Raw genomic sequence first — 57,671 nt, forward strand, 5'->3', positions numbered from 1 at the left:
AACGGCCCCGAGGAGCGAAGCGACCAGACGCGAAGCGGCTGCAGTCGGCGAAGTCCAAGGTGTATGTGGGGGTCTCAAGAAAGCCCAACGATGTTGCCGGCGGCGTCGAGCCCGATGCTCTGCGCCGCCGACTTCTTGGGCATGCCGGGCATCAGCATGAGATCGCCGGTGCGCACGACGACGAAGCCGGCGCCCGCGCTGAGCTTGAGCCCCGCCACGCGCAGCCGCCAGCCGGTTGGGGCCCCGCGCAGCTCGGGGTTGTCGGACAGCGAGTGCTGGGTCTTGGCCACGCAGATCGGCAGCTCGTCGCCGCCACACGCGACGATCTGCGCGAGGTCGGCCTCGGCTTCCTCGCTCCAGTCGACGCCGTCGGCCCGATAGATCCGCTGCGCGAGGGTCTGCACCTTCTCTCGCAGCGTCACCCCAAGCTCGTAGCAGGGCTCGAGCGGGCGGTTGCCCTCGGCGCCCGCGGCCATGACCGCCTCAGCCAGCGCCGTCCCGCCCTCGCCCCCCCGACCAAAGCCCTCGGAGATGGCCCAGCGCGCCCCCTCGGCCTCGATCAAGTCGACGAGCGCCTGCAGCTCGTCGTTGGTGTCAAACCCGAACCGGTTGATCGCAACGACGACGGGGACGCCATACACATCGCGCAGGTTGGACAGGTGCGTGCGCGCGTTGGCGAAGCCCTGGGTCAGCGCCTCGATGTTCTGCTCGCCAAGCTGATCCAGCGCGACGCCGCCGTGGAGCTTGAGCGCCCGGCAGGTCACGACCAACACCGCGACGGCCGGGAAGGTGCCGAGCTGCCGACACTTGATGTCGAGGAATTTTTCCGCGCCAAGATCCGCCGCGAACCCGGCCTCCGTCACGACCCAGTCCGCGCTGTGCAGCGCCAGCTCGGTCGCGACGACGCTGTTGCAGCCATGCGCGATGTTGGCGAACGGCCCGCAGTGGATCAGCGCGGGGGTCCGCTCGATCGTCTGGACCAAGTTGGGCGCGAGCGCGTCGTAGAGCAGGACCTCGAGGGCGCCAATGCAGTCGAGCTCACCCGCGCGGACCGGGCGCCCCTCGCGGGTCCAGCCAACGACCATGCGCTCGAGCCGGGCCTTCAGGTCGGCGCGATCTTTGGCGAGCGCGAGCACGGCCATGACCTCGGACGCGGCGGTGATGTCGAAGCCGCTCGCGTGCGGGAACCCGTCGGACTTCTTGCCCAACCCGATCTGGCAGTGACGCAGCTGGCGATCACACACGTCGAGCACCCGCCGCCACGCGATGCGCTCGGGCGCGAGGTCGCCCGGCTTGGCCTCGGCCTTGCCCCGCCTGATCGCCCGCTCTTGGTGGTGAACATGATTGTCGACGACCGCCGCGAGCAAGTTGTTGGCCGAGGTCACCGCGTGAAGATCACCGGTGAAGTGCATGTTGATGTCCTCCATCGGCAGCACCTGCGAGCGCCCGCCCCCCGCCGCGCCGCCCTTGATGCCAAAGGTTGGACCCAGCGAGGGCTCGCGCAGCGCGAGGCAGTGCGACACGCCAAGCTTGCCAAACCCCTGCGCGAGGCTGATCGAGGTCACCGTCTTGCCGTCGCCAAACCGCGTGGCGGTCATCGCCGTGACCAACACCAGCTTGCCCTGCGGTCGCTGCTTGCGACGCTGCTCGAGCACGTCGAGGGACACCTTGGCCTTGTGGCGTCCGTAGGGCTCGAGCTCGTCAGCGTCAAACCCTAGCTGCTCGCCGATCACGTTGATGTGGGCGAGCTCGGTCGCCTGCGCGATCGCGGCGTCGGGCGGAAGATCGGGGAGCGGCGACAGGGGCGGGAGCTGGGCCATGGGCATACCGTCCGACGGCGAAGGCTGCGCTGACAAGGACGAAGTTGCCCCCCGGAGGGGGCTGCAGTGGCCCTCGCCCGAGGCTGAAAACAGCTGTTCTGGCCCAGATCGACTCCGCGCCTCGATACTGAACTACCATTCAGCCGACGGAGAACCATCGTGACCGCAGTCAAGCTCGTCTCTCTCCCCAGCCTCCACTCGCCCGCTGCTCCAGCGGCACCCAGTCCCGCGCGTCCGCTCGCCGAGCTCGCTGGCCCCGGTCGCATCGTCGAGCTGTGTGGCCAAGCTCAGTCGAGCACCGCGACGGCGATCCTCGCCCATGCACAGCGCGAGGGTGAGACCGCCGCGTGGATCCAGCTGGCACAGGGCGATCTGTATCCGCCAGATCTGAGCGCCGCCGGGGTCGACATCGAGGCGCTGATCGTCGTGCACGTGCCAACCGGGTCCGAGAAGATGTCGGGTCCAGCGGGTCAGTGCCGCGCAGCGGAGTTGCTGCTTCGCTCGGGCGGGTTCGGCTTGGTGATCCTGGATTTTTGCCGGGCTGAGCCGTCCGGCTCGACAGCGTGGCAGGGGCGGCTGCTCGGCCTCGCTCGCCAGCACGAGGCGCGGGTGCTGATCTTGCGCCAAGACACCCGCGAGCAGCTCGCGTCGCTCGGTCCGCTGATCAGCATGCGCGTGGCCTCGCGGGTCGAGCGGGCCCGGATCAACGATGATCCCCCCGGCTTCACGCGGCGAACGGGCCGCTTCGTGATCCACCACGAGGTGCTCAAGAACAAGTCCGGCGGCCCGCTCGATCCCGCGGCGTCGCTCGTCCGTGGACCGTGGGGCTTGCTGTAGACTCACCGCGTGTCCCCTGCCCGCCCGCGCTTCGCCTCGCTCGCCATCACCTTCGCCCTGCTGCTCGCCAGCGTCGCGTGTACGCCCGCTGGGCTGGCGCAGATCAGCGCCGAACCAACTGCCTGTCCCAGCGAACGGCTGGAGATCAGTGAGGCCCATCAACCGATGGAAGGCCCCAGCTCATGGACGGCGACCTGTCTCGCGGCGAATGGTGCCGATGCGCCGCCACAGAAGTGGTTTTGTTCGCGGATGCATCAGCGGGTGATCTGCACCGAAGATCCGCGCTAAATCCGCGAGCGTGGATCTTGAGGCTCGCACGCGGTCACCCTTTCGTGGTCCACTTCGGTAGGCGCACGCGTTGACGGGCGCCGCGGCGAACGAAACTCAGGTGACCTGGTATCCGACCACGACTGGCGGCGAGAAAGCCGAAGCCGACGCGGCCGCGGGCGAAGCGATCGCAGACGGATCAGCCGCGCCGTCGCGCAGCGGCCAGACCGTGATCACCCGCGCCGATGATCTGCCCACCGTCGCGCTGCCCGCTCAAAAGCGCAAGACGCGACCCGACTACGACCACGACGAGGACGACGACCCCACGGTCGCGCGGCTCGGGCTTGGCGATCTACACCCCGCGTCACCACGCACCGCGCCCGACGAGCCCACCCTCGACGACGAAGATCCCACGATCAAGCACAAGGCCCTGCGCCGCCAGGCACCGCGGGCGGAGCTGCTCGATCATCGCTATCAGCTGAGCCGCCAGATCGGCGCGGGCGGCATGGGCGAGGTCTGGCAGGCCCGCCACGTGCAACTCGGTCGCGAGGTCGCGATCAAGTTCCTGACCAATGAAGAAGGCGGCCCGCGCTTCAAGCTCGAGGCCCAAGCGATCGCGAGCGTTCGCCACACCGGGGTCGTCGACGTGCTCGACTTTGGCGAGACCAGCCAAGGCGTGCCCTACTTCGTGATGGACCTGCTCGAGGGTCAGACCCTGTCCAAGCGCGTGCGCGCGACCGGGCCGCTGTCGTGGGCGCTCGTCCGCAACATCGCGCTCGAGGTCGCCGACGCGCTCGCCCACGCGCACGCGGTTGGGGTGATCCACCGCGACCTCAAGCCCAGCAACGTGATCGTGCTCGACAATCCGCCGCAGCGCGGATCGTCGACCAAGCTGATCGACTTTGGCATCGCCAAGCTGCTTGGCGACCACGCCCCCAAGCTCACCCAAGCCGGCTTCGTGCAAGGCACCCCGGCGTACATGAGCCCGGAGCAGGTGCTTGGTGAAGATGTTGACGCCCGCACCGACGTCTACGGGCTCGGCTGCCTGCTCTACTACCTGCTGAGCGCCCAGCGACCGTTTCCCGACAAGTCTGGCGCCGCCGCGCTGCGGGCCCAGCTCGACCAGCTGCCCCCGCGCTTCGCCGAGGTCGTGCCCGGCCAGTCGATCCCGCCCGAGGTCGAGGCCCTCGTGTTTCGGGCGATCGCCAAAGAGAAGCACGCGCGCTTCGACTCGATGTGGGACATGCAGGCGGCGATCATCGCGATCCCACCAGACGCCAGCGCGAGCATGTCGGGGGCCGCGCCACCACACAAGCTCAAGCCAACCGACGCGAGCGCCTCGAGCAGCATACGGACGACAGACAGCTACGGCGCGTTGAGCCCGGCCGACTCGGCGCCAACGGACACGTCGAGCAACACCTACCCAAGCACGAGCGCGAGCGCCTCGTCCGCAGTCCAGCCATCATCATCGATCGGTGGCCGCGTCATGCTCGTGCTCGCGGTGGTCGTCTCGCTGGGCTTACTCGGCGCCGCGATCACCGGCCTGATCTGGGCCCTCACGGGGTAGCAATGACCCCCACAGAGACCTTAGACTTCGCCGAAGCCACCCGAGCCCCCTTCTAGGGGCCACACATGCGGATTCGAAAGCGGCTGCAGTCGGCGAAGTCTAATGACCCCCACCAAGACATTAGACTTCGCCGAAGCCACCCGAGCCCCCTTCTAGGGGGCCACACATGCGGATTCGAAAGCGGCTGCAGTCGGCAAAGTCTAAGGTCTCTGTGGGGGTCATAACCATCCATGTCCCAGGAACTTCACGCACTGTTCTCCCAACTCGAGCTCTCGCTGCCCTTCGTCAAGCCGAGCTCGACCACGCTCGCGTGTGAAGATCCGTCATCGGGCGCGGTCGTCGGGCACCTCGCACAGGACGACAAGCCGAGCACGCTGGTCAAGATCGACGCGGCGGCGCGCAGCTTCGCGGCGCTGCGCGAGGTCCCGGCGCCGGTCCGGGGGGCGATCGTCAGGGCCATGGGTGAGCGCCTGCGCGAGCACAAGCAGGCCCTCGCGCAGCTGGTCTGCGCCGAGGTCGGCAAGGGCATCGAGGAGGCGCGCGGCGAGGTCCAAGAGATGATCGACATCTGTGACTACGCCGTGGGGCTGTCCCGCATGATCGGCGGCAAGACCTTGCCCTCGGAGCGGCCCGATCACCGCATGTTCGAGCAATGGCTGCCGCTCGGGCCGGTGCTGTGCATCTCGGCGTTCAACTTTCCGGTCGCGGTGTGGTCGTGGAACGCTGCGATCGCGCTGATCTGCGGCGACCCTGTGATCTGGAAGCCCAGCCTGCACGCGCCGCTGTCCGCGATCGCGGTGCATGGGCTGCTGCAGCCGTTGCTCGCCAGCGCCGGCCATGGCGACGCGATGCAGCTGGTGATCGGCCCCGACGACACGGTTGCGAAGACGCTGGTCGACGACGTTCGGGTGCCGCTGGTCAGCGCGACTGGTTCGTGCGCGATGGGCCGGGCCGTGGCGCCGCGGGTCGCCGCTCGGCTGGGTCGCACGCTGCTCGAGCTTGGGGGCAACAACGCGGTGATCGTTGACGCGACCGCCGACCTCGAGCTCGCCGTGCGGGCCGTCGCGTTTGGGGCCGCGGGCACGGCCGGCCAGCGCTGCACGACGACCCGGCGGCTGTTCGTCGAGCGCTCGATCGCCGCGGCGCTCACGGACAAGCTGGTCGCCGCGTACGCGCAGCTGAGCGAGCGCGTGGGTGACCCGCGCGACGCTGGCAACCTGATCGGCCCGCTGATCGACGCCTCGGCGGTCGGCCGGTTCTCGGCGATGGTCGCCCACGCCAAGCGCCTGGGCGCGACGGTGCTCGCGGGCGGCAGCTCGATCCACGACGGGGAGCTTGGCGCGGGCCACTACGTGCTGCCCACGTTGATCCGCGTGCCCGACTCGCTCGATCTAGACGCCGACTTCGCGCCGATGCAGACCGAGACCTTCGCCCCGATCCTGTACCTGCGCAGCTTCCCCAACGGCGACCTCGCCCGCGCGATCAGCTGGCAAAACAGCGTCGAGCAAGGCCTGTCGAGCGCGCTGTTTAGCGACAGCTCCCGCGCGATCGAGCGGTTCTGGAGCCCGGCTGGCAGCGACTGTGGGATCGCCAACGTCAACATCGGCACCTCGGGGGCCGAGATCGGCGGGGCGTTCGGCGGCGAGAAGGCCACAGGTGGCGGGCGCGAGGCCGGCAGCGACGCATGGAAGGCGTACATGCGCCGGCAGACCTGCACGATCAACGGCGGCGAGACGCTGCCGCTGGCGCAGGGCATCAGCTGGAGCTCGACCTGACCCGCCCGTGAGCGCAGGCGCTACGCCGGATCCGGCAGGGTCGACTCGCACTCGGTGAGCGGACCCGCGAGGCCGCTCCAGCCGGGCAGCGCGTCGCCGTTGGGCGTGGGCCCAGTGACCAGGATCTCTGACAGATCGAGGGTGACCGGGTCCGCCTCGAACAGCTCGGCGTCCGAGTTGAGCAAGTACAGCCGCGCCGTGTCGTCCGTGAACAGCGGCCCACCAAGCGCGTGGACGCCCCAGGTCCCGCCCTCGCCGAGCTCCGTGCCGGTCCCGGTGTTGTAGTCGAACTCGTAGACGTGACCCGAGTCGATCGCAAACCCGATCCCGTCGGTGATCGCTCCCATCGGGTCGATCCCCGGGCCCATGTCGTCGATGTCGGCGACCGAAGCCATCTCCAGATCCGTGATCACCTCGAACGCGAGGTCGCCAGCGAGGTAGTCGCCCGTGAAGCGCAGCAGCCGGTTGCCCTCTGCGCTGCTGACGTTGACGCCCGTGTCCATGAGATACACGAGGCCCTGACAGTCGGTGTAGAGGGCTTCGACGCGGATGTTGTCGGGCACGTTGCCGATGATCTCGACCTCGATCTCGCTGGCCTCCGTCGGGGGCTCGGCGACGTGGAAGATCTGCGTGCCGTTGGGGCTCTCGCGCGAGCCGAGCAGCGAGCCGTCCTCGAGCATCGTGAGCCCGTTCTGGCCGTCGACGAGCGGGGTCAGGATCGTGCTGGTGACGAGCTGCACGACGGAGCCGTCGTCCTCGTCGATCTCGATGTACATCAGGCGATCTTCGACGGAGTACCAGAGGTTCGGGGTCACCCACAGCGGATCCGCGTTGGGGTCGCCATCGCCGTCGCCGTCGCCATCGCCATCGCCATCCCCGTCGCCGTCGCCGTCGCCGTCGCCATCGCCATCGCCATCACCATCACCATCGCCATCGCCATCGCCATCACCGTCGCCATCGCCATCGCCGTCACCATCGCCATCACCGTCACCGGTCCCGCCACCGGTCTCCGTGTCCTGATCGGTGTCCCCCGTTCCGGTCTCCGTCGCCGCGTCGGCCGTCTCGGCGCTCGCGCCACGGTCGTCGCCGCAGCCACACACGAGCAGCGCAGTCATCGTCACCCAAGAGAAGGATCGCATCGGCGCAGTGAAGCACGGATACAGGCCGGTTGCTCGGAGTTCCGATGCACTTGGGGTACTCAATCGGCGTGTCGGTCATCGCCCCGGACAACGATGCCGTCATCGCTGCGATGCTGCGGTTGCCGACCCAAGCCGCGCTGTGGTGGCTCGAGCAATGGACGGCGCGCGAGCAGTGGGTCGACGCTCGGTTCCGAGCACGCGGCGGAGGATGGGCGATCGTCCGCCTCGTCGACGGGGATCACCGGGTGCCAGCGCAACTCGCTCGCCGCCAGACCGAGCGCTTCGCGATCGTCGCGCTGCGCAGCTCGGTCGGTGCGGACGTCAGCGCGCTGCTCACCGCCTTGACTGCCACAGTCGCCGCCCACGAACACGGGTTTCGCTGGCGCCAGCCCCTGCCCCGCAGCCCCACCCCAGACGCCGCCGATCTCGATCCACGCAGCGTGTCACCCGAGCGGCTCGCGTTCGAGGCGGGGATCAAGCCGGCCCTGCGGATCCGCCTGCACGCCGCCGAGGCGCCCTATGAAGTTGGGCTGTGGTTGCGGGCCGGCTACGCGGTCGCGGCCGTCGAGACCGACGCCGGCGCCGACGGGGCCCGGACCTACGTGATGGTCGCGCCCACCCGCGAGCGGGCGCTGGCCCTGGTCGACGCGGAGCTGCGCCAGTATCTGCCGACCGCAGGACAGCTGGTGGCCCTGCGTGAGTGCGGCGCGATGCTGGGCTACCCAAGCTGCTGCGTCGAGTCGTTCGTGCGCTCGACCGAGCTCGAGCACGACGCGCTGGATCCCGAGGTCAACGCGCGCCGGGGTAATTTTCACCGGATCGATGCGGCCTGGGTCGAGCGGCCGCTCGCGCGACTCAACACCTTGCTCAAGAACGATCACCTGGGGCTGCTCAGCTTTGATCCGTGCCGGTTTGACTGCCCGCGTGCGCTCGAGATCGCCGACCGCATCGCCAGCGTGGTCGAGGCCGCGCACCCAGGCTACACGCGGCGGCTGCTGGGCACGTTTGCGATCAACCAGGAGGATGAGCGCGCGACCCTCGAGCTGCGCCCGCTCGCCGATGGTTCCGGGGACGAGCAAGTGCGCGCAGCCACACCCGCCAGCCCCGGCGCGGCTGCGTTCGCGGACCGTCTGATCGGCCACCGCGTTGACGCCGAAGGCCGGATCGCCGGTCTCGAGCAACCCTGCCGGGTGTTTCGATTCGTCTGAGCGGCTGGTGCTCGAGCGGCGGTGATTTCAGCGCGGGCGAGGGCTTCTCGCCCGCTTGCGGACGCCTCCGCAGACCGGTTCCGGCAAATTCGCGTGCATCGGCGCCGACAGATAGCATCGCAGGGTGACGCCCCCCCGCGGCCCAGTCGGTCACCGGCAGCTCCCGACGCCCAAGGACGTCGCGCGGGCGCTCGATGGCGACAGGCCGGCGATGCAGACCTTGGTCGAGCGGCTGCTGCCGATCGTCCAGGCCGAGGTTGGGTACGCGCTGGCCCGGGGCGCCCGAGCGGAGAGCCGCGACGCTCGCCAAGAGATCGCCGACTTCGTCCAAGAGGTGTTCGTTGGCCTGCTCGAGCGCGACGGCAAGGTCCTGCGAACATGGGATCCCCAGCGCGGCCGCAGCCTCGACAGCTTCGTCCGCTTGGTCGCGCGTCGGCATGTCGCGGCGATCTTGCGCAGCGGTCGACGCAGCCCGTGGTCCGACAAACCAACCGACATCGAGGATCTCGACCGGGCTCGGACCGGCTCGAGCGGCTCGGGACGCTTCGCCTCGCTCGAGCAGCTCGACCGCTTGCTAGAGACGCTGAGCGAGCGCCTCGACGAGCGCGGGATCTTGCTGTTCGAGCTGCTCTACATCGAGGAGCGAGCCGTCGAGGAGGTCATGGAGCTGACCGAGATGACCCGCGATGCCATCTATGCGTGGCGCTCGCGATTTCGCAAGCTCGTCGCCAGGCTGGCCAACGAGGCCCAGGAGCAAGCCCCCATGCCCCGAAAATTCGCGCTCGTGTCAGATCCCGGGGTCACGAACACAAAGGAGCATTCACCATGAGCGATGGTCCCCATGACGAGGACGAGGTGGACGAGGCCGACGAGTCCGTCGACCAGCTCCTCCTCGCGCTCGCCGATCGAGCGCGAGAGCGCCCCTCCGCGTGGGATCCAGTGACGCATGGCGAGCGCGGCGTGGACGAGGTGGCGGCGGAAACTGGCGTCAACGCCGAGCTCGCGCGCGCCTACTTCGAGCCCTTCGACGCCGGGGAGACCCAGGCGGTGGTCGATGCCGTGCTCGCGCGCGCGGCCCCGGCCGCCGAGGCGTCGCCTGAACAGCCCGCGGTTGTCGTGCCGCTTCGACCTCGCAACCGCACGACCACCGCGATCCTCGCGGTCACGCTGGCGATCGCTGCCGCGGCCGCGCTGTGGATGATCTGGCCCCAGCCCAAGATCGGCGGGTCCGATCCGACCATCGCCACGCGCGAGCCGATCCCCGCGTACGGGGTCGAAGTTGGCGGCTGGCTCAAGACCCTGCGCGACGACGCGACGCCGGCCCCCTCGCGCTACCGATATCGGGCCGAAACACCGTTCGAGTGGGTTCTGAGGCCGGAGGCACAGGTCGGAGACGCGCTCGCCGTGCGGGCGTTCGTGATCGGCGAAGCCGGCCAACCCGGCCGCCCCCTCGCGCTGGACGGGCTGACCGAGATCGCGTCCACCGGAGCGATCCGGATCCACGGGACGATCGCCCAGCTGATGCTCGCGCCCGGTCGATATACCATTGCCCTCGTCGTTGGCCGACCCGACGCGCTGCCCGAGCGGGCCGCCGCGCTCACCGAGCCGACCGACGAGCCAGCATGGCGAGTGCTTCGGATCGACATCGACATCGAGGGCTGACGGTCGCCCTGCTGGGGCTGCTGGGCTGCCCTGCGCAGCCGAGCGAGACCGGTGGGACGGGTCCGGCTGATCCGCCCGACCCCAGTGATCCGACGGTTCAGGTAGATCCGCGCGCGGCGTCGATCGAAGCCGGGCCGCCCGCGATGTTCGGCTGCGCGGGACTGATCCTCGACACAGGCCAGCTTCGCTGTCTGCTGCGCAAGCCCAAGCCGCTGCGGGCCTGGCTCGACGGTCGCCGCGACGCGACGATCGAGCTGTGGTTCGACGGCGCGCCGCTGGCCTCGACGCTCAGCCGCGACCGCGATGGCCTGCTGCTCGAGTTCGAGCCCCCCCGCGAGCATGGCCTGGTCGAGCTGCGCGCGCCGACGGGCGAGGTCTGGAGGGTCCAGCTGACGTCGGCGTCGGCCCGGCACACCGAGCTGCGCAAGGCCGCGAACGAGCGCGGGCGGGCGGGCGACTTTGCGGGCGCGGCCGCGATCTTCGCGACGGCGGCGGACGAGCTCACGCCCGCGCAAGCGGATCTGCTGCGCTGCGACGAGGCCCGCCTCGCGATCGCCGAGCGCCGGTTCGCGCACGTCATCGCGCTCGCCAACGGGCTCACCGACTCGCCTGCGATCAGCTGCGTCGGCGCGGCGGCCTCGCTCGCGGCCTACGTGCAGCTGTTCGATCAACCCGACTTCAACGCGGCCGACCAGCACCTGGCCACAGCGACCGCCGCCGGCCGCTTCGACTTCGAGACGGCGATCGGCGCTCGGTATCTGCGTGGGGTGTTCGACCATCGGATCGGCGACATCGACGAGTCGCTCGTCGAGTTCGAGGCCTCGGCCCGGCTGGCCAAGCTCGTCGGCGACGAGCAGCAGTTCATGGCGTCCACGATCATGCAGGCGGTCGCGCTGGCCCGGCTCGGGCGCCTGCGCGAGGCCGAGTCCCTCGCCACGTCGATCGTCAGTGGGATCGCCGAGGACGCCACCACCGATCCGTTGATCCGCGATGTTCGCTACGACCTGGCTTGGATCGCCCTGCTCGCACGAGAGGCCGATCCCCACGCGCCCGATCCCAGCGCGACGCTGCGCGAGCTGATCGCCGACTACACCCGGACCCAGAGCCACAGCGACGTGGCCCGAACCCGGCTGCACCTGGTGTTCGCCCGCCTGCAATCGCGCGACCTCACCAGCGCGCGGACCGAGCTCGACCAGATCGACGGCGCGCAGCTCGACACGCACTCCCTGGTGTGGTTCGAGCTCGCCGCGTTCGAGCTCGCGCTCGCCAGCGGCGCGACCCGGGCGGCGCGTGGGCACCTCGACCGGGCCGAGCTCTACGCGGATCTGACCCGCGATCGCGAGCATCACTTTCGGATCTGGGCGGCTCGCGGCGCGCTGGCGCGGGCCAAGGGGGATCGCGGCGCCGCCCTCGAGGCGCTGCGCCACGCCAGCACGATCGCAGACGAGCTGGCGCTCGCCGTCCCCGGCAGCTCTGGACGCAGCATGATGGTCACCGCGCACCGTCAGGCGGACACGGCCCTGGTCGAGCTGCTCGTCGAGCTCGACCAGGCCGAGGCCGCGCTGTGTGCCGCGGTCTCGGTCCGGGCCCGGCACCTTCGCGCGCTCTCGGCCCGGCTGCGCCCGCCGCTCTCGCGCGAGGATCAGCGCGACTACCAGGCCCTGCTCAGCCAGCACCGCGCGCTGCGGCTCGACATCGACGAGCAGCTCGCCGATGCCTGGCAGCAACCATCGACCGAGTTGCAGGCGCTGCGCGAGCAGCTGAGCGAGCAGGGCGAGCGCGCCGATGAGCTGCTGCGCCAGGCGACCGCGCTGCTCGAGCGCGACGCCCCGCGATGGAGCTGCGATCGCGTGCTGCCCCGCCGCGACGGCCAAGCGGTCCTGGCGATGGCCCCAAGCGCGGACGACGACCGCGGGTGGTTCATGCTGGCCCGGCGCGACGGCGAGGTGACGCGCACCGAGGTGATCGAGATCGCCAACGTCTTGGCGCCTGGCGAGCGGGCAGCCCAGGCGATCGCGGCGCTGGGGCCCTCGCTCGCCGAGGTCCGCGAGCTCGAGGTGATCCCGGTCGGCCGGCTGTCGAGCGTCGACTTCCACGCGCTGCTGCGCCCACGCGAGATCACGGTGGTCTACTCGCTCGGCCTCGGCCACGCCGAGACCAACCCGCGCGCCCGCGCGACCGCGGACGTCGTCGCCGGATCGAGCGATCTGCCGGCCGTTGCGTCCGAGGCCGCGCACGTCAGCGCGCGGCTACACGAGCTGGGGTGGCAGGTCACGCCGAGCTGGGCGCCCGCGAGCGACGATCAGCCGCACCTGCTTCACTACGCGGGGCACGGGACCGCAACCGGGGCTCGAGCAGGCGAAGGTGGCTGGGACAGCTACATCGAGATCCCCGGCTTTGGTCGGCTGAGCGCCTCGCAGATCGTCGCGGGTCAGCGCGCGCCGAGGATCGTCGTGTTGGGCGCGTGCAGCACTGGCGCGGTCAGTGACGAGATCATCGACGGCGGCATGAACCTGGCGGCGGCGTTCTTGCTGGCGGGCGCGGAGCTGGTGATCGCGCCGACTGGGCCGGTCGACGATCAAGCGGCGCTGTCGCTGAGCCAGACGATCTATGCCCAGCTCGGGGCCACGCCGGGACACGAGCTCGGCACGGCCACCTCCGTGAGCGAGTTCATCGCCGCGCTCGACCATGCCCAGCATGCCCAGCACGCCCAGGACACCGCGCGCGAGCCAACCGGCCCGACCAGCTACTGGCGCTGGCGGGCCTGGCAACCGTGAGGGTGGTCTGGGCGCGGACGAAGGCGGGCAGCGGGCTCAGGGCCCAACCGGGATCTGGTTGCCGACGGACATCGGCCGCCCGCTCGCGTCGAGGAAGGACATCGACACCCAAGCCGAGACCGGCGCGGAGCCGCTGGTGCCGACCTGCTGCAGCTGGGGATCGGCGAACACCGTCACGGTCGTTGGCGAGACCCCCTGCGCCCCATAGTCGAGCCGCTCGGACCCGCCGGCCGCGTCGTAGATCTTGACCTGGATGTTCTGCAGTGTGTAGCCGGCGTAGTCGGACGCGACGCTGACGTAGAAGTCGTCGTCCTTGATCTGGCACATCGGGCACGGCGGCTTCTCGGGCTGCGGCAAGGTCCAGGGATCCGGCATGGCGCCGGCCGTGATCGCGGGATCCCGCGGCATCCAGGTCGCCTGATCCAACCCACACAGCTCGCAACCTTGGGCCACCCAAGTCGGCGTCGTGCCCTGGTCGAGCGCACCAAGGCCCGCGATCGCCTGATCGAAGCTGGCCCACCACGCCGTCTCGCGCCCGGCCGCGTCGGACGAGGCCGCCGTGCAGGCCTTCTCGACCGCGTCGCACTGGCTCACCGTCAGGATCGTGATGTCGGGGTCCGGGGCATTGCGAACGTAGACATCGCAGGCCTTCGCCACCGCGCCGCAGGCCGTGACCACGTGCTGCTCGGACGGCGAGGTCCCCCTCAGCGCGAACCCGGCGGTCACGACCTGACCGTTGATCGTGCGGGGCGCACCGCTGGCGTAGATCACCTGCATGACCTCGTCGGCCCGCAGACCGGGAAAGTAGGACCAGACGAGCGCCGCGATCCCGCTGACCGCCGCCGTCGCAACCGAGCTGCCCGTGAGCGGCCCACGAGCGGCCTGGCCGAGCGCGCTGTGCCCCGCGAAGCCGAGCGCGGCCACGCGCGCGTCGGATCCGGGCCGAAAGTCGACGAGGTTGCGCTGCGCCCAGTCGATCGGAGTCGCGGCGTGAAGCAGCGGCTGGTAGCTAGCCGGCGAGTTCGGCAAGACGACGCCGAGATCGTTGCACGCCGCCACGCTGGGCGCCGGCTGCTGCTCCCACGAGCCGGGGCCCGTTGGCTGATCGACGCAGCTCGCTTGCGGTTGGTTGCCGCTCGCCGCGATGACCAGCGCGCCCTGGCAGCGGGCCAGCTGGACCGCGTGTTCGACCGCCGCGATCGCGGCCGTCGGCGCGACCCCGTTCGCGTCGAGGTCACCCGTGCTCGGCTCCCAGCCAACCGAGAGGTTGATGACCAGCTTGTGATCGTGGTTGGTCCAGCCCTCGACCGCCGCGTAGATGCCCTGGGCCAGATCCGACTGGTACCCAAAGTAGCCCCCCTTCGCGAAATTTGGATCGCCGCCCACGATCTGCGGGAGCCCGAGCCGGGTGGCCACGACGCGCCGACAGCTCTGGCTGTCCAGCGTGGGCACGCAGCCGCTGGCCGCCGTCGCAACGATCGCCGCGACGGTCGGACCATGGGCGGCTTGGCCGATGCGGGTGTCTTCCGGCGCGGTGTCGACGACGGCGATGTCGACGGGGTAACCGGCGCCCAACGTTGCCTGCGCGTCGGGGACCACCCCAACGCCACCCGCGAACGCCTGTTGATATCCCGGGCCGATCATCGGCTCGAGCGGGCTCTGCGGCACAACCCGACAGTCGGGGGTGGTCGTGACGCCGGCGGGGAGCTTGCTGAGGTCGGCAGGACCCGGACCACTCCACCGATAGCGACAGTAGTTGTCCATCGCGTCGGGGCTCGCCTCGGGAAACAGCTCGTCGACCTTCCAGCCCGGCCCAGGCTGCGGGCACTCGGCGACCTTGACCAGGTGGGCGATCTGACGCTCGGGCGGGCACAGCTCGACACTTGGCGGCGTCGCGCGATCAGGATCGACGCAGGGCTGCTCGTGGACGGCGTTTTGCGACTGCCCGCCGTCGTCGGTAGGGGTCCCGCCCTTGATCACCCCCTTCACGCGGTCGCAGCCAAGCAGCGCCAGCATCGAGATCGAGATCGAGAGAGACAACATGGACGAAGGCGTGAGTCGGGTCATCGGTCGGGTCCAAACAAACCATTGAAACTGCCACGCGGGATCTGACGCGACACTCGCTGATCTACGAGCCGAGATGGTGCCCAAGTCCACGAACTTCGTCACCCCCGCGCGGAGGCCGGGCCACCAGCTCCGCCCACGATCGGTGACGTGTTCGGCACCAGCATCCGCGCAACCCGCTGGGGATCGGTGATGCCATTGGCGTCGAAGTATTTGATCGCGGCGACCTCGAAGTCCTTGGACTCGTTGCCTTCGGTGACCTGGGCCAGCTGCCAGCGGACGGACGCGAGGTGGCACTCGATCCCGTTTTGATCGAACAACAGCTCTGCTTCGCGCCAGCAGCGTCGGGCCTGCTCGGTGTCGCCAGCGATCGAGTGCAGCGCGGCCTCGTTGATCGCCGCCTCGCCGACATAGAGGGGGACCCGGGTTCGACGCAGGCGCCGACACACGCCGCGGACCTGGCCGGCGAGCTTGGTGTTGGCCGGAAACTGCACGGCCGCGGCCGCCCAGCACCGACCGATCAGCTGGTCGACGAAGCGCTTGACGACGGGGTTGAGCGCGACGCTGGATCGACGCACCGCGGCCAACAGCCTGTCGATTCGCTCGAGCACCGACTCGTGCTGACCCTCGCCGAGCAGCATGAAGATCTCGACCCGATCGAGCATCACCGTCGTGTAGTTGTAGCGCGAGTGGTCCCACGCGTCGCGCCCGGCGTCGAGGTGGTAGCGGGCCTGCGCCAGGTCACCGCGATGCAGCTGGGTCATCGCTGCGTAGGCCTCGAGCTCGACGATCTCGCGCAGGTTGCCGCGATCGCGCGCGGCCGCCAGCCACTGCGGCAGGTTGCGATAGAGGTCGCCCCAGCGCCCGGTGATCACACACAGGCTGGAGTACACCAGCACCGCCGTGTTGCGCAGCCAGTTGGCCCCGGCGACGTCGTCGAGTCGCGGCATCAGATCGCGGAGCTGATCCGTCGCGCCGCGGAACCGATTGAGCGCGTACTCGACCATGTCACGCTGAAAGTCGATGCTGCGATCGAGCTCGACGTCGTTGACCGTGGCCGCGAGCTCGCGCGCGCGCCCAGCTAGCTCGTGGACCTTGCCCTCGCCGCCGAAGGTCGCGACGATCGTCATCTCGTTGGCCAGCATCAGCGCGAGCCGGCGCGGCTCGCCAGCGTCGAGGGTCAGGCGCAACAGCCGGTTGTGCAGCACCCACGAGTGAATCTCGAGGTGCAGGATCAAGCCCTTGTTGATCGTCAGCAGCGTGTCGATGTGATCGAGCTTGGCCGGTTCAATCTCGCTCTCGGCCCGCACTTGGTACTTGTAGCCGCGCAGCCCCAGGCGCAGGCGCCCCCACATGAAGCTCCACATCGAGGCCCAAAACCCACGCGGCGCCCCCTCACCGATCTCGCGCAAGACCGTGGCCGCGAGCGTGAGGCCCTCGCCAACGTGACCGGCGTTGAGCAGCTGCTCGGCGGCGTTGCGACGCAAGGCCAGCGCCTCGCGGGGCTCCGACGCCTCTTGCGAGAGCTCGCGCAGCAGCGCGCCCGCCTCGCTCGAGTGGCCAAAGTTGACGAGCTGCTCGGCCAGCGCGATCCGCAAGCGACGGCGCCGCGCAGGCCCCTGCTCTCCCGCTTTGCCGTCGAGCGCGAGCAGCTCGAGCAGCACCAGCGCGCGCCGGTACAGCTGCACGGACCGACCAAAGGCCAGCGTCGCGCCGGCTTGATCCGCGGCTTGCTCGGCGTACTTGGTCGCGCGGACCAAGTCTCCCGCTCTCTCGAAGTGCTCGGCCAAGGTCTCTGGTTCGCCGCCGAGGCGCTCGAGCGCCGAGCCCAGCGCGAGGTGGATCTGCTCGAGCTCGTGGGTCTCGAGCTCGCCAACGGTGACCTCGCGGATCCGGCCGTGGGCGGTCTCGAGCACCGGCCCCGTGAGGTCGCCGCTCACGAAGCTGTCTTGGCTCTCGTGGCTGTCGTCGTGGCTGCTGTCGAACGCGCCGCCGCGCCGGGTCAGCAGGCCCAGCCCGCACAGCTTCTCGATCACCGCGCCAACCGCCGAGAGCTGCTCGGACCACGACAGAGCCTCACGGTCAGGACGGTCAGTACGGTCAGGACGGTCAGTACGCTCGGCGCCGTCGCCCGACTGTGCGTGCGCAGAGGTGTGCTCGTAGACGTCGCGAACCACCGCGATCGGGGTTGGGCCGCCCGACACGGCGACCGTGGCGAGCAGCCGTCGCGACTGTGGATCCAGCTGCACGATCCGACGCGCGACGATCCGATCGTCACCGGTCTCCGCAGAGCCAGCGTCGTCCTCGAGCACCATCTGGCCGATGTAGAACGGGTTGCCCCGGCCCCCACGCGCGAACGCGTCGGCCCTTCGGCGCTGCTCCTCGCGCTGCGCGATCGTGCCGGTCTCGTCGGCCCCCATCAGCGCCCACGCCAGCTCGCGGGCCTCTGCGTCGCCGAGCGGGCCAACGCTGAGCTCGCGGACGTCGCGACCGAGCCGGGCCTCGGTCGAGGTCAGCTCGCGCAGCGCCTCACAGTCACCAAACCCCGACGAAGAATCGCCCGACAGGCCTTGCCCCGACTGGCCGCGAAACGAGACCAACACCAGCAGCGCCGGTGGATCGGGGGGGCGCACCAACGACGTCAGCAGCCGCGCGCCGTCGACGTCGGCCCACTGAAAGTCATCGATGTGGATCATGACCGGGCGAAGCTTTGTCAGCTCGGTCATGAGCTCGCGCAACGCCGTGATCCCGAGCTGCCGCCGCTCGTTGGGCTCGAAGCGCTGAGCTGATCCGCGAGGGGAACCCCAGATGTCGCTGAGCACCGGGAAGATCTGGATCAAGGGCGCGACGTTGCGCGGTCGCAGCCGATCGAGATCGCTGTCGGACATGCGGCGCAGACGAACCGAGAGCGAGTCGACCACGGAGTCGACGCCCTTGTAGGGCACCGACTCGCGCTCGAGGCAGCGCCCGCGCAAGATCAGGGTGTCGGTGGTGGCCCTGACTTCGCTCGCGAAGCGACTGATCAGCGCCGACTTGCCAAGCCCGCTCGCGCCGCTGATGTGAACGGTGACTGGCGCACGGGTCCGCTGGACGTCGCGCAAGGCGTCGCCGAGGATCGCCAGCTCGGCGTCGCGCCCGACGAACGGCGTCTGCTCGCGGCGCTTCGCCACCACGTGCGGCTTGCTGAGCTCGCCAGCGCCCAGCGTTCGAGTTGCGAGGGCCGCGAGCAGCTCGTCACGCGAGGGACGCTCGGCCGGCTCGCGGGCCAGCAGGCGCACGCACAGATCGCGCAGCGGCGGCGGGACCCCGGGGACCAGCTCGCCGGGATCGGGCACGTCTTCGTCCTGCTTGAGCATGACGATCTCGATCGCCGAGCCGCGGTACGGCAGCACGCCCGTGAGGCACTCGAACAGCAGCACGCCAACCGCGTAGAAATCTGCAGCTGGCGTGACCGCCCGCATCGCCGCCTGCTCTGGCGCCATGTAGGCCGGGGTCCCGACCGGCTGCCCATCATGGGAGATCCCCTCTTCTTCGTCGGCGAGCTCGGAGACCAGACCAAAGTCGAGGATCACCACGCGGCCCTCGCGGGTGACCAAGACGTTGGAAGGCTTGACGTCTCGATGCACACAGTCGGCGTCGTGCAGATGCGCCAGGCCCCGGACCAGCTGGCGGATCGCCCGCCCAAGCCGGACCAAGTTGGGCAGCTCCCCGGCCCGCGCCCGCCGGCGCACGTACTCCGTGAAGGTCAGCCCGTCGATCAGCTCCATGGTGAAGAAGGCCGCGCTGGACGAGGGCACGACCAGCTCGCCCAGCTCGATCACGTTGTGATGCGAGACGTCCGCGAGGGCTCGGAACTCGCGCTTGAAGCGGTACAGCAGGCGCGGCGTGGTGCGCGACAAGAACTTGATCGCGACTTGCTTGCCGGTCGTCTGATGGCGGGCAGAGTAGACCTCGCCCATCCCGCCCGAGCCAAGGTGACGCTCGAGCACATACGGACCGAGCCGCTGGCCAATCTCGACCTCCGCGGTACCGAGGTCCCCGTATCCGTGGGTGAGATCCGCGAACGCCCCGACATCTGTCAGCGCCGCGTTCGCATCATCGCCCACGGTGACGCCAGAGCCGGTGAGCGTCGTCGCAGAATCAATGATGTTGCCGTGCTCTGACAAGCGAACCCAATTGGGTGGATTCTACCCACTCGCCTGATTTACGTCAGTCTAATCCCCACCCCGCGCTCACGCGTCACAGCGCTACGGTGTTTGCGCGAACTACAAATTCGTGCCAGCGGCGGTCAGCTATGCGCGAGCGCGGCTTGGGTTCCGCGCACGCGCCGAGCGGCGAATCAGATCGCTGCCCCACGTGGGCCCCTTTGGTAGATGACGCGCCGCGTGGCATCATCGCGGCCCCGATGGTCGCACCCACGGACTCACTGATCCCAGTCCGCATCCTTGGTACTGGAAGCGTTCTGCCTGGGCGTTCAGTCACGACCGCCGAGGTCTGCGAGCGAGCCTACCCGGGTCGAGACCCCGCCGAGCTGGTCGCACGAACTGGAATCGAGACCCGCTACTGGGCCGATCCCGAGACGTCCCACGCGTCACTCGCGGCCGATGCCATGCGTCGCGCACTGGCCAGCGCGGGGATGCAGGCCAGCGACCTCGTGCGCCTGATCCAGGTCAACTGCACCGGGGGCGACACGCTGCTGCCCGCGACCGCCAACGCCGTGGGCGACGCGCTTGGGCTCCACGGCAGCTGCGACTGCATCGACCTCAACAACGCGTGCACGGGGTTCTTGTCGGCCCTGGACCTCGCGGCCCGAAGCGTGGCCACGGGGCTACACCCGGTCGGCGTCGTGGTCTCGGAGCTATGGTCGCGCCACCTCGATCCGTCCGATCCGCGCTCCTACGTCGTGTTTGGTGACGCCGGGGCGGCGGTCGTGCTCGGGCGCGCGCGCGCGAACGAGGGCCTGCGATCCTCATGGCTGCGCAACGACGGAAGACTGCGAGGCAGCGTGACGCTCGCGCACGCCGGCCTCACCCGCGAGCCAGAGATCGTCCGCTTCGGTGTTTCCAACAAACAGATCACCCAAGAGGCCACGGCGGCGATCCTGACCAGCGCCCGAACCGCGCTCACGCTCGCGGGCGTGACAATGGCCGACATTACGTGGGTGCTGCCCCACCAACCCAACGGCCGCATGTTCGACATGCTCGCGCGCGAGCTCGGGATCCCCGAGCACAAGCAGCTCCGGGTCGTTGGCGAGATCGGCAGCGTCGGCGCGGCCTCGATCCCCGTCAGCCTCGATCGACTGTGGCGCGGCGGGCAGCTGCGGGGCGGAGACTTGGTGCTGATGGTCGCGGTCGGCTCGGGGATCAGCTACGGCGCGATGGTCTACCAGCTCGGCGCCGCGGGACCCGGCGGAGCGACAGCGTGAGCGCCGGTGATCCGTCGGCGCCCGCGATGGCCCACTGGCTCGCAACCATGGCCGCCTGGCGGCGCTGGTTCACGTACACCGTCGAGGGCATGGAGCACCTGCGCACGCACGAGTGCAAGTTCGTCGTTGGCTATCACGGCCGCCCGCTGGCCTGGGATCTGTTCTTGCTCGGCGCCGAGATTCACCGCGAGCAGGGCTACCTGCCGCTCGCGCTGGTCCACCGCAACTTCATGAATTGGCCGTACCTGCGCTGGCTGACCGAGGGCCTGGTGTGGTCGACGGGCAAGGGGCCGATCCTCGATCAGGCGATCGCCAACGGACGCCACGTGATCTTGGCACCCGGCGGCGTGCAAGAGGGGCTGCGACCGGGCTGGGTTCGCTACCAGGTCGACTGGCCCGGGCTTGGCTACCTTCGCTTGGCGATCTCCCGGGGGATCGCGGTGGTGCCAGTCGCCGCCTCGGGGGTCGACGACGCGTTCTTCGGGCTCAACGACAACGCCCGCGCCAAGCGGCGCCTGGGCATCAAGAGTCCCGATCGGGCCGTGTGGGCGGGGCTCGGGCCGCTGGGCATGTGGCCAAGCTCGCCCCCGTTTCCGGTCCGCGTGCATCAGATCATTGGCGCCCCCGTGGTCCCGGTGATCCCCAAGCAAGATCGCAGCGCGCTGCTGAACGATCACGACGAATTGCAGGCGCTCCACGAGCGGGTCCAAGCGCGGGTCCAAGAGCTGCTGGATCGCGCCCGCGAGACGGCCTGCGGCACCGCCCGCTTCGATCTCAACCGTCCGCCGATCGGACCTCGCGTCGATCGGCTTCGGGCCTGGCTTGGCCGCGTCGGCGAGCTGGACCTCAAACCCGAAATCGAGCTGCTTCCATGGCAAACACAACGCAACAAGCCACCCGCTGGGCGCTGATCCTGGGGGCGACCTCGGGCGCAGGCGCGGCGATCTCCAAGGCGCTCGCGCGCCAGCCTGGGCTCAACGTGCTGGGCCTGCACCGCGGCAACCACCCCGAGGGCGTCGCCGAAGTCACCGCCGCGGTCCAAGCCGCCGGCCGCGAGATCGAGTGGATGATCGCCGACGCCGGCAAGCCGGACCGGATCGCCGAGCAGGCCGACGCGGTGCTCGAGCGGGTCGGCAAGCAGGGCGTCCACATCATGGTCCACTCGATCGCCAACGCCTCGGTCGGGCTGCTCGCCAGCGGCGACGAGGCGGCCTGGATCCACCCCAAGCAGGTCGCCAAGACCTTCGACAGCATGGCGCACTCGTTCGTGTACTGGACCCAAGCGCTGCTGCGCCGCGAGCTGCTGGGCCCAGGCGCGCGCCTGCTCGCGCTCGACAACGCGATCAACGAGTCGCTGCTGGGCAACCTCTCGGTCATCGCCGCGTCCAAGGCCGCGCTCGAGACCTACGTGCGCCACCTCGCCCTCGAGCTTGGCCCGCTCGGCTACCGCGTCAACGCCTTGAAGTTTGGCACCGTCGAGTCCGCGGCCTTGCAGTGGGTGTTCCCCGCCGAGGTCTGGGACCGGGTCAAGGCCGTCCACGATCGCATGTTCCCCGCGCGCCGGATGAACACCATGGACGAGGTCGCCGCGCTGGTCTCGGTCCTGGCCGACGACGCCGGATACTGGTTCAACAGCGCCGTCATCGACTTCACCGGCGGCCAGATGCACGCGGTCTATCAGACCCTGATGGACGTGGTGATCAACGGCACCGAGATGCTCGACGGCCCACGCGAGAGCTAGACGGCCCCGGCATGCAACGCGGCACAGCACTCGTGACAGGATCGTCGAGCGGGTTTGGCCTGCGGACCTGCGTGGCCCTGTGTGCCCGCGGGTTCAAGGTCTACGCCAGCATGCGAGACCTCGAGCGCGCGGGGCCGCTGCGGGCGGCGCTGAAGGCCTCGGGCTTTGGCAGCTCGCGCGTCACATTCGTGGCCCTCGACGTGACCGACCCCGCCCAGCGCGAAGCCGTGGTCGAGCGGATCCTGGCCACGGATGGGGCGGTCGACGTGCTCGTCAACAACGCCGGGCAGATGTTCACGGGCTTCGCCGAGGAGCAAACCCAGGCCGAGCTGCGCGCGCAGTTTGAAACGAATTTCTTCGGGGTCGTCGCGCTGACCTTGGCCCTGGTCCCGGCCATGCGCGAGCGTCGACATGGGCGCGTCATCAACGTGTCGAGCATCGCGGGCCGCAACGCGATCCCGGCCCACTCGGCCTATTGCGCCAGCAAGTTCGCGCTCGAGGGCTGGTCCGAGTCGCTCCGCTACGAGCTGATTGCCTACAACGTATTTGTCAGCTTGGTCGAACCAGGCATGTTTCCAACCCAGATCTTTGGCCGCAATCAGGTGCAGCCCGCGTCCGCGGCCGGGTCCAGCCAGGGCGCGCGCAGCATCCACGCCCGGGTCCGGACCGCGCTTGAGCAAGACACGCGCTTCATGCAGACGATCATGTCATTCGCCGACCCCGATCAGGTCGCGCGCGTGATCGGCAAGATCGCGCTGGCCCCCCGCCCGCGCCTGCGTTACCCCGTGGGCGTTGACGCGTGGCTCGGCAGCCTCACGCTCGGGACGGTCACGCAGGCCTGGTGGGAAGCTCGTATCACCCAGCTGTTTCAGCGCTGAAAATTCAGCGCTGAGACCAGATTGCGCCCCCGTCCGCCGGGGGCCGCAAAGTTGGCACCGCAAAGTTGGCACCGCAAAGTTGGCACATTGCGAGGACGCATCGAGCGCTGACGCTGGCGCTGGCCTTGCATTTGCGAGCGCCGCGATGACGAAGCCGATCGACACTAAAGCAACAAACGAGGCACGGCGGTCCAAGCCCACCAGCAAAGGCTCCCCGCCCAACACTAGCGACCTCGCCGACCCAGAATTCCGGCAAGGATCGGGCGGTGAGACCCACCAGTTCAGCGAAGCGGATCCAGATCATCAGCCCCTGACGACACGCAACGGCGTGACGATCGCCGACAACCAAAACACCCTCACAGCAGGCGACCGCGGCCCGCAGCTGCTCGAAGACTTCGTGATGCGGGAGAAGGTCTTCCACTTCGATCACGAGCGGATCCCCGAGCGAGTCGTCCACGCCCGAGGCTTCGGCGCCCGCGGCTTCTTCGAGACTTACGAGTCACTCGCGGACATCACCTGCGCCGACCTGTTTCAGCGTGCGGGCGAGAAGACCGAGGTGTTCGTGCGGTTCTCGACCGTCGCTGGCAACAAGGGCTCGGGCGACCTCGCTCGCGACGTCCGCGGCTTTGCGACCAAGTTCTACACCAAGACGGGCAATTGGGACCTGGTCGGCAACAACATCCCGGTGTTCTTCATTCAAGACGCGATCAAGTTTCCCGACCTCATCCACGCCGCCAAGCCCGAGCCGGATCGCGGGTTTCCCCAGGCCCAGACCGCCCACGACAACTTCTGGGACTTCATCTCGCTGATGCCCGAATCCATGCACATGGTCATGTGGATCATGTCGGATCGCGCGATTCCTCGCAGCTTTCGATTCATGGAGGGCTTCGGGGTTCACACCTTCCGGTTCGTCGACGCCAAGCTCAACTCGACCTTCGTGAAATTTCACTGGAAGCCAAAGTACGGCCTGCAGTCGGTGCTGTGGGACGAGGCGGTCAAGATCAACGGGGCCGATCCCGACTTCCATCGCCGGGATCTGTGGAACGCGATCCAGTCCGGCGCCCCGGCCGAGTTCGAGCTGGGCGTGCAGCTGTTCGATGACGCGTTCGCCGACAAGTTCGAGTTTGACGTGCTCGACGCGACCAAGCTGATCCCGGAGGAGCTGATCCCGGTGCGACCGATCGGGCGAATGGTCTTGGACCAGACCGTCGACAACTTCTTCGCCGAGACCGAGCAGGTCGCCTTTTGCACCCAAAATGTGGTGCCAGGGATCGACTTCACAGATGACCCGCTGCTGCAGGGGCGCAATTTCTCGTATCTCGATACCCAGCTCAAGCGGCTTGGCTCGCCAAACTTCACGCACTTGCCCGTCAACGCCCCCCGCTGCCCGATCGCGCATTTTCAGCAGGATGGCCACATGGCGTTCGTCAACCCCAAGGGGCGGGCGAACTATGAGCCCAATTCCTGGGGCGCCCAAGGTGGCCCGCGCGAGGACCCAAGTCGTGGCTTCAAGTCGTTCCCCGAGCCGGTGTCGGGGACCAAGCGCCGGGTCCGGCCCGAGTCGTTCGCCGACCACTATAGCCAGGCCCGACAATTCTACCGGAGCCAGGCGCCGATCGAGCAGCAGCACATGGTCGACGCCATGGTGTTCGAGCTGTCCAAGGTCGACCGCTCGGCGATCCGCGAGCGCGTGGTCGCGAGCTTGCTCAACGTCGACGAACAGCTCGCCGCGAAGGTCGCCGAGGGGCTGGGGATCACGGACCTGCCCGAGCGGCTGCCGCCAGCGCTCGAGCCCCGCGACCTGCCCAACTCTCCGGCGCTCAGCATCGTGAACAACGGCCCGCAGAAGTTCACCGGCCGCCGGATCGGCGTGCTCGTTGACGCTGGCAGCGACGCCCAGATACTCGCGGCCCTGCGCCAGGAGGCGGACGCCGAGGGCGCCACGCTCGCGCTCGTGGGCCCCACGCGCGAGGGGATCCGCGACAGCGCGGGCGACCTGTTGGAGATCGCCGAGAAGCTCGAGGGCGGCCCGTCGGTGCTGTTCGATGCGGTTGCGATCGTGTTGTCGCCAGCGGGTGCGGGCCGCATGGCCGCGAAGTTTGCGGCGCGATCGTTTGTCGCCGACGCCCATCACCACCTCAAGTTCATCGCCCACGACGCGGGCGGATCGGGGCTGCTCGACGCGGCCGGGATCGACGTAGCCAAGCGCGACGCGGGCTACTCCGTGCTCGACGACGACGCTTCGGCGGCGGCCTTCATCGCGGCCTGCCGGGCGCTGCGTCACTGGGCCCGGAAACCGGGCTGAAGCCGCGGCTCGGCTCAGCCCGAAGACGACTGACGACCCGGCGAAAAGCGAAATCGTTGGCCGCCCGCGCGCGTGGCTGCGCCGCTCGCCGCCGCGAGCGTCGCCTCCACGCGATCGGCCACGCCTTCGATCATCGCGGGTCGCAGCCAATTCGGCGAGCAGCAATAGTTCATCTCGAGCACCCCGCGAAAGCTCTGGACGCCGAGGACAAACTCGACATTTGGGATCATTGCGTAGAACCCAAATGACTCGACCTCGACGCCCGCGGCCTGCTCCGGCAGCGACACCCGGCCCAAGTTGCTGACGACCATCATGCCGTCGAGCAGGGCTCGGCTCGCGCGGTCGTAGGCGCTTGCGAGCGGGGTGCCCTCGGTCAGCTCCATGAGGTCAAGCAAGCGGCGCATGCCGGCCAGCGCGGGCACGCTGCGGTAGGCCTTGACCAACCGGCGCGTGCGCGCGGCCAGGCCCCAAAAATCCGCTCGCGGACCGACTGGGTGGACTGACGTTGGCGCCCACGCGTAGATCCCAAAGTCATCGCCGACCGAAGGGCGCAGCAGCGAGCGAATGTCGATCGGGGTGACGCAGCCGATCAGGCCCCGGGCATCGGGCCCGTCCACTGTCGCCAGCGCGTCGGCGCACGCGACCACCAGCGCGCACAAGACCGTGTTGTCGTGGGCCCGGCAGGCGTCGCTGAGCGCGGTCGTGCGGGCCACGTCGAGGCGACGCTGCACGAACTCGATCGGCGCCGGCCCAGCCACGGCAGGTGGGTCTTCGGGGCGTCCCAGCGCCAGCGCGCGCAACCGGTTCAGGCCCGCGCCCCGCCCCACCCCGCGCCGCTCGAGGGCCCCGAGCAGCCCGCGGGTGTGATCCGCCAACAGCCCGCGCAGCGCGTCGGGCATGCGTGGACCCCAAGCGAGATCCCACACCCCGCCGCTCTCGAGGTAGTCGTCAAAACAGGTCCGCTCGCGCAGCGGGACCAGGCGCAGCTGCGGATCGTCGATCACCCGCAGCACGTCGCGCAGCACGAACAGCCCCGAGCGACCGTCGGCGTTGACGTGGTCGGTCGTGCAGATCAGCTCGCAGGCGTGTTCGTCACGGACCAGCACGAAGCGGATCAGCGGCCCGGCCTCGATCGGCATCGGCTCGTTGAGCTCCTGACGCACGATCTCGCGCCAGTGCTGCGAAGACTCGCGGTCCACGATCCGCAGCGGCACCGGTGGCACGTCGCGATCCGAGAACCACGGCTGGGCGTCGCGGACGACCCGAACGCCCAGCGCCGGATGCCGGGCGGCGACGGTTCGGATCGCATGCTCGACCCGCTCGACCGGCAGCACGCCCCGGCAGCGGACCATCACGACGGGGTTCATCACGACCTGCTCGGCCATGGCCAGGAACACCCGCTCGGAGGTGGTCAGGTATCGGTTCAAGCTCGTGGGCCTCGCATCGGATCAGCTGCACGTGGCAGGGCCGGTAGGATATACTCTGCGCCCGACGGTCGCGCCCCCGGGTCCCACTTTCGATTGTGAGTGACAACTTGGCCCACCAGCCGCCTACTCCAGACAAAGCCTCGCTGATCCGCTTCTTGCTCACGTGCCCAATGTTCCAGCGGCTGTCCGCGCAAGACGTCGAGCCGCTCGCGGCGCGGCTGCAGATGCGCCACTACGACGACGGCACGAACCTGCTCAGCGGCGGGGTGGCTGACGGCAAGACGCCGCTGCGCGTGGTCGTGCATGGCGGCGCGACCTGGGAGCCTGACGACTCCACGGAGCAGCGGGGCGCGTGGATGTTGGCGCCCGGATCGTGCTGTGGGCTCGGCACCGTCAACGCGTGGGCCCGCGCCAAGAAGATTCCCGGTACTTGGTCCGCGCCGGATCCGGCCCCGATCCGCTGCAAGTCGGTCGGCCCGCTGTGGGTGCTCGAGCTGGCGCCCCAGGACTTCGACGAGGTGTTCACGGATCCGCAGGGCGAGCCAATCTGCACCGAGCTGCTGTGCATGTTTCCAACCTCGATCAAGGCCCCCGAAGTCGTCGCAGCGCTGCGCGACACGCCGCAGTTTGCCCGGGTCACCACGCCCAAGCTCTACCGCCTGCTCGAGCGCGCCCCGACCCTGAACTACGGTCCATTCGATCCAATGGAGCTCGAGCAGGACCCAGATGATCCGCAGCAGTTCGGGCCGCACGGCAAGTCGGTCAAGGGCCCCGCGCTGTACTACGTGGTCGAGGGCGAGCTGAGCGTGAGCAACGACGATCAAACCGTCTCGCTCGGGGTTGGCGAGCTCGGCGGCCCTGGCCTGTTCGACGAGGGCGTACAGGTCAACCAGTTCGCGGCCAAGTCGGTCAACGAGGCCCGCGCCGTCGTCCTGACCCAGCGCGCGCTCATGGACCAGATCCGCGCGGATCCTGGGCTCGCCCGCGCGCTCGGTCCTCGCGGCTACGGAAAGGAGCTCAACCCATGAGCGCCTTCTTCTACCCGCTCGTCACCCGGGCCGACATGACCATGGTGCTCGCGGATCCAGGCGCCGATCCAGCGGCGCTGCCCTTGCCCGGCATTGTTCAGGTCCTCGCCCAGACGATCCAGACCGAGCTCGATGATCTGACCTGGGTCCTGCACGTGGTCTGGGACGTCGGGCTGCCGCCGCCCACCAGCCCACCCACCCAGATCCGCGTGCCCCTTGGGCTCCCCAACCTGACCGTGTTCGTGCACGATCAGCTGCAACAGTTCTGCGACAACTGGGGCATCGCCTTTGATGAGGTGCTGATCGAGACCAGCGGCGTCAACCCAGACGGCTCGCGCGACGCCGAGCTGTGGTGGGCCATGGACGGGCTCACGTGCACGTCCAGCGTCAACTACCTGATCAGCGATCCGCAGCAGTGGAACGATCTACCGATCACGCTCGGGTTGTTGCCCGCGTCGGTCAAAACCCAGCCGGTCGCGCTGCTCGGGCCCATGCCCGAGGCGCACTTGGTCCACAACCTGTTGATCGAGCTGATGCAGATCCTCAGCTCGCCAGACCCAGCCAACGAGGCCCAGCTGTGGTTCCAGTCCGCGATCGCGACCCAGCGCTTCGCGCGGTGGTGGCGGCGCTGGCTCACGGTCGTCTCGCAGATCTACAGCTCGACGCGCTTCCAGCCCAAGCCCTGGTCGCTCAATGCGATCCGCCTGCGGTTCACGGGCGACCCCAGCGTCGTCGCCCCGCCCGTCCAGACCAACATCGACAGCTTCGGTCGCTGGGCGCGTGGCATCACGGATCGTCGGGTGGGGGTCGCGATCGGCGGCGCCGGTGCGCAGTCCTACGTGGGGATCCCGTTCCTCCGTCAGCTGCGCGACGCTGGCGTGCCGATCGACATCCTGTCGGGTTCGAGCACCGGCGCGTTCGTTGGGGCCTTCTACGCCGCGCTCGGTGACAAGGGCCTGACGCGGATGATGTTCAACTCCAACACGATCGGTTGGGGGGTGTTCTTCGCCCTGGTCGACAACATCCCGCTGACCTGGTGGCTGTCGTGGGCGACGGAGTTCGTCGATCTCAGCGACCTCGCCCAGCCAACCATTTCGGTGTCGAGCGTCGCCCAGACCGGCGAGCCCTTTCACCAGACCGCCGGGCTCGCGGGCAAGGGGTTGATGGCCAGCGGATCGCTGCCGCCCTTCGTCGCTACCTACATCGGCAACACGCGCTTGCTCGACGGCGGGCCCACCCAGGATCTGCCAACGGCGATCCTCAACGCCGCCGGGGCCGAGCTGGTGATCGCCGCGCAGGCGGTGCCCAAGGTCCAGAGCTTCCCCCAAGTGCCCGAGCAGGTGCCGGTGCCCTACTTCAAGAAGTGGGCGCTGACCCTCAACCCGTTGCTGCGTGGGTTTGACGCCTATCGCAGCTACCTGATGCTGTACCGCCAAGCCGCGATGGGCGAAGAGCAGTACGCCGACGTGTTCTACAACGCAACGACCAAGTTCTCGAGCGCGGGCTCGTGGTACGCGGGGCCCCGGATCGCGCTCGAGGCCGCCAACTCGCAGTCGCTGCAACACGCCATCGCCAAGGCCAAGCTCGAGTGGGACGCGCTGCTCGAGGACGCCCCGGGTCGCGCTCGGATCAACCGCAGCACCAACCAGGTCGAGCTCGGTCCAGCGGTCCGGCTTGGCTTCGAGCTCGATCCCAGCGTCGTCTGGCGCCTGACCCCACACGCCGAGGCGCTGCTCGAGGACGTCGGCCGCTACGTCGCCAACTTCGCGAGCTCGCTCACCGTCACGCTCGTCAACATCCCGCCGCCCAACCCAGTCGAGTGGGAGCCGCTGATCGAGGTGGCCACCGGGTTGCCCGGCGTTCAGATCACGTACGTTCCGGTTATCATTCCTGGGGCCCCCGCCTCGTTCTCGCTCGAGATTGTCCCCTGAGCTCTCGCCATGAAAAATCCACAGCTCGCAGTCGTTCATCAATTCATCACGGCCCAGCTGACCGGGGCCACCGACCTCAGCGTCGAGGGCATGCGCAACAGCCTGGACGCCGCCGGCAAGCTCGCGCCGCCGGTGCCCGGCGTCAGCTGTGAGGTCGTCGACACTGGCGTCGTGCGCTCGGAGTGGTTCCGGCCCGAGCAGGCCGACGACGGGCGCGCGGTCCTGTTCGTCCATGGCGGGGGCTACATGCTCGGTTCAATCGACTCGCACCGCGACCTGACCAGCCGCGTGGCGATCGCGGCGCGGGCGATCACGCTGTCGATCGAGTACCGCCGCGCGCCCGAGAGCCCGTTCCCCGCTGGGCTCGACGATGTCCTGGCCAGCTACAAATGGTTGGTCCAGACGGGGGGCTACGCGCCCGAAAAGATCGCGCTGGTGGGTGACTCGGCCGGCGCCGGGTTGATGCTTGGCGCTACGTTGAAGATCCGCGATAGCAAGGAGCTGGCGGGTCCGGGCGCGCTGGTCTGCATGTCGCCGTGGACGGATCTCACTTGCACCTCGAACTCGCTCGCAGCGGGCACGGATCCGTCCACGCAGGCGCCCTACGTGGCCATGATGGCCCAGGCGTACTTGGGTGGGGCGGATCCCAAGAACCCGCTCGCGTCGCCGATGTACGCCGACTTGGCTGGGCTCCCGCCGATGTTGCTGCAAGCGGGTGCCGCAGAGGCGCTGCGCGATGACAGCGAGCAGTTTGCGGCGCGCTGTCAGGCGGCCGGAGTCGACGTGACGCTCGAGCTGTGGGACGAGATGTTCCACGCGTTTCAGCTGTGGGCGGCGATGCTCGATGATGGCAAGCGGGCGATCGAGCAGGCTGGGGCGTTCATTCGCGCGAAGACCTGATCGGCGGCGCTCGCCGGCTGACACCTCGCTGTCACATATGCGGTGGTGGTGGTGGGCGACGCGTGCTGAAGCACGTGGCGAACGGTCGAGATTCGGATACCGTCCGCCGCGTGACCCCTACTCGTGAAGTCGTGTGTTTCGCTGCGTGTTTTTCTCTCGTGCTCGCGTGCAGTGATGACGCGCCCGGCACCGACAGCCCCGAGGCGACCGAGACCGTCGGAGACGGGGACCCCGGCGACGGTGATGGCGACCCCGGTGATGGCGATGGCGACCCCGGCGACGGCGACGGCGACGGCGACGGCGACGGCGACGGTGATGGTGACGGCGACGGCGACCCCGGCGACGGTGATGGCGATGGTGACGGCGATGGCGATGGCGATGGCGACGGTGATGGCGACGGTGATGGCGACGGCGATGGCGACGCGTGTCTCGACCCGGCCCCGATCGGACCGCTCGCGCATGACCCGATCGCTCTCCCGCTCTCGGAGTTCTTCCTCGACCCCGACTTCGCCACGGTGTTTGTCGACGACGCCGAGTACCAGCAGTTCTTCGCCGCGCCCCCGCCGATCAACCTGGGCGCCACGTGGATGCTGCTGACGCAGCTCCAGCGTCGACCGTTTGGGACCACGCTGACGATCAACGCGCTCGAGGCCCAGGCCAACTGCACGCTGGCAGCGACGGTCGGCGTCACCAAGCTCGCCGACAACTGCGAGAACTTCACCTACACGCGGGTCGGCCCAGCGGGCGTGAGCTTCGACGAGCCGTTCTCGCCGCCCGCGCCCACCCCGAGCCTGACGAGCGACACCACCGAGTTCGACTGCGCGCAGGCGGGGGTCACGGAGTTCAATAATTGCACCGAGCAGCAGTGGTGCGCGCCCGGCTTGATCTGCGCCGGTATCACCCGCTCCAACGCAGGGTTGTGCATGGACGCGAGCCTGCGCGGCGAGTTCGAGAGCGGCGCGCTGAACTTGGCGATCCCCGACGACGACGCGCTGATCGTGATGCTCGAGGCGGCGGGCCTCGCCACCGTCGACACCGACGTCGTCGTGACGATCGAGCTCGACCACCCCGATCCCAGCGCGCTCACGATCACCCTGACCAACCCCTCGAACAACGAGGTCATGGTCTGGGACCAAGAGCCAAGCCCCTACGACCTGAGCTGGTACCCAGACCCCGGCTCGCTGCAGCTCGTGCGTGTGCCGCAGGGCTTCTCGGGCGACGAGTCGGTCAACGGCACCTGGATCCTGACGATCACCGACGAGATGGGCGGGGGCGGGACGCTGACCGGGTGGGGCCTGGAGATCATGAGTCGCTTCGACTGACCTGCTCGGGCTTTCGGGCCCGGACACACACGAAGGCCGGCTCTTGGCCCAGAATCACGTGGAGCTCGGGGTTGGCCCGGCGCAGCTCCTCGGTTGGCAGCGGCTCCAACAAGCGCTCGAGCACGAAGCCCGCGTCGACGAGCGGGTCGAGCATCTGCCCGAGCGGCCGGCGGTAGCCCACGACGGTCGGACGCGGCTTGCCAAACCCGCCCCACTCGGTCGCGTAGCGCTCGCAGTCGAAGTAGCGGGTGTCTGGATCGAGCTTGGCCTTGACCACCAAGTAGTCGCTCATCGGGTGGCTGTGCGAGTAGACCAGGCGACCACCTGGACGCAGGACCCGGGCGAACTCGGCGAACACGGGCGTCCACTCCTCGATGTAGTCGAGCATCAGCGGCGCGATGATCAAGTCGAAGGTCGCGTCCTTGGCGAAGTACAGGGGCTTGGCCAGATCACTGACATGCAGCTCCGCCCGATCCCCCACCAGCGCCCGGGTCAGCTCGATCATCGCGGGCGTCACGTCAACCCCGACCACGGTCGCGCCCCGCCGCAGCAGCTCTTGGGTGTAAAAGCCCGGACCGCAGCCGGCGTCGAGGACGTGCAACCCCGACACGTCGGGCAGCAGCGAGAGCGTCGCCGGCCGCTCGTAGTAGGCGTTGTGCGGCTTGGTCTTCGAGTACTTGGCGTAGCGCCTCGCGAACTGCTCGTAGTTGCGTTGGCCGATCGGCTTGCCCTTCACTGGCGCACCATACCCGAGGGTTCGCTGGTGGTTCGCCCCTCCGCGCGAGACCGCGCTGATCGCCGATGTCCGGGACGTCAAGGCCCCTCCGCGAGCGCGGGTCGCTCGTGGGTGCGACGCGAAGACCCCGCAAACCGCTTGCACGCCCGCGCGAGCGACCGGTAGCATGGCGCCTGGATGGTCCGCGCCTGGCACTTCAAAGCGCTCGATGTCGACGCCGCGTGGGGCACCTACAAGACCCGCGGCGCAGGGGTCACCGTCGCGCTGATCGACACAGGGGTCGCGAACATCGAGCCGCTCGCCCACGTGCGTCGGTTCTCCGCCGACGGCCTCGAGCGGCCGGCGAAAGGTCACGACCTGAGCCCGGTCGCGCATGGCACCCAGACCGCTTCGATCATCGCCTCGCGCAACGAGTCCCTGCTCGGCGTCGCCCCGGACAGCAACTACCTCGCGTTTGGCGTGGCCAACGCCGCGGGCGATCCGCTGTCGTCCCTGGTCGGTCGCGCGATGCGGGCGGCCGTGAAGCTCGAGGCTGACCTGATCTGCTGTCCGTTCACCCTCGCCGAGTCGACCGAGGAGTTCGCGGCGGGGCTCGCTGCCGCGCGAGCTGCCCAGATCCCGGTGATCGCTGCAGCGGGCAACGACGCGCGCGCGGCCCCAGTGTTTCCCGTCGAGGCCGACGAGGTCCTGGTCGTGGGCGCCACCTCTGGCCACGACCGCATCGTCACGCGGTTCAGATGGGAAGCATGGATGCCGGTGTCAGCACCGGGGCTCCGGGTCCCAACCTGGACGGGCCGGGGCGACATCTCGAGGATGTTCTCGGGGACCAGCGCCGCGACCCCGATCATCGGGGGGATCGCGGCGCTCGGGCTGTCCTACGCGATGAGCCTCGATCCCACGGGCGAGGGCGCGCTCGCGGTTCGACAGCGGCTGTCGAGCTTGCTGCGGGACAGCTCCCGGCCGCCAGCGGATCGGCGCCTCGTCGATCCTGGCGCGTTCATGGCCGCGATCGCCACGCTCGTCCGCGCGCGGGCCCAGCCCACATGACACGCCCCAACCACTCCTTTGTTGGCGCGCTCGCGCTCGCCCTCACCCTGTCACTCGCCGGCCTCGTGGGCCCCGTGGGGCTCGCCCACGCAGGCGAGGGTGACGGTGAGACCCAGGCGGCCCCCACCGCCCGCGAGCTCGCCCGGCAAGAGCAGCGGCTCTCGTTCCTCAGCGAGGCCGAGCGCGCGCGCGTGCGTCAGACCGCGCCGCTCGTGATTCACGCCCAGGCGATCCCCGAAGACTCGTTCGGGTCCGAGCTCAGCGGCATGTGCTCGAAGTTCAGCGCGTGGGAGCTGGGGACACCAATGACCTCCGCGCGGATCACCGACCTGCTCACCCAGCGACCGATCGCCGATCACCTCGCCGGGATCGACGGCGACGTGGTCGCGACTGTCGCGTTCGCGCGCGAGCTCGCGGACATGTTCGCGGGCCTCAACGTGGTCTGTCATCGCGTGATGGCCGGTCGGCTCGCGCCCGCGGATCTCCAGCTGTTGCGCCTCGAGCACGCGGGCGAGCTCGACCATGGTCTCGCCCACGCGTCCCAGATCGTGGAAAAGGCCGGGGCCGAGCTCACCGAGCTGCTCGACCAGGCCAACGCCTACGCCAGCCCCGAAGCGCTCGAGGCCGCGGCCCCGTCACTCGCGCCCGCGGCCCAGGCCTTCGTTCAAAAAGCGCAGTACGAGACCCCGGGCAAGAGCGCCTCAGCGCTGTCGGTCAGCTCGCTCGGCGCCCTGGGCAAGACCGTGTTCGAGGGGCTCGCCGAGTTCCTGATCGATCGCGCCAAAGAAGAGGTCCTCGCCTACGTGCAAGAGCAGCTGGTCGAGCGGCTGTGTGCCGACGACGCGGATCCGCGCGCGTTCATCCCAACCACCTGCGACACGCTGCTGAGCATCGACTCCACCCTGTCGCTCGCGGCGATCGGGGCCAGCTTGCACGCCTCGATCGTCCAAGACCTCGCGGTCCTGCCCGACCGCACGCTGGTCCTGGCGTGGATGCAAGTGCCCGACGTCGCGTATCCGGGCACGCTCGCCCGGGTGATCATTCCGCTGGTCCAGGCCGCGCAGACCCGCACGAGCCCGCTCGACTTCGCCGCCAGTCTGCACGCCAGCCCGCCGCTCGACTGCGAGACCCTCGCCCCGCCCGGCCACGAGTCCGGCGATCAAAAGTGTGCAGACACGATGGCCGTGATGCGCATGGCCTCGATGCTCGCGTACGCGATCATCAGTGAGCAGTCGGCCGTCAGCAGCCAGCTCGATCCCCAGTTCCTGACCCTCGCCGTCGCGTTCACCCTCGAGCGCCGGTTCGCCACGCTGCCAAGCGTCGCGCAGCAGCGGATCCTCGCCGAGCTTGGCGCGGCCCGCTTCGAGATCCAGCCCGGTCAGCTCGGGGACTTGGGCGACAGCGTCATCGAGCTGCAGCAGATCGCCGATCTCCAGCGGGCGATCGCCGAGCGGGCCGACGCGGTCGTCGACATCGGGCCCATCCTGAACGCCGAGATCTATGGGTTCGCCGCGGTCGCCAACCGCCAGCTCGCCCTCGCCGGGCGCCACGCGCTGGGCTTGCTCGCCACCGTCAGCCCCGGCGAGGTCGAGGGCCCGGAGCGCGCGGTCGTGGGCGCCAGCGCTGCGTCGGCGGTCACGCTTCGGCCGTGGATGCGCACCCTCGACGCCGAGCTCGCCCACGCCGACGACTACATCGAGCTGGCCGAGGCGTTCGCAGACGAGGACTGGGCCCGCGCCGCGCTCGGAACGATCCAGCTGACCCTCACGCTGATCGAAGCGCGCGAGCCCGGCCGGTCGGCCAAGTTTGCCGCGCGGCTGTCGGCGGTGCGTCGCTACATTCCGTTGTTCGTCGAGCTTGGCACCGCCAGCTCCAGCGACGAGGTCAACCTGGCCCTGCAGTCCGCGTTTCCAGCTGGCGGCTTCAAGCGCAAGTATCGTCAGGGCGCCGTCTCAATCAACGGTTTCTTGGGTGTCTACGGCGGCGCGACCGTTTCCAACCAGCTCGACGCCAACAACGAGCTCGCGTGGGGCCAGACCGGCGGCGAGTTTGCGATGTTCGCCCCGATCGGCGTGCACGCGACCGGCCCTGTCGGCGTCGGCCGCAAGCGTCCGTGGCACCTGGGCGCCCTCGTGTCCGTCGTCGATCTGGGCGCGATCACGACCTCCAAGTGGCTCGAGCAGCAGACCAACGCGCCGGTCGACACCAGCAACGGGACCCGCCAGACCGAGCTTGGTGAGCCGGCCGCGTTCAACGTCGCGGGGTTGTTGTCGCCGGGGGCCTACTTCACCGTGGGCATCGCCAACTCGCCCTTCGTGCTCGGCGCGGGCCTCTCGCTCAACCCCTTTGGCCACAAGCGCACGATCACCGGGCGCGACTCGGTGGGTGACATCGAGTCGCTCGACAACACCTTGCTGCCGGTCCTGCGGTTTGGGGCGTTCTTTGCGGTCGACATCACCTTCGTCAGCTTTGGCCTGCGCTGCGGCGTCCGCTGTCGAGATCGCCGCTGACCGGCCGCGCGCGGCCCTCGTGGGCTCGAAGCCATGCCGCGAGCACCTCACGCTTGCGCGAGTTCACCGACATCGTCGACACGGTCGGCTCGAGCGCGTCGAGCAGCGCCGCGCTCGGGCGGGCCTCGAGCGCGGGAGGGTCGGTCGCATCCACGGGCACGCTCACGACGCAGGCCCACGCGATCTCGGTTGCCAGCCGCGTGCGAAACGCGTCGCCCGACGCGAGCAGCTCGAGCACGAGCCCTTCGTCTGGAGATGCGTTTCCGAGGATGTACGCGCCCGTCCTCCACCGGATCTTGCGACTCATGGTCGCCGCGAGCACGGCGTCCAACGCTTCGGGCGAGCCAAGCTTCCCAAGGCCGTACGCCGCTCCGTCACGAGCATCCCGCCGCGGCGCGTTGCTCTGGATCTCGATCAGATCGTCGAGCGCCGCTGGCCCGGCGATCCGGACGAGAGCGGGCCCCGCATAGCTCTCCGCGAGGCTCCCCGGTGCGTCGAGCAAGATGGCGCGAACGGTCTGATAACCGAGCATGTGACGGCACCCACCAAGCAGCACCGCCACGAGCCAGCCCGGCGCCTGGCCCCGCGCGTACGCATCCGACAGCAAGCGCGCGGCCGCGCCGTCCGGATCGCGGCGCTCGAGCGCCTCGTGAACCAGCGTAACCGTTGAAGGGTCGCCGAGCGCGACCTTCACCAGCTCGCTGGAGTCCAGATGTACGAGCGCGTCGGATCGCATCAGGCCCCCTCCGTCCGAGGCCGTCGAGTCTGGCCCCCACCAGCGTAGCTAAATTCTTCCGCAGTCGGCGAACGCCCCGTAGACGTCCGCCGAAGCCACCCGAGCCCCCTTCTAGGGGGCCACACATACGCCTGCGAACAAACGGCCCCGAGGAGCGAAGCGACCAGACGCGCCAGCGGCTGCAGTCGGCGAACGCCCCGTAGACGTCCGCCGAAGCCACCCGAGCCCCCTTCTAGGGGGCCACACATACGCCTGCGAACAAACGGCCCCGAGGAGCGAAGCGACCAGACGCACCAGCGGCTGCAGTCGGCGAAGTCCAAGGTGTATGTGGGGGTCATGACGAACCCTCCCTCCAGGTTAGCCACAGGCGCATGTCGAACTCGATCTGGTGGTAGTCCGGCAGCATGTGGCAACACAGCCGATAGAACGCCTTGTCGTGCTCGCGCCCACGCAGGTGGGCGAGCTCGTGGACGACGATCATCTCCAGAAATTCCGGCGGGGCCTGCTTGAAGATGCTTGCGACCCGCAGCTCGTGCTTGGTCTTGAGCTTGGCGCCCTGGACCCGCGTGGCGTAGGTGTGGGTGCCCAGCGCGTTGTTCAAGGTGCTGATCTTGTCGCAGTAGCGAACCTTGGTGAGCGGCGGTGACGAGGCCATGTCGGCCCGCTTGCGCGCCATCACGTAGGTGTAGAGCGCCGCGTTGTTGTTGATCTCGTGGGTGTTCGGGTAGCGCTCGGCCAACACCTCGCCGAGCCGCCCGGCGTCGATCAGCGCGCGCACCTGCTGCTGCAGATCCTCGGGGTAGTGGGCCAGGTACTTCATGTGTTCGTCCGCGACGCGCGGGGATGATCGCCGCGCGGCTGCGCTTGCGCAAGCTCACTCGCGCCGCGCTCGACTAAGTGTACTTTCTACACCATGACTAGTATGCAGATGACACGAACACCGAAGCCGCCGCGCGCTGCCGCGAACCCGCCCTGCCCGCACGCCATGTCGGATCTGTCGGATCTGTCGGATCTGTCGGATCTGGCGAGCTGGCAGGCCTACGGCGGCAGCGTGGTCGGAGCGGATCACCGCCGCAGCGGACGTTGCAACCAAGACGCGTGGCACCTGCAGCGAAGCGAGCGCGCCGTGATCGGCGTCGTCGCGGACGGCTGCGGCAGCGCGCCGCACAGCGAGGTCGGCGCGTGGCTGGGCGCCCGGATCTGGACCCACACCCTCGCGCAGTTGCTCGACGAAGGCCCCCATCCGATCCAACCAACGGATCCCGAGCTGTGGTCACGCGCCTGCGCGCGCAGCCTCGATCGGCTCGCCGCGCTGGTGAACACCCTGCCCGGATCGTCCGCCGCGATCGTCCACGAGGCGCTGCTCTTCACCTTGGTCGGCTTCGTGCTCACACCCACGCAGCTGGTCGTGCACGCGATCGGTGATGGCGTGGTCTGGCTCGACGGCCAGCGCACCGAGCTTGGGCCCTTCGCCGACAACCGCCCGCCCTACCTCGCCTACGGGCTCCACGGTCCAACGCCGCCCGTGACGATCATCCACGCGGTCGCGCCCGCGTCCGTCGAGTGCCTGATCGTTGCGACCGACGGCGCCACGCAGCTGCGCGGCGACATCCCGCTGGCGCAGTTCGCCGCGCCCCGCTACCTCGCGCACCCCCACGCGATCACACGCCAGCTGGCCCAGCTCAACCGTGAGCGGCTCGAGATCGACTGGTCCGCGGAGTACGTCGAGCGCAGCCACGGGCAGCTGGCCGACGACACCACCTTGCTCGTGCTCGGTCGCGCGCCGGGGAGGCCCGCGTGAGCGTGTGGCTGGGGCGCGAGCGCGTCGATCCTCGCAAGCTCCCGCTGCTGGGCGTGGGCGGCGAGGCCGAGGTGTTTGGGCTGCCCGACGGCCGCGCGCTCAAGCTGTTCAAGGGCCCCGATCACCCGGATCTAACGCCCTTCCCCGAGCAGCGTGACGCCGCCGCGGCCCGCCTCGAGCTGCACCAGCGCAAGCTCCACGCGTTCCCAACCGGCCTGCCCCAGCGCGTCGTCCAACCGCAGCAGCTCGCGGTCGGCGGGCTCCGACGCCGCCGCGTGCTCGGCTACGCGATGCGCCGGATCGACGGCGCCGAGCCGCTGATGAGCTGGGGCAACCCCCGACGTCGGCGCGCGGCGATCAGCGCGGCCCGGGTCGTCGACATGCTGCTCGATCTGCACCGCACGCTCTGCGCGCTGCACCAGCGCGGCGTGGTGATCGGCGACTTCAATGATCTCAACGTGCTGCTCGCCAGCGACGGCGCGGCGTGGCTGATCGACGCCGACTCGTTCATGTTCGCTGGGTTTGGCTGCGCCGTGTTCACCGAGCGCTTCGTCGACCCGCTGCTCTGCGATCCCAACGCCAGCGCGCCCGTCCTGGTAAAGCCGCACAATCACGGGTCGGACTGGTACGCGTTCACGATCATGTTGATGCGCACGCTGTTGTGCGTGGGCCCCTACGGCGGCGTGTTCCGGCCGGCGCTGGGTGGGTCGGCGGTCGTCCACGCGGCCCGTCCGCTGCGTCGGATCAGCGTGTTCGATGACCGCGTCGTGTACCCCAAGCCGGCGCTGCCGCTCGAGACCCTGCCCGACGAGCTGCTCGAGTTTCTGCGCGCCGTGTTCACCCAGGATCGCCGCGATCCGGTCCCGCTGATGCTGCTCGAGGATCTGGCGTTTGCGCGCTGCCGCAGCTGCGGGCTCGAGCATGCGCGCGCGCGCTGTCCTGCGTGCACGACGACCGCCTCGACGCCAGCGAGCGCGAGCGGACAAGTCGCCGCGCCCGCGCGCAACACGGTCCGCGTCAAGCCGCTGCTGGCCGCCCAAGGTCGGATCCTCGCGGCCGCGCTCGACCCCGCAGGCCAGCCGCGCCTGCTCGAGCGCGAGGGTGGGCAGCTGTGGATCCACGAGCCGCGCGGGCGCGTGAGCGTGGCCAAGCTCGCCAGCGCACAGCCACCCCCGCGGGCCGCCTGGCTCGAGGGCGCCTGCGCGTGGGTGTGGAGCAGCGAGTCGCTGACGCGGGCCACCCCCGGCGCATCGCCTGCGTCCGCGTCAACTCCGATCCACAACATCATCGACACCATCGACGGCGCGCCCGCCTTCGCCTGTCACGGCGAGCGTCGGGTGTGGATCAGCGGCGGCCGCCTGCTCACGGATCACACCCACGGCCCGCGCGAGCTCGGCCGGGTGCTCCCCAACCGCAGCCGCGTGTGGTTGGGACCCAGCTTTGGCCTGGCCCTGTACAGCGTTGGCGCGCTGGCGATCCCGGCGACCTTCGATCCGACCCGCCCCGGCCTGAGCGATCGCCACACCCTCGCGCCGGTCCGCGGGCGGCTCGTCCACGCGGTCGCGCAGCTCTCGTCCACCCACGCGTGGCTGTTTCGGCTGCTCGAGCGCGGGCCCAGCTTGCGGGCGCGCTTGGACGTGCTCGGCCGCGACGCGAGCGTGCTCGGCTCGGCCGAATTCGACGCAGACGATCCCGCGAGCCCCGACGCCTGGATCCGCTCGCTCGACGGCGCGGCCGCGGTCGGCTCGATGCTGCTGGTCCCGACCGACGCCGGCATCGTCCGCGTCGAGCTCGTTGGCGGCCGCCCCGAGCTGACCCGCAGCTTCCCCGCCACGGCGCCCTTCGTCGACGCCGCCAGCACCCTGCTCGCCGGCCCGCTCGGCCTCCTGGTCGTCGACAGCGAAGGCGTCCGCCAGATCCAATTTGGCTGATTTCCCCCCTCACCCACAACGGAGCCACGCCATGTCCACCATCCTCCCGATCCCCGACTTCTTCGACCCCGACGCGGCCGCCCGCTGGGACTACCGCGCCGATCACCAAGCCCTCGCCGGACACGCCCGCGCGTGGATCGATCGGCATCAGCTGCGCCCCGCCGCCGGCGATCCCCGCGAGCTTCACCTCCTGCTGATCGACGTGCAAAAGGACTTCTGCCTGCCCGAGGGCAGCCTCTACGTGGGTGGCCGCAGCGGCACGGGGGCGATCGACGACAGCCGCCGAATCGCCCGCTTCATCTACCAGAACATGGCGCGGCTGACCCGGGTCACCGCGACCCTCGACAGCCACTTCTCGCACCAGATCTTCTTCCCCAGCTTCTGGCTGGACCGCGACGATCAGCCGCCAAAGCCCCACACGATCGTCACGACCGACGCGATCGCCTCGGGCGAGCTGCGCCCCAACCCCGCCGTCGCCGGCTGGCTGTGCCGGGGCAACTACACCTGGCTGCGCCAGCAGGTCGAGCACTACTGCCGCGAGCTCGAGCGGGTTGGCAAGTACGAGCTGTACCTGTGGCCGCCGCACTGCCTGCTCGGGAGTGACGGCCACGCGCTCGTCGGCGTGGTCGACGAGGCCCGCAGCATGTTCTCGCTGGCCCGCGGCATGCAGTCGTGGATCGAGGTCAAGGGCGGCAACCCGCTGACAGAGAACTACTCGGTGCTGCGGCCCGAGGTGCTCAGCCGCCACGACGGGGCCCCGCTCGCCCAGCGCAACACCGCCTTCATCGAGACCCTGCTGCGCGCCGACGCCGTGATGATCGCCGGTCAAGCCGCCAGCCACTGCGTCAAGAGCACGATCGACGACCTGCTCGACGAGATCGTCGCCACGGATCCCAAGCTCGCGCGCAAGGTCTACATATTGACGGACTGCATGTCCGCCGTGACCGTGCCCGACGGGCACGGCGGCTTCGCGGCCGACTTCAGCGACCAGGCCGCGCAAGCCCAGCAGCGCTTCGCCGACGCCGGCATGCACCTGGTCCGCTCGACCGATCCCCTAGACGACTGGCCGGGCCTGTCCGGCTGAGCTCGACAATTCACTTCGCCCTCATAGGAGTTCAACTATGTCCAATTCGAACATCAAGAAGCCCGGCGCCAAAGCCCGCGCGCTGCTCTCCAACGCCCGAACCCAGGGCACACTATCCAAAGCCTCGATGGCGACCCTCGACGTGCTGGATCTCGGCGCGCAGATCCAAGCCGGACTCGGCGTCGAGGTCGACGACGTACCAGCCGCCGAGGTGGTCCTGGTCAGCGTGATGCCCGACGACTCGGGCTCGATCCGGTTCGCAGGCAACGCCGACGCCGTCCGCCAAGGCCACAACCTGATCCTCGACGCGCTCGAAACCTGCCGCCAAGCCGCCGAGATCCTGGTCCACAACCGCTACCTCAACGGCGACGTGCTCTACCCCTACGTCCCGCTCGAGCACGCCACGCGCATGACCAAGGCCAACTACGATCCCAACAAGGGCACGCCCTTGTACGATCAGACCGTCGTATTGCTGGCAACGGTGCTCGCCAAGTCGCAAGAGTTCGCCGACAACGGCGTCCCCGTCCGCACCGTCACCCTGCTGATCAGCGACGGCGCCGACGTACACTCGACCCGCGCCAACGCCACCCACGTCCGCCCCCTCGTCGAAGACATGCTACGGGCCGAAACCCACATCGTCGCCGCGATGGGCATCGACGACGGCACCACCAACTTTCGCCAAGTCTTCACCGACATGGGCATCCAAGATCGCTGGGTCCTGACCCCCGGCAGCAGCACCAGCGAGATCCGCAAGGCCTTCCAAGTATTCTCGCAGTCAGCCATACGCGTCAGCCAAGCCGCCGCGTTCCCCCATTCAGCCCTGGGCGGATTCGTGAACTAGCCGAGATGGTCGATCGCGCGTGGAGTTGACGTGCCAAAGCCCCGCTCCCCCGGCTCGGGTACTTCACCTCGACAAACTCCACGTCAACGCTCACAGCTCGCGCGCGGAGTTGACGTGCCAACGCCCGCGAGCTCGGATCGGAGAGCGCCCCTCGCTCAAAGCCAAGCGCACACAAGGCCGCGGACGGCCCCAACCCGGCGTATCTACGCACGTGGAGATTAACGAAGAGAAGCGCCGTCGGGCCAATGAGAAAACCGAAAGGAAGCGGGCCCACGAGACTGGAGTAGACCGTAGCCGGGTTGGGGCCGTCCGCAGCCCGTGCGCGGTGCCCCATCGGCACAACACCCCCCGCAAACAACCACGACCCCTACTTAGACTTCACCATCCCCAGCCCAAACAACACCACAAACACCCCAAGCGGAATGAAGTAAGGCATGAACCCCATGTTGAACAGCCGAAAGGTGTCGAGCCCCACCATCATCTCCACAGCCAGCACCGCCCCCGCGATCAACAACGCCCCAACCGCCTCCGGCCAGTCGGCCTCGATCTTCAGCCCGCCCCAGAACACCAACACCCCAAGCACAGCCACGATCCCCACCACAGCCCAGCCCGGCAGCCCCAAGAACCCATCGAGGGCCGCGCGGGCATCCTCGGGGTTCTCCCATGCAAAGTTTGCGACGAGCAACCCAACGAGCAGCAGCCCGGCCAGGATCACGTACGTCCACACCCGGGCTTTGGAGCCACCCATGTATTCTTCTTCAACGGTCTGGGCCATGACGGCGCCATCGTACCCGTACGCGGCGCGCGGGGTCGAGAACTTGTTCGCCGAGCTTGCTACCCTGCCCCGTGCGCTGGCTCGATCGCCTGCTGTCTCGCGACGGCCCCTACGTCGCCACCCGGATCAATGCGATCGCCGAGCTTGGAACGCGCGTGGAGCTGTGCGGCGAGGTCGAGCCGCTCGAGCTGCTGCATGACCCGATCGACGGCGAGCCAGCGGTGGTCCTCAACTACCACGCCCACCGGCCGGGGCTGGCCCAGCGCTACTTCAGCATCCAGGCCACCGAGGGCGCGGTCGAGGCCTACCAGGGCACGAACTTTCTGTTGCGTGACGACAGTGGGACCGCGCTCATCCAAGTCCAACCGGGCGCGAACCTCGGAAAGCTGCACGACAACCTGCGCAACGAATTTGGCGTGGATCTGCGCGCGTCGATCGAGCGGATCGGCCCTGGCGATCGGGTGCGGGTGCGCGGTCGCGTGGCCGAGCGAACGGACGAAGGCTCGCCCCATCGCCGCGAGCCGTGGTGCGTCGTGGTGATCCTCGATGAGCTCGAGGACGCCTGATTTCGCCGCGCCTGGGCCAGCGGCCCTCGCTTTTGTCAAAAACCTGCGAATTTCGGCGGGACCGGGCACAATTCACAGTCAGGGCCTCCACGGCCCAGGAGCGACGATGCGACTGCGATTTCCCAGTTTGGTGTGTGCCCTCGGCCTCGCGGCTCCCTCGCTCGCCCACGCGTGGGCGCCCCCGGATCAGGCCGAGGCTGGCGGCGAGGGCTCCGCTGGGCTGACGCTGTCCAGCTCGGGGGCCGCCGAGCCGCAGGCAGATCTGGAAGCCGACGCGGGCGTCGACACCCGCGCCAACACCAGCGCCGAGGCCGAGCCCCGCGCCCGCAAGTGGAACCCCCGCAAACAGCAGCCGTGGATCCAGCGCTGGGCCCCCGAGCCGCACATGTTCGAGCTTGGCGTCTACGGCGGGCTGTTCCGGCTCAACGGTGAGCACGAGCTGTTCGAGCCCAACGCGGCGGCGCCGTTGCAAGGCTGGCTGCCGCTGCGCAGGAGCAACCCCGACTTCGGCGGGCGACTCGGCTACTACCCGCTGCGCTTCTTCGGCGTCGAGGCCGAGGGCGGTGTGATCCCCGGCAAGCTCGACGATGGCAGCGGTACTGGCGTGATGCCGTTCACGGTGCGCGGTCACGCGGTCGCGCAGCTTGGACTGTGGAGCGTGACGCCCTTCGTGCTGGTGGGCGCGGGCATGCTGGGGATCAACGGCAGCGGGCCGCTCGGCGCCGACATCGATCCGGCCATGCACTTCGGCGCGGGCGCCAAGATCTACATCAATCGCTGGTTGATGCTGCGCGTCGATCTGCGCGACGTGGTCAGCCACTCACTCGGCGTCGAGAACACCTTCGTCTCGCACAACTTCGAGGGCCTGATCGGCCTGTCGGTCACCCTCAACCGCAAGAACCAGGCACCGCCGCGACCCGACCAACCCAGCGTGATCCCGGCTGGCCCGGGTGACCGCGACGGCGACGGGATCCTCGACGTCGTCGATCAGTGCATCGACGATCCCGAGACCGTCAACGGATACCTCGACGAGGACGGCTGCCCCGAGTCCGACCGCGACGGCGACGGCTTCTACGACGATCAGGACACCTGCCCCGACGAGGCGGGGGTCGACCCCGACGGCTGCCCGCCCAAAGACACCGACGGCGACGGCTTCCTCGATGACGTGGATCAGTGCATTGAGGAGCCCGAGACCGACAACGGCTTCGAGGACGACGACGGCTGCCCCGACGAGGTCCCGGCCGAGGTCCTGCGCTTCTCTGGCGCGATCAAGGGCATCACCTTCGAGACCAACAAGGCCACGATCGAGCGCAGCTCGCTGCCAACGCTGGACGAGGCGATTCGGATTCTGCAGCAGTACCCCAGCGTCCGCATCGAGATCATTGGCCACACCGATGACCGGGGCAAGCGCGACCACAACATGCAGCTGTCACGCGAGCGCGCCGAGTCGGTCATGAGCTACCTCGTTGGCATGGGGATCTCCGAGGATCGGGTCACCACCAACGGCATGGGGCCCGACGTGCCAATCGACACCAACGACACCAAAGCTGGGCGCGCCAACAACCGGCGCATCGAGTTTCGCGTGGTCACGGGCAAGCTCGAGTCGAACTGAGTGGATACGGGGTCGGGCTTCGATCCTCCCGTGCCCTGCTCGCGTCACACCGCGGCTGGCTGGCAGCAGGTGCTTCGAGCACACGTGGCGTCCCCTGCGGCAAGAGTTCGAACCTGGCCTTGTAGACCGGCCTGGAACGCGAACGCGCTCGCGCGAGCCCAGATCCCGGCGCCGACCCGGATCGCGACGCACGGTTGCTCTGGGCGAACCTTCGCGGGGACACGAGCACGGGTGAAGACTCAGGACAGTGACGCGGGCGAGAGCCGAACACTCGCGCAGTTCCTGGAGTCGGCACCCGACGCAATGGTGGTCGTGGGTAAAGACGGCGTGATCACCCTGGCCAACGCCCAGACGGAGCGGCTGTTTGGCCATCCCCGCGACCAGCTGATCGGTCAGTCGGTCGAGATCCTGATCCCAGCACGGCTGGGCGCGGACCATCGCAGGCATCGCCAGGCATACGCTGCCAAGCCCTCACGTCGGCCGATGGGATCGGGCATGGAGCTGTTCGGCCAGCACGCAGACGGCACCGAGTTCCCCGTCGAGATCAGCCTCGCGCCAGTCGAGACCGGCGACGGCCAGGTCACCATTGCCGCCGTCCGCGACATCACCGGACGCAAGAAGGACGCCGGGTTGCTGCGTCAGCTGGTCGAGTCGGCTCCCGACGCGATGGTCATCGTCGATGCCCGCGGCACGATCCGGCTGGTCAATGGCCAGACCGAGCGCGTGTTCGGCCAGACCCGCGACGCGTTGATCGGTCGGCCCGTCGAGGCGCTGATCCCAGAGCGCCTGAACGCCGTCCATCGGGTCCACCGCGAGCGCTATACCCGAGGCCCGGCGCTTCGGGGCATGGGCGCGGGCATGGGCAAGCTGCTGGGTAGGCGACCGGACGGGACCGAATTTCCGATCGAGATCAGCTTGTCCCCGATCGAGACCCGCGACGGGCTGCTGATCTGCGCCGCGATCCGTGACATCACCGATCGTCAGCACGAAGAGGAGCGGCGGCTGAGCGTCGAGGCGAGCCTGCAACACGCGCAGAAGCTCGAGAGCCTAGGGGTGATGGCTGGCGGGGTGGCGCACGACTTCAACAACCTGCTCGTGGGGGTGCTCGCCAACGCCGAGCTCGTCGAGGCCGAGCTGCCCCCCGACTTCCCGCTGCGCGCCCAGGTCCAGGACATTCAGGTCGCCGCCGAGCGTGCGGCCGATCTTTGCCTTCAGCTGTTGGCCTACGCTGGCAAGGCGCGCGTCGAGCTGCAGCCAACCGATCTGTCCGGCCTGGTCCGCGACATGCTGCACTTGATCGAGGTCGCCGTCTCGCGTGACCACAGGGTGAGCTTTGCCCTGGACTCGGACCTGCCGCTGATCTTGGTTGATGGCACGCAGGTTCGCCAGGTGATCATGAACCTGGTGCTCAACGCGGCAGAAGCGATCAACGACCGGACAGGGCACATCAGCGTCACAACGACCATCCGCCACTTCAGCCAGGACTACCTTCGCGCCTGCGACGTCGCGGCCGCGCTCGAGGCCGGCCCCTACGTGGTGCTCTCGGTCCGCGACGACGGAGCGGGCATGAGCGACGAGGTGCGATGCAGGATCTTCGAGCCCTTCTTCACGACGAAGTTCACCGGTCGCGGCATTGGCCTGGCCTCGGTGCTGGGCATTGTTCGGGCCCAAGGTGGCGCCATTCATGTCGAGAGTCAGCTCGGCCGGGGGACCTGCTTCGATGTATTGTTTCCGCTCGACCCCGAGCAGACCACGCGAGAGACCTCTGCGGACGCCGCGGGGCTGCGGCACCCGGCCGTCTTGGTCGTGGATGACGAGCAGGTGGTCCGCTCGGTCGCGAGCGTCGTGCTCGAGCGGGCGGGGCTGCCCTACCTGGTCGCGCAGTCGGGCCCCGAGGCGCTCGAGATCCTGCGGGCCCACGCCGATGAGATCGGCGTGGTGCTGCTCGACTTGTCCATGCCCGGAATGAACGGCGCCCAATGTCTGCACTTGATGCGCGAGGAGAAGTTCGAGGTCGAGGTGATCTTGTGCAGCGGCTACGAAGAGCACGACGCCACCCGCACCGTCACGGATCAGTACATGGGCTTCGTGCAAAAGCCATGGCGCGTGCGCACGCTGCTCGCCGAGATCCGACGGGCGCTCGAGACTCACTCGCGCGGCGAGCCCGTGACCGCGTGTTAGATCTCCGACCAGCTGGCCCGCTGAGCTGCCGACCGCGATGCGCGGGTCTCAGTCCACCGAGATCCTGGCCGAGGCCGTGCGCCCGTAGACCTCGGGGTAGTACATCATCTGCGCGCTGGCAGGCGGCATCACGTACTCGCCCGGGGTCGTCGCCCGCAGCCACACCGTGTGGGTGTGCGTGCCGGGTGGCAGCCGATCCGCGAACACCACCGCGCGATCGCGGCGCAGCTCTTGGTGACTGACGAACCAGCCGACCGATCCGGAGATCCGCATCGCAGACGTACCCTTGCCTAGCCCCATGTCGATCGCCTCGAGCCCGGCCGGGAGCGGCAGCTCGATCGCCACGTGGGTCAGCTCCGAGCGCGTGTCCAGCACGACGTCCATGGCCAGCAAGGTCCCGGCTGCGATCGCCTGATCCGCCGCGAGCGGCCCCGATTCATCGCGGATCGTGCGTTCGATGCCCAGCCCCTCGGACCGCGCCTGGACTTGGCCGGCCGTGGAAGCCCACTCGAGCCCCACCCGGTAGTACATGCGCCCAACGCCGGCCCGCTCGAGCAACAGGCGGCTGGCGGCGGGGTCGGCCCGATCGGCCTCGAGCAGCGCGGGCATGCCCGTGAAGCCCTCTTCAAACGCGAAGCTGCGACCCTGAACGCGGACCTTGGCGACGGCCGTGCGGTCGAGCCAGACCCGGCCCTCGAAGTTCGGCTCATCGGCCTCGTAGATCCGCGCGTACTCGGCCAAGGCGATCAGCGCGTAGGCGTTCTCTTGGGTGTTCGACCAGCGACCGCCGCGGCGGGCGTCGAGCAGCCCGCGGGCGAGCTTGGGCACGAGCACGTGCTCGGGGTCGAGGGCCAACATCGCGATCAGCATCATGGCGCTGCTGCGCACGTTGGAGTCCCAGTACCAGGTCCAGGTCGAGTCGGTCTCGATCCGCGCGCTGGCTTCACGCTCGTCGACGAAGCTGCGCAGCTCCGCGAGCATCGCCGCGGCCCGCGGGTCACCCGGATCTTGGTCGTGAATCGCCATCAGCAGGATCGCCCGGGCAAACATCGGCAGCGTGGTCCGGCGCTCGTGCAGCTTGGCAAGCGCCTCGCTGGGAGCCCGCTGCGCCTCGGCGAGGGTCGAGAGCGCGAGCGCGATCTCGATGTCGCGCCCCGTCGTCGATCCTGGCTTTGTGCTCCAGGCTTGGACCTGGCCAAACAAGTACTCCTGCGCGCTCGAGAGCATGGCGGGCGGCACCGGGTAGCCCGCCGCCGCCGCCCGCCCCAGCACCCACGCCGCGTAGGCGCTGGCATACGGGTTGGCCGTGATCGAGCCGGGCCAGTAGCCAAACCCACCGTTTGCGAGCTGCATGGTTCGCAGCCGCGCGACCCCGGCCTCGACGTACGCGTTCGTGTCGGGGATGCCCAGCGGATAGGTCTTGGCCAGGGATCCAAGCGGGATCAACGGCAGCAGCGAGCTCGACGTCTGCTCGACGCAGCCGTGCGGATAGCCAACCAGATACGCGACGGCATCCTCGACGCCGCCGAGCATGCTCGAGCCGATCGAGACCGACAGCCCACCAAACGCCGGATCCGCGTCGTCCGGGAGCTCGAAGGGCAACAGCACCGGGCGATCGGCGTCCAGGGTCCCGTATACCGCGACGCGATCGCTCAGGGTGCGCTCGGCCTCGATCGGCAGGTTCAGCTCGACGGCGTCGACCTGCCGCGCGCCGCGGTCGGGTTGCAGCGTGGCGCGAGCGGTGAACGTTGGCGCGCCGGTCTTGTGGGCCCGCACCTCGAACGGGACCCGGACCTGGCCGCCGGCCGCGATCGCCAGGGTCACCTTCGCGGGCGAGAGCAGCTCGAGCGCCCCGGCAGGGTCGTCGATCGTGACGGCGACCTCGACCTTGCCAGCGCCGGCGCGCAGGTTGTCGACAAGCACGCCGACTTCGGCGCTGTCACCCGGTCGCAGGATCCGCGGCAGCGCAGCCCGGACGACGATCGGCCGGGTCACGCGAACGCGGGCGTCGGCCGTGCCAAACCGGGCCTCGACCTTGGAGCTGGGGATCGGCGAAGACACCAGCGCGGTCACGCGGAAGGTCGTGAGGTTGTCGGGCAGCTCGCCCGACAGACGCGCGACGCCGTGCTCGTCGAGCTCGGCGTCGCCGATGAAGATCGGCGCCGAGTCGAACTTGCTGCGCGCGGGTGGCACGACCTGCGCCGAGGCGTGGCGAATCCTCGGGACCCGATGGCCGCGGCCGCTAAACCCCGCGCCCGATCCACGCCCGTAGCCGCCATACCCAAGCGCCGACTCGGGATCGGCCGCCCAGCCATCTACGAATTGCATGCGCTGGTACACGTCGCTGCGAGCGATGTACGCGAAGATCAGCGCGGCGTAGCCATCGACGAAGCCAAGCCCACCGGTCAGCTGAATCGTGAACGCGTCGACGAAGTTTGGCAGCTCGTGGGGCGCGAGCGCGAGCACGGCCTCGTCGACCGCCCACACGCTGACGTGACCGCGGATCGGCCGGTTGGCGTGGTCGCGGGCGTGGACGACGATCGGCAGCGAGTCGCCCGCGTCGGCCTCGCGCGGGACATCGACCACGACCTCCAAATTCCGGGTGGTGTTGGCGAGCGAGACCTGGGTGTGCGCGGTGGCCAGCCGCGGGTGGCGACGCCGTCCGTCGCCGGGCTGGATCATCGCGGCCCACAGCTCGGTGTTGGGGATCCACGCGTCGGTCGCCGTGAACGTGAATTCGGCCGCGCCCTGATCCAGCTCGAAGCGATGGACCTCGTGGATCGCACCTTTGGCGATCAGCACGACCCCTGCCCCGCTCGCCCACGGCGCGCTGACCCGGGCCCGGATTACCTCGCCGGGCTTGGCCTGGGCCTTGTCGACCTCGATCGAGAGCTCGCGGGCCGGCTTGGTCGACCACGACCAGGTCGACTTGCGCGGCTCGGGCACGTAGACGCTCGCGCTCAGCGTGGGCTGGTAGCCAGGCGCGTGCTTGTTGCGCGCGACGATCTCGACCGCGTAGCGACCGTGCTCGATCGCAGGGAACCGACAGCTCGCGTCGCCAGCGAGGGTGTGGGTCTTGCACACTGGCAGCTTCTTCTTGCGCTCGCGCCGGCCCGCGTAGACCCGCTTGCCGTTCTCGGTCACCCACTCTTCTTCGTACCAACTGCGCTCGAGGGTGACCTCGACGGTGGTGGTTGGCAGCCGCGAGCCGTCGAAGTCCAGCGTGGCGATCGGGATGTCCAGGTCGCTCGCGGGCTCGACCCGCGCGGGGACCCGCGATGCCAGGTAGAAGTCGGGGTGAAACCACGCGCTGGTCTCGGCTCCAACCTCGCGCTGGGTCTGATCCGCGAGCGCGGCCGAGAAGGTGCAAAACGCCGGGTGACCTGGATCGAGCGCGTGTGGCTCGAGCCCGGTCACCACGTGGCCGTGCGTGGCGGTCGCCGGCAGCGGGATCCAGGTGACCGGCGCGCCGCGCAGCCGCCATCGATCCGCGCCTGGACCCACACGCCACTCGGGCGCGAGCCCAGGCGGGCGAAACGCCGCCTCTTGGCAGCGCAGCGTGGTCCGCATGCGGACGATCGGGACCGGGCCGCCAAAGTAGTAGCGCGCGTTGACGTCGACGGTCGTCGTCTCGCCGTGGTGAAGATCCGTGCGCGCGGCCTGAGCCGAGACCTCGAACTCCGGGGCGACGAAGTCCTTGACCTCGACCGCGGCCGTCGCCGCGCCATCGAGGACCTTGGCGGTGACAGAATAATTGCCGAGCCCGGCGCTGGCGGGGATCGGCAGCGTCGCCCAGAACTTGCCGCGCCGCTTGGGCGCGACGGTCCGGGTTGCGACGACCTCGTTGCGAGGGTCGCGGAGCTCGAGCGTGACCGTGGCCTTGGCCGAGAGCGGCCGGACGCCCGCGAGCTCGTAGGGGCCAGCCACCGTCGCCCAGCCGATCGCCCGGACCACCTCGCCGGGCCGGTAGAGCGCGCGCTCGGTCGTGACGGCGACCTTGGTGGTCTCACCGACGCGCAGGTGCTTGGGCTTGGGCTCGGCCCGGCGCAGCGCCGCGATCGAGACCAGCAGCTTGTCGTCGCCCTTTCGGACCCGCAGCAGCGCGCCCTCGGGCAGCTTGGCCGCGCCCGGGATCGCCAGCAGCCCGGCGGCGTCGGTCTGGCCGAGCACCCGCCGCTTGCCCCCGGGCCCCTCACTCAGCTCGATCAGCTCGATCTGGGCGTCGCGCACCGGCTTGTCGCTGCTCACGTCGGCCACGCGCACCCAGCTGTCGGTCAGCGATCCGATCACGCTCACGCCGAGGTCGCTGATCTGGACCAGCCCGCGCCTGGCCGCTGGCATGCTCCGATTGGCCGCGCGCGGGAGCAGCTTGGTGACCGAGGCCTCGAACAACACCGCGCCCGGCTTGCTGCCCGTGAACCGATGAAAGTCGAGCTCGGTCGCCGCGAACCCAAATTTGCCCTGGTGGACCGGGGTGATGCGCTCGTCGAACGACTTGGCGCCCTCGCTGGGCCACGGGATCTCGCTCAGGGGTGCGTGCAGCATCCGCTCGAGGGTCTCGTCGTCGAGCACGGCGACGCGCAGCCGCAGCTGCTCGGCGTGGCGGGTCTCGATCCCGGCGCGTGGCGTGTTCGAGTGGACCAGCGTGCCCGCGCCGTTGTGGACGCTCAGCTCGGGCGGCGGCTCGACGAAGTCGATCTCGAACTCGCTCTCGCCCACTAAAATTTGCCCATGGATGTCGCGCAGCTTTGGATCGACGCTGACTTTGTAGTGTCCGCCGTCGCTGTAGTCGCCCCACGCCAAGATTGACCAGTAGGCGTTGCGGGGCGTGTCGTCCCACCACAGCTCGCGGTCGTAGGCCAGCGTGTCAAAGCCCTTGCTGGTCGGGCTCACGCTTACGCGGCTGGCCTGCGCGCGCGTGACCGGGGCCGAGAACCGGATCTGCAGCGGGCCAAGATCACAGCCGTCGCCAAAGTCGCCCGCGTAGCAGTCGACGGCGACCACCCGCACACCCGCCGCGACCGCGAACGACAGGCTCTCCTCGCGCCCCATCGGCCGCGGCCCCAGCCGCCCGACCAGCCCCTCGCCGACGCGGATCAAGATCTCGCGGCCGGCCGGCCAGTGGGTCTTGGGATGGATCTCGAAGTCCGACTCGACCCAGCCCGAGGGATCTTTCTTGCCCTTGCGGACCACGATCGCCACTGGCGTCACGACGCCCCGAGCATCGATCGCCTCGGCCCGGACGTGCCGCCTGAGCTGGCCAAGCGACACCTCGTCGCTGGCGTCGAGGAAGACCCTCGCGTCGAAGTGATGCTCGACGATGTCCCCTGCCCCGCGCTCCGCCTGAACCTGGGCGGCCGCGTCGGGCCACAGCGTCACGGTTGGCGCGGTCGTCGCGAACGAGAAGTCCGCCTTGGCCGAGAACGCCGGCCCATCGACCGCCTGAAGCTTCGCGTCGAGCCGCACCTGCCAGACATGCGCCAGCGGCAGGGCGTCCGCGGGCGCAAACACCAGCCGGTCCGGCTCCGCAAAGTACAGCTCGCCTTCGAGCTTGGGCTGAATGTCCAGACCCAGCGCCTTCGGATCCAGCCGGTCCCGCTCCCCCAGGGGAACCACCGGCCGATTGAAGCGAAACTCGATGTTCGCGTACTCGCCCGTGTCCCCGATCGGCCCAAACTCCAGCAGCTTCGGCGCGGGCAGGTCCGGCACCTCGGGCGCCGCTGGCGGATCCCCGGCCACCGCCCCCAGATCCAGGCCCCCGGCCCCCGGCCCCGCCATCTCCCCCGGCTTGAAGGGCGCGAGCACCTGCGTGTTCGCGTCGACCGCGGGCGGCCCGTCCCCGAGCCCCGCCCGCCCCTGCGCTTTGCAGCCACCCACCGTCATCACCAGCACCAACACCACCCCCCACCACCGCAGCCATCCCATCGCCAACCCAGGCTCCCACCGATGCTCACGACACGTCAATCGCACCCGCCGCCAGACCCCGCGCCCCCGATCAAGTTCCAAGTCGATCCGCCGCGCCGACCGACCGCGCCCAACCAATGTCTGCGAGGCCCGGCCAGCCGCCCGCGACCACCCAAGACCGCCGCCCGAGCGGCAGCTGCCCCAGCCGCCACGCTGGCCGCACGCCAACCAGCCAATCCCCGAACGAGATCAGTCGGCGGTGCCAGCCCGAGCGTAGCGCTGCAGCTTGCGATACAGCGTCTTGCGATCCAAGCCCAGGGTCTTGGCCGCGAGGCTCTTGTTGCCGCCCACGACCTCCATCACGTGCAGGATGTAGCGCCGCTCGATCTCCGCGAGCTCGGCGAGCTCCGAGGGATCATCGCTCCCCACCACCAGCTGCGCGCGACTGTGGGTCCGCACCCGCTCCGGGAGATCCTCGACCTGAATGTCGACCCCCCGCCCAAGCGCGACCGCCCGCTCGATGCAGTTGCGCAGCTCACGCACGTTGCCCGGCCAGTTGTAGGCCATCAAGCGCTCGGCCGAGCCCGCGCTCAAGCCCACGACGTCCTTGCCAAACCGGGCCGCGTAGCGCTCGAGGAAGCTCTGCGCCAAGAGCAGCACGTCGCCCCCGCGAGCGCGCAGCGGCGGCACGTGGATGTGGATCACGTTGACCCGAAAGAACAAGTCTTCGCGAAAGCTGCCGTCCTCGACCGCAGCCTCGAGATCGCGATTGGTCGCCGCCACCAATCGCACGTCCACGTCGCTCTCTTTGTCGGAGCCGACCGGTCGAACCTTGCGCTCCTCGAGCGCGCGCAGCAGCTTGGGCTGGACCTGCATCGGAATCTCACCGATCTCGTCCAGAAACAGCGTCCCGCCAGTGGCCTCGAGGAACAGCCCCGCGCGCGAGCGTCGGGCGTCGGTGAACGCTCCTTGCGAGTGACCAAACAGCTCGGACTCGAGCAGGGTGTCGGGGATCGCCGAGCAGTTCACGGGCACGAAGGGCGCGCCACAGCGGGCGCTGCGACGATGCAGGGCCCGAGATACGAGCTCTTTGCCGGTTCCGCTCTCGCCCGTGACCAGCACGGAGGCGTCGGTCTCGCCCGCGCGCGCGACCAGATCGTAGAGCTTTTGCATGGGCGCGCTGGTGCCCAGCAAGCCCTCGAAGCCGCGCTCTTCGGCGACCAGCTCGCGAAGCTTTTGCACCTCTTTTTGGGTGTCTTGCTCGCGGACCACCCGGTCGAGACGGTGGACGAGCGCCTCGATGTCGAGGGGCTTCATCAGGTAGTCGTAGGCGCCCGCGCGCAGAGCCGTGACCGCCGACTTGATGCTCGAGAACGCGGTCATGACCATGACCACCACGTTGCCGCGCTCGGACACGACCCGCGAACAAAAGTCGAGGCCGCTCATGCCCGGCAAGTTGATGTCGGTGACGATGATGTCGTGCGCCGCGACCTCGAGCAGCTCGAGCGCGCGCTCGGCCGAGCCACACACCTCGACCTCGTACCCTTCGTCTTCGAGTCCAGCTTCGAGCAGCGCGAGCAAGTCGACATCGTCATCGACTACCAACACCCTGGCCTTGCGCCGTGCGCCTGCTTCCCTCTCCATCCCCGCGTTTATGACAGCCGGCGTCGAGCGGTGACAAGTACTATGACGACCCTGATCGACATGCGAAGCGGCGGTCGGGACCCTCGCGGGCCCCGCGAGGCGCGGTGCCATCAGTCTCCGCTGGTGAGAAACGCCCCCCAGCGGCATACTGCGGGCAGTGAAGTCCACGAGCGGCGAGCAGGCTCAGGCTAGCGACGGATCGAGCGACGCGACGGCACAGCTCACGCCCGCGCGCAGCCGTCCGCCCTTTGACGAGCTGCTCGAGGCGATGCCCAACCGCGCGGCGCTGCTCGATCGCGAGGGCCGCGTGATCTCGGCGAATCGAGCGTGGTTGTCGCCAATGGCCAACGAACACCCCGATGCACCGGCCTGGCGGCCGGTCGGGAGTCACTATCTCGCCGGTATCACTCCAGGCGGCCCCAACGATGAGATCGGGGCGTTCGTGGCCAGCATGCTCGAGGTCCTCGATGGTCGTCGACGTCGGTACGAGAGCGAAGTGTCCCGAGATGGGCCACGTGGACGATCATGGTTCTTGATCCAGGTCAGCGCGCTCGAGGGCCCCAAGCGGCTCGCGCTCGTCACAGAGGAAGACGTGAGCGCGCGTTGGCGCGCCCAAGAAGCGCTGATCCACAGCGAAAACCGACTGCGGACGATCATCACGGGCGCGCCGATCGTGCTGTTTTCGATCGACCCCGACGGGATCTTGTCGCTGTTCGACGGCCTGGGGGCGGCCGGCTTGGGCGTCTCCCCCGAGCGCGTGATCGGCCGCTCGGTGTTCGAAGTGTTTGCCCACGTACCCCAGCTACTTGGTGCGGTCCGCCGGGCCATGACCGGCGAGACCACGGTCACCACCGCCCCGATCGGCCGTCTCACCTTCGAATTGCGCTGCTCGCCTGCAGTCACCAGCGAAGATCGGCTCGAGGGCGTGGTCGGGATCGCCACCGACATCACCGAGCGCGCGCGGATCGAGCGGCTCAAGAACGAGTTCGTCTCGATCGTCAGCCACGAGCTGCGCACCCCGCTCACCTCGATCCGCGGCTCGCTCGGGCTGCTCGATGGCGGCGTCGTTGGGCAGCTCGAGCCGCGCACCAGCAGCTTGGTCAAGATCGCGCTGAGCAACACCGAGCGACTGATCCGGCTGGTCAACGACATCCTGGATCTCGACAAGATCGAGACCGGCAAGCTCGAGCTGCGCAGCGAGACCCTGGACCCGGTGGTGCTCGCCAACGAGGCGATCGCCGAGATCGCTGGCTACGCCGAGGAGTGCGGGATCACGCTGGTCCGCGAGTTCGAGCCGGCCTGCGAGCTCCGCGGCGACCGGGATCGGCTGCTGCAGGTGCTGATCAACCTGCTGTCGAACGCGATCAAATTCTCCAAGAACGGCGACACCGTCCACGTCGAGCTCGCCGAGATCGAGTCCGGGACCGTGCGCTTCTCGGTTCGCGACGAGGGCCCCGGCATCGCCGAAGATCAGCTGCCCAAGCTGTTTCGCAAGTTCTCGCAGCTCGACGAGTCCGACACCCGATCGGTCGGCGGCAGCGGGCTGGGCTTGGCGATCTCCAAGGCGATCGTCGACGCCCACGGCGGCGTGATCGGGGTCGAGAGCCAGCCGGGGGCCGGCTCGCGCTTTCACTTCGAGGTTGGCGAGGGCGACCGACCCGTCCGGCGGTTCCGGGCCGAGTCTGGCCCGTTTCGCAAGCCCCGTCGCGCCCTCTCCGAGGGTCAGCGCAGCAACCCCGTGCTCGAGCTGGTCGAGGGCGCCGCGGGCTTGATCGGCGCGGCCGCTGACGTGCAATCCCAGGACCTCGCCCGCGAGCTGCACCGCCAAGCCACCGACCTCGCCCGCCGCCGTGGCTTGGCCGTGCCCGTTCGTTCAGCCCTGATCCGCATCGCCTCGAGCCTGGCCAACTTCGTCACCAGCTCGGGCAACATCGCGGATCACGACCAGCGCCAAGCCCTCGCCGAGGCGCTGCGAACCCTCGAAGACGAGGCCCAGCGGAGCCTCTGACTCGCGCCGCATCACGCAATTCGCTGCTCTCGCATTGGAGTCCCCGTGGCACAGATCAACACAATTTTGCTCGTCGATGATGAGCCCGACATCCGCACGATCGCCGAGATGAGCCTGTCGCACGTTGGCGGCTGGAAGACCGTGTTGGCCTCGTCCGGCGCCCAGGCGCTCGAGCTCGCCGTCACCCACAAGCCCGACGTGATCCTGCTCGACGTGATGATG

At 69.1% G+C, this 57,671-nt stretch carries 39 protein-coding genes (1 of these 39 running past the window's edge); 28 read left to right on the forward strand and 11 right to left on the reverse strand.

Annotated features, from left to right (window positions below):
- Positions 1–74 precede the first annotated feature (74 nt).
- Positions 75–1,820, reverse strand: coding sequence for a formate--tetrahydrofolate ligase (locus DB30_RS21320; protein ID WP_052551858.1), 1,746 nt, complete (start codon positions 1,818–1,820; stop codon positions 75–77).
- 159 nt (positions 1,821–1,979) lie between these two features.
- On the opposite strand from DB30_RS21320, the gene DB30_RS21325 reads away from it, so the two are divergent.
- From DB30_RS21325 to DB30_RS21340, 4 genes are all read left to right on the forward strand, one after another.
- On the forward strand, positions 1,980–2,657 hold the full coding sequence (locus DB30_RS21325; protein ID WP_052551860.1) for a hypothetical protein: 678 nt from the start codon (positions 1,980–1,982) through the stop codon (positions 2,655–2,657).
- Between the two features lie 9 nt (positions 2,658–2,666).
- Positions 2,667–2,945: a hypothetical protein gene (locus DB30_RS21330; RefSeq protein ID WP_052551863.1), complete on the forward strand. Its 279-nt coding sequence runs from the start codon at positions 2,667–2,669 to the stop codon at positions 2,943–2,945.
- 100 nt (positions 2,946–3,045) lie between these two features.
- Positions 3,046–4,491: a serine/threonine-protein kinase gene (locus tag DB30_RS21335; RefSeq protein ID WP_146659964.1), complete on the forward strand. Its 1,446-nt coding sequence runs from the start codon at positions 3,046–3,048 to the stop codon at positions 4,489–4,491.
- Positions 4,492–4,721: 230 nt separating this feature from the next.
- The gene (locus DB30_RS21340; protein WP_052551866.1) at positions 4,722–6,266 is read left to right on the forward strand and encodes an aldehyde dehydrogenase family protein; all 1,545 of its coding nucleotides are present in this window, start codon (positions 4,722–4,724) and stop codon (positions 6,264–6,266) included.
- Positions 6,267–6,286: 20 nt separating this feature from the next.
- On the opposite strand, the gene DB30_RS21345 is transcribed toward DB30_RS21340, so the two are convergent.
- Positions 6,287–7,405, reverse strand: coding sequence for a hypothetical protein (locus tag DB30_RS21345; protein ID WP_146659966.1), 1,119 nt, complete (start codon positions 7,403–7,405; stop codon positions 6,287–6,289).
- Between the two features lie 68 nt (positions 7,406–7,473).
- On the opposite strand from DB30_RS21345, the gene DB30_RS21355 reads away from it, so the two are divergent.
- From DB30_RS21355 to DB30_RS21370, 4 genes are all read left to right on the forward strand, one after another.
- Positions 7,474–8,613, forward strand: coding sequence for a hypothetical protein (locus tag DB30_RS21355; RefSeq protein ID WP_146659969.1), 1,140 nt, complete (start codon positions 7,474–7,476; stop codon positions 8,611–8,613).
- 124 nt (positions 8,614–8,737) lie between these two features.
- Positions 8,738–9,442, forward strand: a complete 705-nt coding sequence (locus DB30_RS21360) for an RNA polymerase sigma factor (RefSeq protein ID WP_052551873.1) — start codon at positions 8,738–8,740, stop codon at positions 9,440–9,442.
- Complete coding sequence (locus DB30_RS21365; protein ID WP_052551875.1) at positions 9,439–10,275, forward strand: hypothetical protein; 837 nt, start codon at positions 9,439–9,441, stop codon at positions 10,273–10,275. The genes DB30_RS21360 and DB30_RS21365 overlap by 4 nt, the downstream gene beginning before the upstream one ends.
- Complete coding sequence (locus DB30_RS21370) at positions 10,236–13,052, forward strand: CHAT domain-containing protein (RefSeq protein WP_052551877.1); 2,817 nt, start codon at positions 10,236–10,238, stop codon at positions 13,050–13,052. The genes DB30_RS21365 and DB30_RS21370 overlap by 40 nt, the downstream gene beginning before the upstream one ends.
- Before the next feature lie 36 nt (positions 13,053–13,088).
- Here the strand turns inward: DB30_RS21370 and DB30_RS21375 are convergent, their stop codons facing one another.
- Both DB30_RS21375 and DB30_RS21380 read right to left on the reverse strand, forming a co-directional pair.
- Complete coding sequence (locus DB30_RS21375) at positions 13,089–15,095, reverse strand: S8/S53 family peptidase (RefSeq protein WP_052551879.1); 2,007 nt, start codon at positions 15,093–15,095, stop codon at positions 13,089–13,091.
- Between the two features lie 122 nt (positions 15,096–15,217).
- Positions 15,218–19,222 (reverse strand): serine/threonine-protein kinase, encoded by a 4,005-nt coding sequence (locus DB30_RS21380; protein WP_146659973.1) that lies wholly within the window; start codon positions 19,220–19,222, stop codon positions 15,218–15,220.
- 503 nt (positions 19,223–19,725) lie between these two features.
- Here DB30_RS21380 and DB30_RS21385 point away from each other — a divergent pair.
- The 5 genes from DB30_RS21385 (at position 19,726) to DB30_RS21405 (ending at position 25,465) form a co-directional block, all read left to right on the forward strand.
- Positions 19,726–20,541: a 3-oxoacyl-ACP synthase III family protein gene (locus tag DB30_RS21385; protein ID WP_338082205.1), complete on the forward strand. Its 816-nt coding sequence runs from the start codon at positions 19,726–19,728 to the stop codon at positions 20,539–20,541.
- Positions 20,538–21,452 (forward strand): lysophospholipid acyltransferase family protein, encoded by a 915-nt coding sequence (locus DB30_RS21390; RefSeq protein ID WP_052551884.1) that lies wholly within the window; start codon positions 20,538–20,540, stop codon positions 21,450–21,452. Before DB30_RS21385 ends, DB30_RS21390 begins: the two co-directional genes overlap by 4 nt.
- Positions 21,413–22,282, forward strand: coding sequence for an SDR family NAD(P)-dependent oxidoreductase (locus DB30_RS21395; protein ID WP_052551885.1), 870 nt, complete (start codon positions 21,413–21,415; stop codon positions 22,280–22,282). The genes DB30_RS21390 and DB30_RS21395 overlap by 40 nt, the downstream gene beginning before the upstream one ends.
- Before the next feature lie 11 nt (positions 22,283–22,293).
- On the forward strand, positions 22,294–23,160 hold the full coding sequence (locus tag DB30_RS21400) for an SDR family NAD(P)-dependent oxidoreductase (RefSeq protein WP_146659975.1): 867 nt from the start codon (positions 22,294–22,296) through the stop codon (positions 23,158–23,160).
- Positions 23,161–23,305: 145 nt separating this feature from the next.
- Entirely contained in the window at positions 23,306–25,465 is a 2,160-nt protein-coding gene (locus DB30_RS21405; RefSeq protein ID WP_052551889.1) for a catalase, read from the forward strand.
- A 14-nt stretch (positions 25,466–25,479) separates the two neighbouring features.
- Here DB30_RS21405 and DB30_RS21410 read toward each other — a convergent pair whose 3' ends face one another.
- Complete coding sequence (locus DB30_RS21410; RefSeq protein ID WP_052551891.1) at positions 25,480–26,892, reverse strand: phthiocerol/phthiodiolone dimycocerosyl transferase family protein; 1,413 nt, start codon at positions 26,890–26,892, stop codon at positions 25,480–25,482.
- A gap of 95 nt (positions 26,893–26,987) precedes the next feature.
- Between DB30_RS21410 and DB30_RS21415 the strand changes: the two genes are divergently transcribed.
- From DB30_RS21415 to DB30_RS41560, 4 genes are all read left to right on the forward strand, one after another.
- On the forward strand, positions 26,988–27,920 hold the full coding sequence (locus DB30_RS21415; RefSeq protein ID WP_146659977.1) for a cupin domain-containing protein: 933 nt from the start codon (positions 26,988–26,990) through the stop codon (positions 27,918–27,920).
- Positions 27,917–29,851: a patatin-like phospholipase domain-containing protein gene (locus tag DB30_RS21420; RefSeq protein ID WP_052551895.1), complete on the forward strand. Its 1,935-nt coding sequence runs from the start codon at positions 27,917–27,919 to the stop codon at positions 29,849–29,851. The genes DB30_RS21415 and DB30_RS21420 overlap by 4 nt, the downstream gene beginning before the upstream one ends.
- 9 nt (positions 29,852–29,860) lie before the next feature.
- On the forward strand, positions 29,861–30,751 hold the full coding sequence (locus DB30_RS21425; RefSeq protein ID WP_052551897.1) for an alpha/beta hydrolase: 891 nt from the start codon (positions 29,861–29,863) through the stop codon (positions 30,749–30,751).
- Positions 30,752–30,861: 110 nt separating this feature from the next.
- On the forward strand, positions 30,862–32,073 hold the full coding sequence (locus tag DB30_RS41560) for a proprotein convertase P-domain-containing protein (RefSeq protein WP_146659979.1): 1,212 nt from the start codon (positions 30,862–30,864) through the stop codon (positions 32,071–32,073).
- Here DB30_RS41560 and DB30_RS21435 read toward each other — a convergent pair.
- Entirely contained in the window at positions 32,054–32,809 is a 756-nt protein-coding gene (locus DB30_RS21435) for a class I SAM-dependent methyltransferase (RefSeq protein ID WP_052551901.1), read from the reverse strand. The two genes, DB30_RS41560 and DB30_RS21435, sit on opposite strands and share 20 nt — an antisense overlap.
- 177 nt (positions 32,810–32,986) lie before the next feature.
- Between DB30_RS21435 and DB30_RS21440 the strand changes: the two genes are divergently transcribed.
- A complete protein-coding gene (locus tag DB30_RS21440; protein WP_052551903.1) occupies positions 32,987–33,856 on the forward strand; it encodes a S8/S53 family peptidase in 870 nt (289 codons plus the stop codon).
- Entirely contained in the window at positions 33,853–36,366 is a 2,514-nt protein-coding gene (locus DB30_RS21445) for a hypothetical protein (RefSeq protein ID WP_052551905.1), read from the forward strand. The genes DB30_RS21440 and DB30_RS21445 overlap by 4 nt, the downstream gene beginning before the upstream one ends.
- On the opposite strand, the gene DB30_RS21450 is transcribed toward DB30_RS21445, so the two are convergent.
- Together DB30_RS21450 and DB30_RS21455 are read right to left on the reverse strand one after the other, a co-directional pair.
- Entirely contained in the window at positions 36,320–37,102 is a 783-nt protein-coding gene (locus DB30_RS21450; RefSeq protein ID WP_052551907.1) for a hypothetical protein, read from the reverse strand. The two genes, DB30_RS21445 and DB30_RS21450, sit on opposite strands and share 47 nt — an antisense overlap.
- A 334-nt stretch (positions 37,103–37,436) precedes the next feature.
- Positions 37,437–37,922 carry a YgjP-like metallopeptidase domain-containing protein gene (locus DB30_RS21455; protein ID WP_052551909.1) on the reverse strand — a complete coding sequence of 162 codons (486 nt, stop codon included), beginning with the start codon at positions 37,920–37,922 and terminating at the stop codon, positions 37,437–37,439.
- A gap of 108 nt (positions 37,923–38,030) precedes the next feature.
- On the opposite strand from DB30_RS21455, the gene DB30_RS21460 reads away from it, so the two are divergent.
- From DB30_RS21460 to DB30_RS21475, 4 genes are read left to right on the forward strand one after another with little or no spacing between them, the layout of a single operon-like run.
- Positions 38,031–38,903: a protein phosphatase 2C domain-containing protein gene (locus DB30_RS21460; RefSeq protein WP_165703875.1), complete on the forward strand. Its 873-nt coding sequence runs from the start codon at positions 38,031–38,033 to the stop codon at positions 38,901–38,903.
- Positions 38,900–40,834 (forward strand): hypothetical protein, encoded by a 1,935-nt coding sequence (locus DB30_RS21465; protein ID WP_052551913.1) that lies wholly within the window; start codon positions 38,900–38,902, stop codon positions 40,832–40,834. Before DB30_RS21460 ends, DB30_RS21465 begins: the two co-directional genes overlap by 4 nt.
- 31 nt (positions 40,835–40,865) lie before the next feature.
- Positions 40,866–41,918, forward strand: coding sequence for a cysteine hydrolase family protein (locus tag DB30_RS21470; protein ID WP_052551915.1), 1,053 nt, complete (start codon positions 40,866–40,868; stop codon positions 41,916–41,918).
- Positions 41,919–41,955: 37 nt separating this feature from the next.
- Positions 41,956–42,759: a hypothetical protein gene (locus tag DB30_RS21475; RefSeq protein ID WP_052551917.1), complete on the forward strand. Its 804-nt coding sequence runs from the start codon at positions 41,956–41,958 to the stop codon at positions 42,757–42,759.
- A gap of 367 nt (positions 42,760–43,126) precedes the next feature.
- Here DB30_RS21475 and DB30_RS21480 read toward each other — a convergent pair whose 3' ends face one another.
- Positions 43,127–43,534 carry a hypothetical protein gene (locus DB30_RS21480; protein ID WP_052551919.1) on the reverse strand — a complete coding sequence of 136 codons (408 nt, stop codon included), beginning with the start codon at positions 43,532–43,534 and terminating at the stop codon, positions 43,127–43,129.
- Positions 43,535–43,605: 71 nt separating this feature from the next.
- Here DB30_RS21480 and DB30_RS21485 point away from each other — a divergent pair, with 71 nt between their 5' ends.
- The 3 genes from DB30_RS21485 to DB30_RS21495 all read left to right on the forward strand — a co-directional run bounded on the left by DB30_RS21485 (position 43,606) and on the right by DB30_RS21495 (position 47,893).
- Entirely contained in the window at positions 43,606–44,100 is a 495-nt protein-coding gene (locus DB30_RS21485) for a hypothetical protein (protein ID WP_052551920.1), read from the forward strand.
- 106 nt (positions 44,101–44,206) lie between these two features.
- Positions 44,207–45,712 (forward strand): OmpA family protein, encoded by a 1,506-nt coding sequence (locus DB30_RS21490; RefSeq protein WP_146659986.1) that lies wholly within the window; start codon positions 44,207–44,209, stop codon positions 45,710–45,712.
- 231 nt (positions 45,713–45,943) lie between these two features.
- Complete coding sequence (locus tag DB30_RS21495; protein WP_146659988.1) at positions 45,944–47,893, forward strand: hybrid sensor histidine kinase/response regulator; 1,950 nt, start codon at positions 45,944–45,946, stop codon at positions 47,891–47,893.
- A gap of 48 nt (positions 47,894–47,941) precedes the next feature.
- On the opposite strand, the gene DB30_RS21500 is transcribed toward DB30_RS21495, so the two are convergent.
- Both DB30_RS21500 and DB30_RS21505 read right to left on the reverse strand, forming a co-directional pair.
- The gene (locus tag DB30_RS21500; RefSeq protein ID WP_052551923.1) at positions 47,942–53,818 is read right to left on the reverse strand and encodes an alpha-2-macroglobulin family protein; all 5,877 of its coding nucleotides are present in this window, start codon (positions 53,816–53,818) and stop codon (positions 47,942–47,944) included.
- A 228-nt stretch (positions 53,819–54,046) separates the two neighbouring features.
- Positions 54,047–55,441, reverse strand: a complete 1,395-nt coding sequence (locus DB30_RS21505) for a sigma-54-dependent transcriptional regulator (RefSeq protein WP_052551924.1) — start codon at positions 55,439–55,441, stop codon at positions 54,047–54,049.
- 157 nt (positions 55,442–55,598) lie between these two features.
- On the opposite strand from DB30_RS21505, the gene DB30_RS21510 reads away from it, so the two are divergent.
- A complete protein-coding gene (locus DB30_RS21510; protein ID WP_052551925.1) occupies positions 55,599–57,449 on the forward strand; it encodes a PAS domain-containing sensor histidine kinase in 1,851 nt (616 codons plus the stop codon).
- A gap of 45 nt (positions 57,450–57,494) precedes the next feature.
- Positions 57,495–57,671, forward strand: the beginning of a protein-coding gene (locus tag DB30_RS21515; RefSeq protein WP_165703876.1) for a response regulator. It continues 534 nt past the right edge of the window; only the first 177 of its 711 coding nucleotides appear in the window; it begins with the start codon at positions 57,495–57,497; its stop codon lies beyond the right edge, outside the window.

Source organism: Enhygromyxa salina, from assembly GCF_000737335.2.
Lineage (GTDB): Bacteria > Myxococcota_A > Polyangia > Nannocystales > Nannocystaceae > Plesiocystis > Plesiocystis salina_C.

Bases quoted from the DNA above. Each gene is read 5' to 3' on its own strand.
- DB30_RS21370 (WP_052551877.1), top strand. From the start codon at position 10,236: ATGGCGAGTGCTTCGGATCGACATCGACATCGAGGGCTGACGGTCGCC.
- DB30_RS21425 (WP_052551897.1), top strand. From the start codon at position 29,861: ATGAAAAATCCACAGCTCGCAGTCGTTCATCAATTCATCACGGCCCAG.
- DB30_RS21340 (WP_052551866.1), top strand. From the start codon at position 4,722: ATGTCCCAGGAACTTCACGCACTGTTCTCCCAACTCGAGCTCTCGCTG.
- DB30_RS21375 (WP_052551879.1), bottom strand. From the start codon at position 15,095: ATGTTGTCTCTCTCGATCTCGATCTCGATGCTGGCGCTGCTTGGCTGC.
- DB30_RS21480 (WP_052551919.1), bottom strand. From the start codon at position 43,534: ATGGCCCAGACCGTTGAAGAAGAATACATGGGTGGCTCCAAAGCCCGG.
- DB30_RS21385 (WP_338082205.1), top strand. From the start codon at position 19,726: ATGCGTCGCGCACTGGCCAGCGCGGGGATGCAGGCCAGCGACCTCGTG.
- DB30_RS21405 (WP_052551889.1), top strand. From the start codon at position 23,306: ATGACGAAGCCGATCGACACTAAAGCAACAAACGAGGCACGGCGGTCC.
- DB30_RS21440 (WP_052551903.1), top strand. From the start codon at position 32,987: ATGGTCCGCGCCTGGCACTTCAAAGCGCTCGATGTCGACGCCGCGTGG.
- DB30_RS21505 (WP_052551924.1), bottom strand. From the start codon at position 55,441: ATGGAGAGGGAAGCAGGCGCACGGCGCAAGGCCAGGGTGTTGGTAGTC.
- DB30_RS21395 (WP_052551885.1), top strand. From the start codon at position 21,413: ATGGCAAACACAACGCAACAAGCCACCCGCTGGGCGCTGATCCTGGGG.
- DB30_RS21500 (WP_052551923.1), bottom strand. From the start codon at position 53,818: ATGGGATGGCTGCGGTGGTGGGGGGTGGTGTTGGTGCTGGTGATGACG.
- DB30_RS21470 (WP_052551915.1), top strand. From the start codon at position 40,866: ATGTCCACCATCCTCCCGATCCCCGACTTCTTCGACCCCGACGCGGCC.
- DB30_RS21445 (WP_052551905.1), top strand. From the start codon at position 33,853: ATGACACGCCCCAACCACTCCTTTGTTGGCGCGCTCGCGCTCGCCCTC.
- DB30_RS21365 (WP_052551875.1), top strand. From the start codon at position 9,439: ATGAGCGATGGTCCCCATGACGAGGACGAGGTGGACGAGGCCGACGAG.
- DB30_RS21320 (WP_052551858.1), bottom strand. From the start codon at position 1,820: ATGGCCCAGCTCCCGCCCCTGTCGCCGCTCCCCGATCTTCCGCCCGAC.
- DB30_RS21490 (WP_146659986.1), top strand. From the start codon at position 44,207: ATGCGACTGCGATTTCCCAGTTTGGTGTGTGCCCTCGGCCTCGCGGCT.
- DB30_RS21345 (WP_146659966.1), bottom strand. From the start codon at position 7,405: ATGCGATCCTTCTCTTGGGTGACGATGACTGCGCTGCTCGTGTGTGGC.
- DB30_RS21420 (WP_052551895.1), top strand. From the start codon at position 27,917: ATGAGCGCCTTCTTCTACCCGCTCGTCACCCGGGCCGACATGACCATG.
- DB30_RS21475 (WP_052551917.1), top strand. From the start codon at position 41,956: ATGTCCAATTCGAACATCAAGAAGCCCGGCGCCAAAGCCCGCGCGCTG.
- DB30_RS21455 (WP_052551909.1), bottom strand. From the start codon at position 37,922: ATGAAGTACCTGGCCCACTACCCCGAGGATCTGCAGCAGCAGGTGCGC.
- DB30_RS21400 (WP_146659975.1), top strand. From the start codon at position 22,294: ATGCAACGCGGCACAGCACTCGTGACAGGATCGTCGAGCGGGTTTGGC.
- DB30_RS21460 (WP_165703875.1), top strand. From the start codon at position 38,031: ATGACACGAACACCGAAGCCGCCGCGCGCTGCCGCGAACCCGCCCTGC.
- DB30_RS21450 (WP_052551907.1), bottom strand. From the start codon at position 37,102: ATGCGATCCGACGCGCTCGTACATCTGGACTCCAGCGAGCTGGTGAAG.